General features: G+C 44.4%; 53 protein-coding genes and 1 other RNA gene (1 of these 54 running past the window's edge). 14 read left to right on the top strand and 40 right to left on the bottom strand.

Going from position 1 to position 57,671, the window contains the following annotated elements; all coding sequences use genetic code 11:
- Positions 1-1,550, top strand: the 3' portion of a protein-coding gene (mutS, locus tag AB4407_RS11655) for a DNA mismatch repair protein MutS (protein WP_372120657.1). It extends 1,012 nt beyond the left edge of the window; the window shows 1,550 of its 2,562 coding nt (coding positions 1,013-2,562); the start codon falls outside the window, past its left edge; it ends in the stop codon at positions 1,548-1,550.
- A gap of 144 nt (positions 1,551-1,694) precedes the next feature.
- On the opposite strand, the gene rpoS is transcribed toward mutS, so the two are convergent.
- The 13 genes from rpoS to rlmD form a co-directional block, all read right to left on the bottom strand.
- A complete protein-coding gene (gene rpoS, locus AB4407_RS11650; protein WP_372120656.1) occupies positions 1,695-2,675 on the bottom strand; it encodes an RNA polymerase sigma factor RpoS in 981 nt (326 codons plus the stop codon).
- A gap of 98 nt (positions 2,676-2,773) precedes the next feature.
- On the bottom strand, positions 2,774-3,700 hold the full coding sequence (gene nlpD, locus AB4407_RS11645; protein ID WP_372120655.1) for a murein hydrolase activator NlpD: 927 nt from the start codon (positions 3,698-3,700) through the stop codon (positions 2,774-2,776).
- A 35-nt stretch (positions 3,701-3,735) separates the two neighbouring features.
- Positions 3,736-4,362 carry a protein-L-isoaspartate(D-aspartate) O-methyltransferase gene (locus AB4407_RS11640; protein ID WP_372120654.1) on the bottom strand — a complete coding sequence of 209 codons (627 nt, stop codon included), beginning with the start codon at positions 4,360-4,362 and terminating at the stop codon, positions 3,736-3,738.
- The gene (gene surE / locus AB4407_RS11635) at positions 4,362-5,105 is read right to left on the bottom strand and encodes a 5'/3'-nucleotidase SurE (RefSeq protein WP_372120653.1); all 744 of its coding nucleotides are present in this window, start codon (positions 5,103-5,105) and stop codon (positions 4,362-4,364) included. The genes AB4407_RS11640 and surE overlap by 1 nt, the downstream gene beginning before the upstream one ends.
- A gap of 76 nt (positions 5,106-5,181) precedes the next feature.
- Complete coding sequence (truD, locus tag AB4407_RS11630; protein WP_372120652.1) at positions 5,182-6,228, bottom strand: tRNA pseudouridine(13) synthase TruD; 1,047 nt, start codon at positions 6,226-6,228, stop codon at positions 5,182-5,184.
- Between the two features lie 22 nt (positions 6,229-6,250).
- Positions 6,251-6,730 carry a 2-C-methyl-D-erythritol 2,4-cyclodiphosphate synthase gene (ispF, locus tag AB4407_RS11625; RefSeq protein ID WP_029223073.1) on the bottom strand — a complete coding sequence of 160 codons (480 nt, stop codon included), beginning with the start codon at positions 6,728-6,730 and terminating at the stop codon, positions 6,251-6,253.
- Positions 6,731-6,732: 2 nt separating this feature from the next.
- Positions 6,733-7,434: a 2-C-methyl-D-erythritol 4-phosphate cytidylyltransferase gene (gene ispD / locus AB4407_RS11620; protein WP_372120651.1), complete on the bottom strand. Its 702-nt coding sequence runs from the start codon at positions 7,432-7,434 to the stop codon at positions 6,733-6,735.
- Positions 7,434-7,715, bottom strand: a complete 282-nt coding sequence (ftsB, locus tag AB4407_RS11615) for a cell division protein FtsB (protein WP_086711989.1) — start codon at positions 7,713-7,715, stop codon at positions 7,434-7,436. The genes ispD and ftsB overlap by 1 nt, the downstream gene beginning before the upstream one ends.
- A gap of 410 nt (positions 7,716-8,125) precedes the next feature.
- Positions 8,126-9,424 (bottom strand): phosphopyruvate hydratase, encoded by a 1,299-nt coding sequence (gene eno / locus AB4407_RS11610; protein WP_017059033.1) that lies wholly within the window; start codon positions 9,422-9,424, stop codon positions 8,126-8,128.
- Positions 9,425-9,505: 81 nt separating this feature from the next.
- Complete coding sequence (locus tag AB4407_RS11605; RefSeq protein ID WP_017063214.1) at positions 9,506-11,146, bottom strand: CTP synthase; 1,641 nt, start codon at positions 11,144-11,146, stop codon at positions 9,506-9,508.
- A gap of 132 nt (positions 11,147-11,278) precedes the next feature.
- Positions 11,279-12,094, bottom strand: a complete 816-nt coding sequence (gene mazG, locus AB4407_RS11600; RefSeq protein WP_372120650.1) for a nucleoside triphosphate pyrophosphohydrolase — start codon at positions 12,092-12,094, stop codon at positions 11,279-11,281.
- A gap of 278 nt (positions 12,095-12,372) precedes the next feature.
- Positions 12,373-14,598: a GTP diphosphokinase gene (gene relA, locus AB4407_RS11595; RefSeq protein ID WP_372120668.1), complete on the bottom strand. Its 2,226-nt coding sequence runs from the start codon at positions 14,596-14,598 to the stop codon at positions 12,373-12,375.
- 136 nt (positions 14,599-14,734) lie between these two features.
- Positions 14,735-16,054, bottom strand: coding sequence for a 23S rRNA (uracil(1939)-C(5))-methyltransferase RlmD (gene rlmD, locus AB4407_RS11590; RefSeq protein ID WP_372120649.1), 1,320 nt, complete (start codon positions 16,052-16,054; stop codon positions 14,735-14,737).
- Positions 16,055-16,219: 165 nt separating this feature from the next.
- Between rlmD and barA the strand changes: the two genes are divergently transcribed.
- A complete protein-coding gene (barA, locus tag AB4407_RS11585; protein ID WP_372120648.1) occupies positions 16,220-19,033 on the top strand; it encodes a two-component sensor histidine kinase BarA in 2,814 nt (937 codons plus the stop codon).
- 124 nt (positions 19,034-19,157) lie between these two features.
- Here barA and acpS read toward each other — a convergent pair whose 3' ends face one another.
- The 11 genes from acpS to rpoE all read right to left on the bottom strand — a co-directional run bounded on the left by acpS (position 19,158) and on the right by rpoE (position 28,598).
- On the bottom strand, positions 19,158-19,538 hold the full coding sequence (gene acpS / locus AB4407_RS11580) for a holo-ACP synthase (RefSeq protein WP_017100747.1): 381 nt from the start codon (positions 19,536-19,538) through the stop codon (positions 19,158-19,160).
- 85 nt (positions 19,539-19,623) lie between these two features.
- Complete coding sequence (gene pdxJ, locus AB4407_RS11575; RefSeq protein WP_009847651.1) at positions 19,624-20,361, bottom strand: pyridoxine 5'-phosphate synthase; 738 nt, start codon at positions 20,359-20,361, stop codon at positions 19,624-19,626.
- Positions 20,358-21,086 (bottom strand): DNA repair protein RecO, encoded by a 729-nt coding sequence (recO, locus tag AB4407_RS11570; RefSeq protein ID WP_012604785.1) that lies wholly within the window; start codon positions 21,084-21,086, stop codon positions 20,358-20,360. The genes pdxJ and recO overlap by 4 nt, the downstream gene beginning before the upstream one ends.
- Before the next feature lie 116 nt (positions 21,087-21,202).
- Entirely contained in the window at positions 21,203-22,174 is a 972-nt protein-coding gene (gene era / locus AB4407_RS11565) for a GTPase Era (protein WP_004735384.1), read from the bottom strand.
- Positions 22,167-22,844, bottom strand: coding sequence for a ribonuclease III (gene rnc, locus AB4407_RS11560; RefSeq protein WP_004735383.1), 678 nt, complete (start codon positions 22,842-22,844; stop codon positions 22,167-22,169). The genes era and rnc overlap by 8 nt, the downstream gene beginning before the upstream one ends.
- Positions 22,845-22,870: 26 nt before the next feature.
- Positions 22,871-23,767: a signal peptidase I gene (lepB, locus tag AB4407_RS11555; RefSeq protein WP_017103267.1), complete on the bottom strand. Its 897-nt coding sequence runs from the start codon at positions 23,765-23,767 to the stop codon at positions 22,871-22,873.
- A gap of 245 nt (positions 23,768-24,012) precedes the next feature.
- Positions 24,013-25,806, bottom strand: a complete 1,794-nt coding sequence (gene lepA, locus AB4407_RS11550) for a translation elongation factor 4 (RefSeq protein ID WP_372120647.1) — start codon at positions 25,804-25,806, stop codon at positions 24,013-24,015.
- A gap of 137 nt (positions 25,807-25,943) precedes the next feature.
- The gene (locus AB4407_RS11545; protein WP_372120646.1) at positions 25,944-26,414 is read right to left on the bottom strand and encodes a SoxR reducing system RseC family protein; all 471 of its coding nucleotides are present in this window, start codon (positions 26,412-26,414) and stop codon (positions 25,944-25,946) included.
- Positions 26,411-27,373, bottom strand: coding sequence for a sigma-E factor regulatory protein RseB (gene rseB / locus AB4407_RS11540; protein WP_372120645.1), 963 nt, complete (start codon positions 27,371-27,373; stop codon positions 26,411-26,413). The genes AB4407_RS11545 and rseB overlap by 4 nt, the downstream gene beginning before the upstream one ends.
- A complete protein-coding gene (locus tag AB4407_RS11535; RefSeq protein ID WP_372120644.1) occupies positions 27,370-27,993 on the bottom strand; it encodes an RseA family anti-sigma factor in 624 nt (207 codons plus the stop codon). The genes rseB and AB4407_RS11535 overlap by 4 nt, the downstream gene beginning before the upstream one ends.
- A 26-nt stretch (positions 27,994-28,019) precedes the next feature.
- Positions 28,020-28,598, bottom strand: a complete 579-nt coding sequence (rpoE, locus tag AB4407_RS11530) for an RNA polymerase sigma factor RpoE (RefSeq protein ID WP_008223963.1) — start codon at positions 28,596-28,598, stop codon at positions 28,020-28,022.
- Between the two features lie 389 nt (positions 28,599-28,987).
- Between rpoE and nadB the strand changes: the two genes are divergently transcribed.
- The gene (gene nadB, locus AB4407_RS11525; protein ID WP_009847657.1) at positions 28,988-30,604 is read left to right on the top strand and encodes an L-aspartate oxidase; all 1,617 of its coding nucleotides are present in this window, start codon (positions 28,988-28,990) and stop codon (positions 30,602-30,604) included.
- A gap of 63 nt (positions 30,605-30,667) precedes the next feature.
- Here nadB and AB4407_RS11520 read toward each other — a convergent pair whose 3' ends face one another.
- The gene (locus AB4407_RS11520; protein ID WP_372120643.1) at positions 30,668-31,108 is read right to left on the bottom strand and encodes a protein YgfX; all 441 of its coding nucleotides are present in this window, start codon (positions 31,106-31,108) and stop codon (positions 30,668-30,670) included.
- The gene (locus AB4407_RS11515; protein ID WP_004735374.1) at positions 31,056-31,316 is read right to left on the bottom strand and encodes a succinate dehydrogenase assembly factor 2; all 261 of its coding nucleotides are present in this window, start codon (positions 31,314-31,316) and stop codon (positions 31,056-31,058) included. Before AB4407_RS11515 ends, AB4407_RS11520 begins: the two co-directional genes overlap by 53 nt.
- A 167-nt stretch (positions 31,317-31,483) precedes the next feature.
- On the opposite strand from AB4407_RS11515, the gene ygfZ reads away from it, so the two are divergent.
- The 3 genes from ygfZ to AB4407_RS11500 all read left to right on the top strand — a co-directional run bounded on the left by ygfZ (position 31,484) and on the right by AB4407_RS11500 (position 33,689).
- Entirely contained in the window at positions 31,484-32,455 is a 972-nt protein-coding gene (ygfZ, locus tag AB4407_RS11510; protein ID WP_372120642.1) for a tRNA-modifying protein YgfZ, read from the top strand.
- A 4-nt stretch (positions 32,456-32,459) separates the two neighbouring features.
- Entirely contained in the window at positions 32,460-32,921 is a 462-nt protein-coding gene (locus AB4407_RS11505) for an aminoacyl-tRNA deacylase (RefSeq protein WP_372120641.1), read from the top strand.
- Positions 32,922-33,482: 561 nt separating this feature from the next.
- Positions 33,483-33,689 (top strand): DUF1107 domain-containing protein, encoded by a 207-nt coding sequence (locus AB4407_RS11500; RefSeq protein ID WP_009847660.1) that lies wholly within the window; start codon positions 33,483-33,485, stop codon positions 33,687-33,689.
- A 150-nt stretch (positions 33,690-33,839) separates the two neighbouring features.
- Here AB4407_RS11500 and AB4407_RS11495 read toward each other — a convergent pair whose 3' ends face one another.
- The 3 genes from AB4407_RS11495 to AB4407_RS11485 are packed head-to-tail and all read right to left on the bottom strand — an operon-like array spanning position 33,840 to position 36,850.
- Positions 33,840-35,060 (bottom strand): FAD-dependent 2-octaprenylphenol hydroxylase, encoded by a 1,221-nt coding sequence (locus AB4407_RS11495; RefSeq protein WP_372120640.1) that lies wholly within the window; start codon positions 35,058-35,060, stop codon positions 33,840-33,842.
- An 11-nt stretch (positions 35,061-35,071) separates the two neighbouring features.
- On the bottom strand, positions 35,072-36,250 hold the full coding sequence (gene ubiH / locus AB4407_RS11490) for a 2-octaprenyl-6-methoxyphenyl hydroxylase (RefSeq protein ID WP_372120639.1): 1,179 nt from the start codon (positions 36,248-36,250) through the stop codon (positions 35,072-35,074).
- Between the two features lie 24 nt (positions 36,251-36,274).
- A complete protein-coding gene (locus tag AB4407_RS11485; protein ID WP_372120638.1) occupies positions 36,275-36,850 on the bottom strand; it encodes a YecA family protein in 576 nt (191 codons plus the stop codon).
- 307 nt (positions 36,851-37,157) lie between these two features.
- Between AB4407_RS11485 and zapA the strand changes: the two genes are divergently transcribed.
- The 5 genes from zapA (at position 37,158) to serA (ending at position 40,538) form a co-directional block, all read left to right on the top strand.
- Positions 37,158-37,466, top strand: coding sequence for a cell division protein ZapA (gene zapA, locus AB4407_RS11480; RefSeq protein ID WP_004735366.1), 309 nt, complete (start codon positions 37,158-37,160; stop codon positions 37,464-37,466).
- Between the two features lie 11 nt (positions 37,467-37,477).
- A non-coding RNA gene (ssrS, locus tag AB4407_RS11475) (6S RNA) lies at positions 37,478-37,660 on the top strand.
- 6 nt (positions 37,661-37,666) lie between these two features.
- Positions 37,667-38,266, top strand: a complete 600-nt coding sequence (locus AB4407_RS11470) for a 5-formyltetrahydrofolate cyclo-ligase (protein WP_372120637.1) — start codon at positions 37,667-37,669, stop codon at positions 38,264-38,266.
- Between the two features lie 124 nt (positions 38,267-38,390).
- Positions 38,391-39,047, top strand: coding sequence for a ribose-5-phosphate isomerase RpiA (gene rpiA, locus AB4407_RS11465; protein ID WP_009847664.1), 657 nt, complete (start codon positions 38,391-38,393; stop codon positions 39,045-39,047).
- 261 nt (positions 39,048-39,308) lie between these two features.
- The gene (gene serA, locus AB4407_RS11460) at positions 39,309-40,538 is read left to right on the top strand and encodes a phosphoglycerate dehydrogenase (RefSeq protein ID WP_055319631.1); all 1,230 of its coding nucleotides are present in this window, start codon (positions 39,309-39,311) and stop codon (positions 40,536-40,538) included.
- Positions 40,539-40,655: 117 nt separating this feature from the next.
- Here serA and AB4407_RS11455 read toward each other — a convergent pair whose 3' ends face one another.
- On the bottom strand, positions 40,656-41,363 hold the full coding sequence (locus AB4407_RS11455; RefSeq protein ID WP_372120636.1) for an oxidative stress defense protein: 708 nt from the start codon (positions 41,361-41,363) through the stop codon (positions 40,656-40,658).
- Positions 41,364-41,473: 110 nt separating this feature from the next.
- Positions 41,474-42,370 (bottom strand): LysR family transcriptional regulator ArgP, encoded by an 897-nt coding sequence (locus AB4407_RS11450; RefSeq protein WP_372120635.1) that lies wholly within the window; start codon positions 42,368-42,370, stop codon positions 41,474-41,476.
- 142 nt (positions 42,371-42,512) lie between these two features.
- Here AB4407_RS11450 and AB4407_RS11445 point away from each other — a divergent pair, with 142 nt between their 5' ends.
- The gene (locus AB4407_RS11445; protein ID WP_372120634.1) at positions 42,513-43,142 is read left to right on the top strand and encodes a LysE/ArgO family amino acid transporter; all 630 of its coding nucleotides are present in this window, start codon (positions 42,513-42,515) and stop codon (positions 43,140-43,142) included.
- 117 nt (positions 43,143-43,259) lie between these two features.
- Here AB4407_RS11445 and mscS read toward each other — a convergent pair whose 3' ends face one another.
- The 8 genes from mscS to AB4407_RS11405 all read right to left on the bottom strand — a co-directional run bounded on the left by mscS (position 43,260) and on the right by AB4407_RS11405 (position 53,402).
- Positions 43,260-44,126 carry a small-conductance mechanosensitive channel MscS gene (gene mscS / locus AB4407_RS11440; protein WP_372120633.1) on the bottom strand — a complete coding sequence of 289 codons (867 nt, stop codon included), beginning with the start codon at positions 44,124-44,126 and terminating at the stop codon, positions 43,260-43,262.
- A 374-nt stretch (positions 44,127-44,500) separates the two neighbouring features.
- Positions 44,501-45,577: a class II fructose-bisphosphate aldolase gene (fbaA, locus tag AB4407_RS11435; RefSeq protein ID WP_372120632.1), complete on the bottom strand. Its 1,077-nt coding sequence runs from the start codon at positions 45,575-45,577 to the stop codon at positions 44,501-44,503.
- 155 nt (positions 45,578-45,732) lie between these two features.
- Complete coding sequence (locus tag AB4407_RS11430) at positions 45,733-46,896, bottom strand: phosphoglycerate kinase (RefSeq protein WP_372120631.1); 1,164 nt, start codon at positions 46,894-46,896, stop codon at positions 45,733-45,735.
- Between the two features lie 166 nt (positions 46,897-47,062).
- A complete protein-coding gene (gene epd / locus AB4407_RS11425) occupies positions 47,063-48,112 on the bottom strand; it encodes an erythrose-4-phosphate dehydrogenase (protein WP_372120667.1) in 1,050 nt (349 codons plus the stop codon).
- Positions 48,113-48,318: 206 nt separating this feature from the next.
- Positions 48,319-49,842 carry a PTS transporter subunit EIIC gene (locus AB4407_RS11420; RefSeq protein WP_029222971.1) on the bottom strand — a complete coding sequence of 508 codons (1,524 nt, stop codon included), beginning with the start codon at positions 49,840-49,842 and terminating at the stop codon, positions 48,319-48,321.
- A gap of 178 nt (positions 49,843-50,020) precedes the next feature.
- A complete protein-coding gene (locus AB4407_RS11415; protein WP_372120630.1) occupies positions 50,021-51,265 on the bottom strand; it encodes an ABC transporter substrate-binding protein in 1,245 nt (414 codons plus the stop codon).
- Positions 51,262-52,695 (bottom strand): ATP-binding protein, encoded by a 1,434-nt coding sequence (locus AB4407_RS11410; protein WP_372120629.1) that lies wholly within the window; start codon positions 52,693-52,695, stop codon positions 51,262-51,264. Before AB4407_RS11410 ends, AB4407_RS11415 begins: the two co-directional genes overlap by 4 nt.
- Positions 52,692-53,402 (bottom strand): response regulator, encoded by a 711-nt coding sequence (locus AB4407_RS11405; RefSeq protein ID WP_372120628.1) that lies wholly within the window; start codon positions 53,400-53,402, stop codon positions 52,692-52,694. Before AB4407_RS11405 ends, AB4407_RS11410 begins: the two co-directional genes overlap by 4 nt.
- A 335-nt stretch (positions 53,403-53,737) precedes the next feature.
- Between AB4407_RS11405 and AB4407_RS11400 the strand changes: the two genes are divergently transcribed.
- Entirely contained in the window at positions 53,738-53,974 is a 237-nt protein-coding gene (locus tag AB4407_RS11400; RefSeq protein WP_372120627.1) for a hypothetical protein, read from the top strand.
- 88 nt (positions 53,975-54,062) lie between these two features.
- Here AB4407_RS11400 and tkt read toward each other — a convergent pair whose 3' ends face one another.
- Entirely contained in the window at positions 54,063-56,057 is a 1,995-nt protein-coding gene (tkt, locus tag AB4407_RS11395; RefSeq protein ID WP_372120626.1) for a transketolase, read from the bottom strand.
- A 377-nt stretch (positions 56,058-56,434) separates the two neighbouring features.
- Here tkt and metK point away from each other — a divergent pair, with 377 nt between their 5' ends.
- A complete protein-coding gene (metK, locus tag AB4407_RS11390; protein ID WP_009847676.1) occupies positions 56,435-57,586 on the top strand; it encodes a methionine adenosyltransferase in 1,152 nt (383 codons plus the stop codon).
- Positions 57,587-57,671: the final 85 nt, after the last annotated feature.

The following is a 57,671-nucleotide window of genomic DNA, read 5'->3' as shown; positions in this document are numbered from 1 at the left end:
AGCCGACCTTAAAGCAGATTGGTGATATCGAGCGTATTCTTGCTCGTCTTGCACTTCGTTCAGCTCGTCCTCGCGATATGGCACGTCTTCGCCAAGCGATGGAATACTTGCCAGAGCTTGCTGAAACGCTGACACAACTTAAGCACCCGTATTTGACTCAACTTGCTCAATACGCATCTCCTGTGGATGAAGTTTCAGAACTGCTTGAACGTGCAATCAAAGAAAACCCACCCGTGGTTATCCGCGACGGCGGTGTGATTGCAGAAGGCTACAACGCCGAGCTAGATGAATGGCGTGACCTTGCTGCGGGCGCAACCGAGTTTCTGGATAAGCTTGAGCAAGAAGAACGTGAACGTCACGGTATCGACACGCTAAAAGTTGGCTACAACAACGTACACGGTTTCTTCATCCAAGTGAGCCGTGGGCAAAGCCACCTTGTGCCGCCACATTATGTTCGTCGCCAAACGCTGAAAAACGCTGAACGCTATATTATTCCTGAGCTGAAAGAGCACGAAGACAAAGTGCTTAGCTCTAAATCAAAAGCTCTAGCTATCGAGAAGCAGTTGTGGGAAGAACTGTTTGACTTGCTACTGCCGCACTTAGAACGACTACAAAATATCGCTTCTTCAGTATCTCAGCTTGATGTTCTACAAAACTTGGCTGAGCGTGCAGACACCCTTGATTACTGTCGCCCAACCATGACTGAATCTGCAGGTGTGCAAATCCAAGCAGGTCGTCACCCTGTGGTTGAACAAGTGATGGACGAACCCTTTATTGCCAACCCTATCGACCTTAATGACAAGCGTAAGATGCTGATCATCACAGGCCCAAACATGGGTGGTAAATCAACCTACATGCGTCAGACGGCACTCATTGCATTGATGGCTCATATCGGTTGTTATGTTCCTGCAGAGAGTGCAACCATCGGCTCTATCGACCGTATATTTACGCGTATTGGCGCATCCGATGATTTGGCTTCTGGTCGTTCAACCTTCATGGTTGAGATGACAGAAACGGCGAATATCCTGCACAACGCGACACCAAATAGCCTAGTGCTAATGGATGAAATCGGTCGTGGTACCAGTACTTACGATGGCCTGTCTCTGGCTTGGGCAAGTGCGGAATGGCTAGCTAATCAAATCAATGCGATGACACTATTTGCAACGCACTACTTTGAGCTAACTGAGCTGCCTAACCAACTTCCAACACTGGCCAACGTGCACTTGGATGCGGTTGAACATGGCGACAGCATTGCCTTTATGCACGCAGTTCAAGAAGGTGCAGCAAGTAAATCTTATGGTCTAGCAGTCGCAGGTTTAGCTGGCGTACCGAAAGCGGTAATCAAGAATGCTCGTGCAAAACTGACTCAATTAGAAGCTTTAAGTATGGAGTCGCCAACATCGAAGCCAAGCGGTGTCGATATAGCCAACCAACTGAGCCTGATCCCAGAACCAAGTGAAGTGGAACAAGCACTTGCGAATGTTGACCCTGATGATTTAACTCCTCGCCAAGCATTAGAAGAGCTCTACCGCTTGAAGAAGTTACTTTAATCTCTTTCCAAATAGCTGGTTATTGTCGCTTTGTACTGTCGTTTGATTAGGCAGCATCAAATGCAAAAGCCATAGACAAAAAAACGCTGACTTAAAGTCAGCGTTTTTATTTGTCTTCTATTTAAAGAAACATCATCTGTTCATTTAGTCGTTTTCTACGTTGAACAGGTTTTCCATGTTCAAGCCTTGCTTGATTAGAATCTCACGTAGACGACGAAGACCTTCAACTTGGATTTGACGAACACGTTCACGAGTCAGGCTGATTTCACGGCCTACTTCTTCTAGTGTTGACGGTTCATAGCCAAGTAATCCAAAGCGACGCGCAAGCACCTCTTTCTGTTTAGGATTCAGCTCATCAAGCCAGAAGATCAACGAGTTTTTGATATCGCTATCTTGAGTTGAAACCTCAGGATCTGAGTTGTTGATGTCTGGAATAATATCCAACAGTGCTTTCTCACCGTCACCACCAATTGGCGTATCAACAGAGCTCACTCGTTCGTTTAGACGAAGCATCTTACTCACATCGCCAACTGGTTTATCTAGCTTAGAAGCGATCTCTTCAGCCGTTGGTTCGTGGTCAAGTTTTTGTGATAACTCTCGTGCAGTACGTAGGTAGATGTTCAGCTCTTTCACAACATGAATTGGCAAACGGATAGTGCGAGTCTGATTCATTAGCGCGCGTTCAATGGTTTGACGAATCCACCATGTTGCGTAAGTTGAGAAGCGGAAGCCACGCTCTGGGTCAAACTTCTCTACGGCGCGAATCAAGCCTAGGTTGCCTTCTTCGATTAGATCGAGAAGTGCAAGACCACGGTTGCTATAACGACGAGAAATTTTTACCACCAAACGCAGGTTACTTTCGATCATGCGTTTGCGTGCTGCTTCATCACCGCGTAGAGCTCGACGTGCATAAAGCACTTCTTCTTCAGCGGTTAATAGTGGTGAGAAACCGATTTCGCCTAAGTAGAGTTGAGTAGCATCTAAACTTTTAGATGTAACTTCAGCTTCTTCTTTCGCTTCGGTTTTCTTAGTGACTGTTCGTTTTGCTTTTCCAAGATCTTCCTGTTCCGTGGTTACTTGGTTAAGATCGAACTCTTCTTTGGTTACTGCATTGCTTATACTCATAACGCCTCCCCCTGGCGAAATTAGCATGACATTACAACTTCATATGTCGCTAAATGACTATGTCACTCCATACAATACGTATTTTTTGCATATTGTATTTAAGGTAAATACCGTTTTGGATTAACTGATTTACCTTGGTAACGAATCTCAAAGTGCAGCCTGACACTGCTGGCTCCAGAGCTTCCCATTGTTGCAATCCTCTGCCCTGGTTTCACACTTTGCCCTTCAGATACTAATAGTCGGTCGTTATGCGCGTATGCACTTAAGTAATTATCATTGTGCTTCACAATCACTAGATTGCCGTAGCCTCGTAATGCATTACCCGAATAAACAACCGTTCCCCCTGCAGTAGATACTATTGGCTGACCTCGCTGTCCTGCTATGTCTATGCCTTTGTTTCCTTGTTCGCCTACAGAGAAATTCTTAATTACTCTCCCTTTCGTTGGCCATAACCATTTGGATACTTTATTACTCGTTGGTTTTGTTGGCGGTGTAACATTCTGTTTACCTTTAGAACCAACATACTCCTTTGATTTGGATTGTACAACCTTCTTTTGTGGATCTTTTTTCGCCACTTTGGTGGTTGTTTGAGCGGGCGCAGGTTTAGAGTTTTTACTCTTTTGAGGTGTTGTTTTAGGTTTGCTTGAGGCCAACAAAGTTGTGGATGCGGCAACAGGCGCAGCGACGGCTGCAACCGCTACCGTTGATTTACCATACGCTGGAGCGCTGTAGCTCGGACGCCATAACTTAAGGCTCTGTCCGGGATGGATGGTATAAGGTGCAGACAGATTGTTATAGCGAATAAGCTCTTTAACATCTTTATTTGTTACGTAAGCAATAAAATAAAGGGTATCGCCTTTTTTTACTTCATAGTAACTACCACGATAACTACCACGATAACTACCACGATCAATCGATGAGTAATTCTTGTTTAAGCTTGAAACTGGTGCAGGCGAATTCGCAGCACACCCAACAAGTGCACAGCTAAGCAGTAGAGAACTTCCTTTAAAAACCTTCGAACGCATCGACTTTCTATCCACCTACACCATTAATAATTTTATTAAGCTAACTCACCAGGTACAAGAGGTACAAATCGCACCATCTCGATAACACTCGATAAGAACTCATCGCCGTGGCGAACAATCTTCAACAGTTGTTGTTCATCATCTCCGACCGGAATTAATAAGCGGCCACCATCTTTCAACTGCTGCAAAAGCGCTTGAGGGATCGACTCTGCAGCAGCGGTGACAATAATCGCATCAAAAGGCGCCTTAGAAGACCAACCTTGCCAACCATCACCGTGCTTGGTTGAGATGTTGTAGAAATCGAGTTGCTTCAACCTACGCTTAGCATCCCATTGTAGAGACTTTATTCTTTCAACCGAATACACATGATCAACCAGCTGAGCCAAGACTGCAGTTTGGTAACCAGACCCCGTACCGATCTCCAAAACGCGGCTTTCTTGTTGTAGCTCAAGTAGCTCTGTCATTTTAGCAACGATGTAAGGCTGAGAAATTGTCTGCCCCTGCCCGATAGGCAACGCATTATTATCATAGGCTTGGTGATGCATCGCCTGTGATAAAAAGCTCTCTCTCGGTAGTTGGTAAATAGCATCAAGAACCTTCTGTTCCTGAATACCATTCTCTATCAGAAAAGTAACTAAGCGCTCAGCTTGTGGATTACTCACTATTTATCCCCTAACCATGTAGTCATCGCACCTAACGACTCATGTGCCGTCAGATCAACTTGTAGTGGTGTTACCGACACAAATCCATGTTCAATGGCGTAAAAATCGGTACCTTCACCTGCATCTTGCTCCTTGCCTGGAGGACCAAGCCAATAGATATCATGACCACGTGGGTCTTTCTGCTTAATCATATCTTCAGCATGATGACGAGCACCTAGGCGTGTCACCTGAGTACCCGATAGCTGTTCTAATGCTAAGTCAGGGACGTTCACGTTTAACAGGCGATTGGTTGGGATTGGGTTTACTAAATGTTGTTCGACGATACGACGAGCAATCGCTGCCGCTGTCTTAAAATGTTTTTTACCCACCAGAGAAAACGCCACCGATTGAACGCCTAAAAAATGTCCTTCCATGGCTGCAGCCACTGTGCCTGAATAAAGCACATCATCTCCCAAGTTGGCACCATGATTAATACCCGTTAATACCAGATCAGGCATATCATTCTTTAGCAGTTCATTTAACGCAAAATGCACACAGTCGGTCGGTGTTCCTTGTACCGAATATGTATTTTCGGTAATTTCTTGAACACGTAAAGGCTGTTCTAAAGTTAATGAATTTGAAGCACCCGAGCGATTACGATCAGGTGCCACAATGATAATTTCAGCAAGATCACGTAATTCATTGGCCAGCTCATGAATACCCTGAGCATGCACACCATCATCGTTGCTGAGTAAAATCTTCATCTTGTATCCTTTCTTTTGTTCCAATGCCAAGTCACTTAATTTCCGATATCAAGTGACTTCGCTCCAAGCAGAGTCATTATTGCTCGTAGGTTCTTTCTACGTGTACTTCTTCAACTAACTCACGAACGATAGCGGTTGCGAAGCAGCCTGCGTCCAGAGAGAACTTAAGAGTGACATTGTCTTCGTTCACTTCCCACGCTAAACCCATAGGCTTCAACGAAGCCTCACGGCGATCATGGCGCATTCGGTTCCCACAAATAAGAGCCATTAGCTCCGGTTCAGCATCAAGGTGTTTCTGCTCTAGAGCTTGAGATTCATCGGTAGTCGGTAACGCATTATCTCCAGCCAAAGCAACGGTAATAAACGCAGAACCGCTTTCGATATCTTGATTTACCGTTTCGATATTGTCTGCCGTCACAGCTAATTTAGCGCCGTCTTTAATGACGATATCGCCAACCAATGCCGACGCAAACGCATCTTGCTCAATACGCTCAGAAAGGATTAAGTTGTAGATCCAAGAACGAGCAGCAGAGAGATACAAGCTGCGCTTATTTTGATTACGTGTACGAACGTTTTCACGCCCCCAACGACGAGCTTCAGATAAGTTGTTACCTTCATTGCCAAACCTCTGAGCACCAAAGTAATTTGGCACGCCCACTAGAGCGACTTTTTCCAAACGTTTGACTACATCATCGCAGTCCGTTACTTCAGACAAAGTTAGCTCGAATTGGTTGCCAACTAAATCGCCTGGACGTAACTTTTTGTTGTGGCGTGCTGTCGCCAAGATCTCAATGCTTGGGTATTGTGCAAGAAAAGCAGAAAAGTCAGGTTCACCTTTTGGTAGATGCACGCTCAACCACTGTTCTGTCACAGCATGACGGTCTTTCAAACCAGCCCAACTCACGTCTTTCGACTTAACACCACACGCTTTAGCCAGCTCGTTTGCTACAAAGCTCGTGTTCTCACCCGTTTTACGAATACGAACCATAAGGTGTTCGCCTTCACCAGTGAACTCAAAACCTAAGTCTTCATTAACGACAAAGTGTTCGGCTTTTGCTTTTAGTTTTGCTTTCGCAGTTGGTTTACCGTTTAGATAAGCCAATGAAGATAAAATATCTGACATGCTGTTCTTTTCGTGTTGGTGCTTACGCACTTTTAGTAATTAGGACCACCGCTTCACATGCGATGCCCTCTTTGCGTCCTGTAAAACCTAAACGCTCAGTGGTCGTCGCTTTTACATTCACATTGCTAATGCTGGTTTCTAAATCTTGTGCGATAGCGTGGCACATAGAGTCTATATGAGGCGCCATCTTTGGAGCTTGCGCCATGATAGTAATATCGGCATTACCAATCACGTAGCCTTGTTCTTTTACTCGACGATAAACATCTTTTAGAAGTTCACGGCTATCCGCGCCTTTCCACTCATCATCAGTATCGGGGAAATGACGACCAATATCACCGGCAGCAATCGCACCTAATAAAGCGTCACACAACGCATGAAGGGCAACATCACCATCTGAGTGTGCGATAAGACCCTGCTCATAAGGGACTCTAACGCCACCTATAATTACCGGACCTTCACCACCAAACTTATGTACATCAAAGCCATGGCCAATACGAATCATCATTATTCCTTATTCTGACTTAAATAGAACTCAGCAAGTGCTAAATCTTCAGGCTGAGTAATCTTAAAATTATCTGAACGCCCTGCCACTAAAGCGGGCGATAAACCTTTCCATTCAAAGGCTGAGGCTTCATCGGTAATCGAAACGCCTTGTTGCAACGCCTCGCTTAGTGCATTCCACAGAGGCTTTGCTCTGAACATTTGCGGCGTAAGTGCATGCCATAAATCAGCTCGTTCAACGGTATGCTCAATCTGCCCTTGGGTACCTCGCTTCATCGTGTCACGAACAGGAGCGGCCAAAATAGCCCCGACATCATGGCTCATCGCACCTGAGATCAACTTATCGATATCACCCAACTGAACACAAGGCCTCGCAGCATCGTGAACCATCACCCAATCACCGATCTGTTGCTCAGCTATGTAATCTAAAGCAGAGAGTACTGAGTCCGCTCTTTCGCTTCCACCAGAGACTCTGATCACTTGTGGGTTCTGATTAAGAGCAAGCTCTGGGTAGTATGGGTCATCATCGCTAATCGCGACGACAATTTGAGAGACTTGTGGGTGAGATAATAATTTCTCAACGGTGTGCTCTAAAATCGTTGTGCCGTTAATCTTAAGATATTGCTTAGGGCGGTCAGCCTGCATTCGACTACCCACGCCCGCCGCAGGTACAACGGCAATCACGCTTTGAAGTTGAGTCGACATTAATGGGATTCCTCACCAATGATGCGATAAAACGTTTCGCCTTCTTTTACCATTCCAAGTTCATGACGAGCACGCTCTTCTATCGCGTCTAAGCCTTGGCGTAGATCGTCGATTTCGGCAAACATTTCTGCATTTCGAATATGCAGTTTTTCATTTACTTGCTGTTGAACTTGGATTTCGTTATTCACACCGTAGTAATCAGAGATACCATTTTTACCGAGCCACAGTGTGTGTTGTAGCCAGCCAAACACTATGAACAGTACTAAAGCAAAAATTCGCATAACACCTTTCGCCGGTTGAAAAAGAAGGAACTAGAATAAGGCACATATATACCATAATGAGCTTATTGGTGCGAGATATGTGGTGTCAGGGAATCAATAAGTCGGGGAATTATTGTCGGGATAGGTAAGGGCAACAATGAGATTCCCTACTCCTTCCTTCGTCAGTCTAGGGAATGACGAACTTTCGGTATCAAAAAGAAAGCTATATAACCTAGAGCTTCTTTTCTTCACCTTTTTGCAGACAAAAAAATGCCCCGCATAAGCGAGGCATTTAAAAGCATTAGTGCATAATTCTAACTAGTTGGTGCTGTAGCAAGGCAACAAAGAAGATTCAGCTATGGAGCATAGTTTCCTATGTGACTTAGTGAATCTTCTGCAGTTAACGCAGCTACAGTGCCAAATAGGACGAATTATTGACCTTTAACTTCTTTAAGACCGTTGTAAGGAGCTTTAGAACCTAGAGCTTCTTCGATACGGATAAGTTGGTTGTACTTAGCAACACGGTCAGAACGGCTCATAGAACCAGTTTTGATTTGACCTGCAGCTGTACCTACCGCTAGATCAGCGATAGTTGCATCTTCAGTTTCGCCAGAACGGTGAGAGATTACTGCAGTGTAGCCAGCGTCTTTAGCCATCTTGATAGCAGCTAGAGTCTCTGTTAGAGAACCGATTTGGTTGAACTTGATAAGGATAGAGTTAGCTACGCCTTTCTCGATACCTTCAGCAAGAATCTTAGTGTTTGTAACGAACAGATCGTCACCAACGATTTGAAGCTTGTCGCCTAGAAGTTCAGTTTGGTGCTTGAAGCCATCCCAATCTGACTCGTCAAGACCGTCTTCGATAGAAACGATTGGGAAGTTGTTCGCTAGCTCAGCTAGGTAGTGGTTGAACTCTTCAGAAGTGAAAGTTTTACCTTCGCCCTTCATGTTGTAGATGCCAGCTTCTTTGTCGAAGAACTCAGATGCTGCACAGTCCATAGCTAGAGTAACGTCTTTACCTAGTTCGTAACCAGCAGCTGCAACAGCTTCTGCGATAACTTCTAGAGCTTCAGCGTTAGACTTAAGGTTAGGAGCGAAACCACCTTCATCACCAACTGCAGTGCTGTAGCCTTTAGACTTAAGAACTTTAGCTAGGTTGTGGAATACTTCAGCGCCGATACGTAGACCTTCTTTAAGAGTTTTAGCGCCAACTGGTTGGATCATGAACTCTTGGATGTCAACGTTGTTATCTGCGTGCTCACCACCGTTGATGATGTTCATCATTGGTAGAGGCATAGAGAACTGACCAGCAGTACCGTTTAGCTCAGCGATGTGCTCGTATAGAGGCATGCCTTTCGCAGCAGCAGCAGCTTTTGCGTTAGCTAGAGATACAGCTAGGATAGCGTTCGCGCCGAACTTAGACTTGTTATCAGTACCGTCTAGGTCAAGCATGATTTGGTCAACGTCAGCTTGTGCTTTAGCGTCAGTACCAACTAGAGCTTCAGCGATTGGGCCGTTTACAGCTTCAATAGCTTTAAGAACACCTTTACCTAGGAAACGTGATTTGTCGCCGTCACGTAGCTCAAGAGCTTCGCGAGAACCAGTAGATGCGCCAGATGGAGCAGCAGCCATACCTACGAAACCGCCTTCTAGGTGTACTTCAGCTTCTACAGTTGGGTTACCACGTGAATCGATGATTTCACGACCTAGAACTTTAACGATCTTAGACATTGAATGTTTCCTTCTCGTTGAATATATAAATGTCAAATTTAAAGGTAGCAGCACAACTTACGCAGCTACCTGTATTCCTTTTTACTTTTCTAACTCGCCGCGCTGGAACTCACCAGCCGCTTTAACGAAACCTGCAAACAATGGGTGACCATCGCGAGGTGTTGAAGTGAACTCCGGGTGGAATTGAGCAGCAACGAACCATGGGTGGTTCGGGTTCTCAATAACTTCAACCAGTTTCTTGTCCGCAGATAGGCCCGATACTTTTAGGCCCGCTTTTTCAATTTGTGGACGAAGATTGTTGTTCACTTCGTAACGGTGGCGATGACGTTCATGGATCGTCGCGCTACCGTATAATTCGTAAGCTTTTGTCCCTTTCGCTAGGTGACAAAGCTGTGAACCAAGACGCATTGTGCCGCCAAGGTCAGATGTTTCTGTACGCTCTTCAACTTTACCTTCGCCATCAGTCCACTCAGTGATAAGACCAACAACTGGGTACTTAGTTTCAGTACAGAATTCAGAAGAGTGTGCCCCTTCCATTTTCGCAACGTTACGAGCGTACTCGATAAGTGCTACTTGCATACCTAGACAGATACCTAAGTACGGTACTTTGTTTTCACGAGCGTATTGAGCAGCAAGGATCTTACCTTCAACACCACGATCACCAAAGCCACCAGGAACTAGGATTGCATCTAGGCCTTCTAAAACTTCTACGCCACGAGATTCAACATCTTGTGAATCTACATATTTAATATTAACGCTTAGGCGATTTTTCAAGCCCGCGTGTTTTAGCGCTTCATTTACTGATTTGTATGCGTCTGGTAGTTCAATGTACTTACCAACCATACCAATCGTCACTTCACCCGTCGGGTTAGCTTCTTCGTAAATTACTTGTTCCCATTCAGACAGGTCTGCTTCTGGAGCTGTGATGCCGAAACGCTTACATACAAGTTCATCAGTGCCTTGAGCTTTAATAAGCTGAGGGATCTTGTAGATAGAGTCAACATCGCGCATAGAAATAACTGCATTTTCTTGCACATTACAGAACAGAGCAATTTTCTTACGCTCGTTCGAAGGAATGTTGCGGTCTGAACGACAAACTAGGATGTCTGGCTGAATACCAATAGACAGTAGCTCTTTTACAGAGTGTTGCGTTGGCTTAGTTTTCACTTCGCCCGCAGCTGCTAGGTATGGCACTAGAGTAAGGTGCATGAACATTGCGCGTTCACGGCCTAGTTCTACTGCTAGCTGACGAATCGCTTCCATAAATGGTAGAGATTCGATATCACCAACCGTACCACCAACTTCAACGATCGCGATATCGTGGCCAGCTGCGCCAGAAATTACACGTTCTTTGATAGAGTTAGTGATGTGCGGGATAACCTGAATGGTTGCACCTAGGTAATCACCGCGACGCTCTTTAGCGAGTACGTCTGAGTAAACACGACCTGCAGTGAAGTTGTTACGCTTAGTCATCTTGGTGCGAATGAATCGCTCGTAGTGACCAAGGTCAAGGTCAGTTTCAGCGCCATCTTCCGTAACGAACACTTCACCGTGTTGAGTCGGGCTCATTGTGCCTGGATCAACGTTGATGTAAGGGTCAAGCTTCATCATAGTCACTTTAAGACCACGAGCTTCTAAAATAGCCGCAAGAGATGCTGCTGCAATACCTTTACCTAGAGAGGATACAACCCCGCCAGTAACAAAAATGTAATTTGTCGTCATGTTTAACCTGAAATTGGTTGAATGAGGGAAATGGATTACTTCTGGACGGGATGAAAATATACCAGAAGCCCCTTATCGCCACAACGTGAAATCTATCACACTGCTATTTTTTATTTTTTGCTTCAAATCAATTCATGATAAAAGCTTTGATGATCTTTTCTCCGCTACTTTGACTTCATCCCATATGGAATCAAGCTGTTGTAGGGAAAAGTCGGTCAAAATTTTATCTTGTTGACGAACTTTTTGTTCCACACCTTTAAAGCGACGTGAGAACTTCAGATTGGCTTTATTTAAAGCCGACTCTGGGTTTTTACCCAAATGTCGCACCAAATTGACCGTCGCAAACAGCAAATCACCCAACTCTTCTTCAACCAAATCTTCATTTGGCGTTACTTGAAGCGCTTCTTCTAGCACCTCATCAACTTCCTCTAAAACCTTATCCGCGACTGGGCCAATAGAGTCCCAATCAAAGCCAAATTTCGCGACTTGCTTTTGAATTTTTGTAGCACGCGAAAGTGCAGGTAGAGAGTTTGGTATTGAGTCTAGAATACTTTCTTGAGTTTTGCCTGCCTGTGCTTTTTCTTTGGCTTTTTCCGCTTCCCAGTTAGCATTAATTTCTTCATCACTGGCAAACTCGGTATCAGAAAACACATGAGGATGACGGCGCGTCAACTTCTCATTAATACCGTCAACCACATCAGAGAACTCAAACAAGCCCTGCTCTTTCGCCAATTGGCTATAGAAGATCACCTGAAACAACAGGTCACCCAACTCTTCTTGTAAGTTTGGCCAATCTTTATTGTGAATCGCGTCCACCACCTCATAAGTCTCTTCGATCGTATGCGGCACAATGGTTTCAAAATTTTGTTTTAAATCCCAAGGACAGCCACCTTCTGGATCGCGCAGCTTAGTCATGATCTGTTCAAGTTGTTCAATCGGGTGGTTCATCGTTTTCTTCCTATTCACTGTCTTTGATTTTTAAATTTATAACGTCTTCTAGAACTAAAAGGTACTGAAACTAAAAAAGGTGAGCAGCCAAAACCACTCACCTTTCTATTTTTCTTGTTATACCAACGCGTCATTCAATGCATTGTTCGGTTTTTACTAAGTAATTGGTTCTTCTAACAAGGCAACAAACTTACGAGACTTCTGAGCATAGCTTGCCTATGTGATGAAGCGAGTATAGTGCAGTTAACACGGTTAGAAAGCCAAGTACGACGTAAAAACTAGCCTAGTCTTTTAACGCTCATAACATCTTTGATCTGCTCTACTCGGCTGGTCACGCGACTCAGAATCTCAATGTTGGTCACTTCCAAATCGAAATCCATCACCGACAGCTGACGTTTATAGTCAATGCGGCTCTTCATTGTCGTTACACTGACTTTTTCGTTCAAGAACAGGGATGTGATGTCTTTCAACAAGCCGGTACGTTCTAGCGCCTCTACACGCAGTGTTAAGATATACGAACCTACAAAACCATCTCCCCACACCGTATCGATGATACGTTCGGGTGCATGTAGGTTAAGTTCACTTAACTGCTCACAATCGCTGCGGTGTACTGAGATACCACGCCCTTGAGTAATGTAACCTTTGATCACATCCCCCGGGATAGGCTGACAACAACGAGCCAAGTGGGTCATTAGGTTATCAACACCTTCAACAACGACAGCATCCTTTTTAGGACGGCTCTGATGCGCCGGCTTGCTATCAGACTCAAGCAACTTCTCGAGCGCTTTCTTATCTTCTTCTTCCGCCGTTGGCTTGTTGACCAGAGCATTGATGTGATTAACCACTTGGTTAATACGCAAATCGCCGCTACCAATACCCGCATACAATTCATCAGGTGTATTGACGTTGAATCGTTTCAGGGCGTATTGCTCTGCATCTTTCAGTGTTGCGCCGACTCTACCTAGCTCGACTTCTAGGATGTCTCGTCCAGCTTCGAGGTTTTTCTCACGACTCTGAGCGCGGAACCAAGCGTTAATTTTTGCTCGAGCTCGACTTGAATGAACAAAACCTGTGGTCGGATTCAACCAATCACGTGATGGATTCGGTTCTTTTTGAGTAATGATCTCAACTTGATCGCCCATCGCCAACTTATGAGTAAACGGAACGATTCGGCCAGCTACTTTGGCACCGATACAACGGTGTCCAACCATCGAGTGAATGTGGTAAGCAAAATCCAACGGCGTTGCACCCATTGGTAAATCGACCACATCACCGCGTGGTGTAAAGGCATAGACTCGGTCATCAAAGACTTGGCTACGTACTTCATCCAGCATTTCGCCAGAATCCGACATCTCTTCTTGCCAGTCGATAAGCTTACGCAACCACGTGATTTTCTCATCGTAGCCACTGCGTACACCGCTAGAAGCACCTTCTTTGTACTTCCAGTGCGCAGCCACACCCAACTCAGAGTCTTCGTGCATTTGCTTGGTACGGATCTGAATTTCGATGGTCTTGCCTTCAGGGCCAAGAACCACGGTGTGAATCGATTGGTAACCATTTGGCTTAGGGTTCGCCACGTAGTCATCAAATTCACTTGGTAGATGTTTGTATTTGGTATGAACCACACCTAGGCCGGCATAGCAGTCTTGAAGCTGGTCGGCGATGATACGCACAGCACGCACGTCAAAAAGCTCATCGAAGTCCAAGCCTTTCTTCTGCATTTTACGCCAGATACTGTAGATGTGTTTTGGTCGACCGCTGACTTCAGCATTGATGTTTGAACGCTGCATTTCTGCTGTTAAATCATCAACGAAATCTGTGATGTATTGTTCACGAACGATACGACGCTCAGACAGCTGTTTCGCAATCTGCTTGTAGGTATCGGGTTGTTGATAGCGGAAAGCGTAATCTTCAATTTCCCACTTTAGTTGACCAATACCAAGACGGTTTGCTAGAGGCGCATAGATGTTAGCACACTCTTTTGCCGCCGCACGGCGCACAGCATCAGGGGCCTTTTTTACCTCGATGAGGTTGCAAATTCGTTCTGCTAGCTTGATGACGACGCAGCGGAAATCATCGACCATGGCCAGTAACATTCGACGAACGTTATCTACTTGTCCCGAGGCTGCACTGCCTTCAAGAGTAACGTTGAGCTGGCCCAAAGCTGCCATTTCTTCAACGCCATCAATTAACTTTACGGTTTCTTTACCGTAGCTTTCTTCAAACGCTTCGCGTCCAAAAACGCCGCTTGAGACGACTGGGAAAAGTTGTGCAGCAATTAAAGTGGCACGGTCCATCGACAACGTAACCAAGATTTCGATCATCTCACGTCCACGCCAAAGCAGGAGCGACGCTTGCTCGTGATCTTTTAATAGCTCTTCACAGTGACGATAAACTTTGGTCAGTTTATTCGAGGTTTTTACGTCTTGATTCAGTGACGCAATCCAACTTTCTAGCTCAAACTGTTCGCTTGGGTTTAAATGTGCGCTTCGTACCGCAACCATCATGCCTTCCTAGTTATTATGTTTTATACCCAATTCAATATGACTAACTGATTCCAAGTTAGTTCGACTCATATTGATATCAGCGCAGGCTTCCCTGCGCCTTTGTGATTCATTTTTAAGCCTTATTTAAGGGCTTCTAAGCCTTGATAAAGAGAGCCATCGATTCTAAATGACTGGTATGGGGAAACATATCCAACATACCAAGTTTGGCTAATTGATAGCCTTGTTTTTCTAAACTCTCAGAATCTCTCGCTAGAGTAGCAGGATTACACGAAACATAAACCACACGCTTCGCTCCTAACGCTGAAATTTGATCAACGATCCCACTCGCTCCAGCACGTGCAGGGTCAAGTAATACTTTATCGAATTTCTCTTTTGCCCAAAGCTGTGAAGATAAATCTTCTTCGAGGTTCGCTTGGTAAAACTCCGTATTGCTTAACTGGTTTAACGCCGCATTAGCCGTTGCCTGTTGAACCATTTCATCAACGCCTTCCACACCAACGACAAACGCCGATTGTTGTGCGATAGGCAGACTGAAGTTGCCTAAACCACAAAACAGGTCAAGCACACGCTCATCCGCTTGAGGCTCTAACCACTCAATCGCTTGAGCAACCATCTGTTGGTTCACTTTCTGGTTAACTTGTATAAAGTGGTTTGGCTCAAAAGGTAAGGTTACACCGGTTTCACTATAGCTTGGCGAATCACCCACTAAACGAACCAACTTATCGGTTTCTGGCATCGAGTACAGCGTTACACCTTCTTCTTTCGCGAGCGTCATCAACGCTTGCTCATCTTTTTCAACCAAAGGTTTAAGGTGACGCAGCACCATAACAGGGCCAGTATCACCCAACACCAATTCAACATGTCCTAAAGACGTAAGGCTACTGAAAGTGTTCAGTAAACTTTTCAGTTTTGGCAGCAATACATTAAGGCGAGGGTCAAGCACCGCGCAGTCGGTGATGTTTTCAATCTGTTTACTTTGTTTCTTACGGAAACCAAACTGAAGCAGCTGTGTCTTCTTATCAACAAATAGACTGATACGCGCGCGACGACGATAACCGGTTTCATCACCGACAATCGGCTGGGCGACTTCGGTGTTAGCCGTTTGGTATTTGCTCATCAGGTGCGTCAAAGATTGTGATTTATGCTCAACCTGAGATGAGTAACCGAGATGTTGGAGATGACAGCCACCACACTGATTAAAGTGCTTACAAAATGGCTTTAAACGCAGCTCACTCGGTTGAAGTAATTTAATAAGTTTTGCTCGCGAAAACTTACTTTTGCTCTCAGTAAGTTGAATAACCACCTTCTCACCGGGCAATGCGCCATCAATGAAAACGGGTTTGTTCTTCTGATAAGCGATGCCAGCGCCATTGTGATCCATTCGTTCAACCAAAACCGATTGATGCTTGGTCTCGAGTTGAGTTTTCTTTTTTGGTTGGAAAAAACGTGCCATTGCTTGTGCCTAATGTATCTTTTAATAAGTAATTGGTATCCAGGACTCACTATTCTGTCTTGGAATCATTGTCGAACGTCACGGCTTTGATTAAGCTTACCGTTCACTTAACCGCCATTGTGTGCGTTATTTTCCCATATCCAGACCTCGATGTAATTAAAGAACATGACCAGATATGGCTTAAGAGCCCGTGTAATTACCTTAACTCTAGCTCCAACCCTAATTATTGGGCTGCTATTGAGTGCATTTTTCTCATTTAACCGCTATCAAGACCTTGAGGGTCAAGTGGTTAACACTGGTACTAGCATCATTGAACCACTAGCGATTGCGAGTGAGTCTGGCATGAAGCTCGAAAGTCGAGAGTCTGTCCGTCAGCTGATTAGCTATGCTCATCGAAAAAATTCTAAGCTGGTGCGCAGTATTGCGGTGTTTGATGAACGTCATGAGTTGTTTGTAACGTCAAACTTCCATCCTGATTTTGAAAGCCTGACCTATCCGAAAGATAAACCGATTCCGCATTTAAGCTCATCGAACCTGCTCGATAACACGCTGATTCTTAGGACACCTATCATCGCTGAGGGACAATACATCAACTCAGCTAATGGCCAGTCTCAAGCGAACCAAGCGATCGGTTATATTGCGATAGAGTTAGACTTGTCGTCACTTCGATTGCAGCAATATCAAGAAGTGTTCTCTGCCTTCTTGGTGCTGATCCTCGGTCTTGGACTTTCTGGGGTATTTGCCTTCCGCTTGATGCACGATGTAACCCAACCGATCACACACATGAAAAACATGGTCGATCGAATTCGTCGTGGCCACTTAGATGTGCGTATCGAAGGCAAAATGCATGGTGAGCTTGATTCACTGAAAAACGGTATCAACGCGATGGCGGTCTCGCTATCAGAATATCACGTCGAGATGCAGCACAGCATCGACCAAGCAACATCTGATCTGCGTGAAACCCTAGAGCAATTAGAGATTCAAAACGTTGAGTTAGACATTGCGAAAAAACGAGCTCAAGAAGCCGCTCGTGTTAAATCCGAGTTCTTGGCGAATATGTCTCATGAGCTTAGAACACCACTCAATGGTGTGATTGGCTTTACTCGTCAGATGCTCAAGACACACCTATCGAACAGCCAAACCGATTACCTGCAGACCATTGAGCGCTCGGCCAACAACCTACTCAGCATCATCAACGATATCTTGGACTTCTCGAAACTTGAAGCCGGCAAACTCGCTCTAGAAAATATTCCATTTGAGTTCCAAGCGAGCCTAGAAGAGGTGGTTAACCTTCAAGCCACTAATGCTCATGAAAAAGGTCTTGAGCTTACGCTTAAGATCGACCCGAAAGTACCACCAGGCGTTGTTGGTGATCCACTGCGTATCCAACAGATCCTGACTAACCTCGTGGGTAACTCGATCAAGTTTACCGAGCGTGGCAACATTGACATCAGCGTTGAACTTCGTTCACAAAGCGAAGACAGCATTGAGCTGCAGTTTATGGTTCGAGACACGGGCATTGGTATCTCAGAGCGCCAACAAGCACAACTTTTCCAAGCCTTCAGCCAAGCCGATGCGAGCATCTCTCGTCGTTATGGTGGTACAGGCTTAGGTCTGGTGATCACCCAAAAACTGGTCAGCCAAATGGGCGGAGAGATCAGCCTAACCAGTCGCCTGCACCAAGGCTCAACCTTCTGGTTTACTTTAAGATTATCAACGACTGATATGCCAATGACCGAGCTTATCGAAACTCAGTGCCTGCAAGACAAGCAACTGCTGCTTATCGAGCCAAACATGCAAGCGGCATCAATTACTCAGCAGATCCTAACCCAAGAAGGCTTAGTGGTAACGTACCGTTCGGTTATGCCTGACGAATCTACCTCGTATGACTACGTTCTACTTAACTTAGCCGCGAACCAAGAGTATCAATTTGATACCGTGAGTGGTTGGGCGATTGGCGCGAAGAAGATCGCTCAGAACGTGATTATTGGTACACCAAGTACTGAGCTAGCCTTGGGTGAGCAATTGATGAAAGAAGTCGATGTTCAGTGCATTACTAAGCCTCTCTCTCGCAAGAAGTTGCTGCAAACTTTGGTATCGAACCAAGCTCCAACCTTAATTGCACCCGCTATTGAAACACATTCAGAAGAGAAACTACCGCTTACGGTATTGGCGGTCGACGACAACCCTGCCAACCTTAAACTGATTACTGCGCTGCTAAAAGAGCGCGTAGAGACAGTCATCAGTTGTACTAGTGGTCAGAAAGCTCTCGACAAAGCGACAGATACTCCATTTGATGTCATTTTCATGGACATTCAAATGCCGCAGATGGACGGCGTGACCGCTTGCCAAAAAATTAAGGCGTTGGCGAACAATGCAAACACGCCTGTTATTGCCGTTACTGCGCATGCAATGATGGGAGAGCGTGACCGACTACTTGAAGCAGGTATGGATGACTACCTAACCAAGCCTATCGAAGAGCATGTGTTACAACAGGTTCTTATTCATTGGAGCCCTACCTCTGAGATTGAGCACATTGATAAAATAGACCCAGATCACCCGGCGGTCTCAGCTGAAGTCGATCACAGCGCTGTTTCAGAAATTGACGCTAGCGAGCACAAGAACATCATCATTGATTGGCAAGCAGCTTTGAAACAAGCCGCCAATAAAGAAGACCTCGCACGCGATATGCTGCAAATGCTCGTCGACTTTATTCCTGAAGTTTATGAGGCGGCTGACAAGGCAATTGAAGACAGTGACTACCCCGTTGAAGCTCTGACACACATCATCCACAAGATGCATGGCAGCAGTTCATACAGCGGTGTACCAAGGCTTAAGTCGGTATGTGCGACGATAGAGAAAGAACTGCGTTCAGGCACTTCTGTTGAAGACATTGAACCGGAGCTTTTTGAACTTCAAGATGAGTTAGACAAAGTTCAAGCAACCGCAATTCATTATTTGAAACCAGCCAAGACCTAGCGAATATTTCTTACTCACAAATATTCGTTAAACGGCTCACTAGCCAATAAAAAAGCAGAGCTCATGAGCTCTGCTTTTTTCTGTCTAGACCTAGGGTACTAGATATAGAGTTGCGGTAATCTATTTATGACTCGAGTAGTACCGTAGCCACCGCATAATGGCGCTCATCAGAGATAGTCAGGTGAATCGACTTTGTACCACTCGCTTCTGCGATTTCACGCGCTTTTTTATGCAGGCTTAGAACTGGCTTGCCATGCTCATCGTTTGAAATCTCGAAGTCGTGGAAGGTCACACCCAGCGCGATCCCCGTGCCTAACGCCTTAGATGCCGCTTCTTTGGCAGCAAAACGTTTTGCAAGGTAACGCCCTTTTTGCTTCAGTTGCTGGAATACTTCAAATTCAGAATCGGTCAAAATACGCTGAGCGAAAGCCTCACCACTTCGTGACAATGCCTTTTCAACACGTTCAATTTCTGCGATATCTGTACCTAATCCAACAACAGCCATGTTTACCCTATTACCAACTTCTATCTATTAACTTTCGATTCTACTGATTAATCGCTTACAACTAAGCGAATGCCGAGTTAAAGAACTAAGCGTTGTTGCGTGCTGTTTCCATCACGGCTTTCATGTCTGCAACGGCTTTATTCAAACCATCAAAGACTGCGCGTCCCATGATCGAGTGACCGATGTTCAACTCGTAAATCTCAGGAAGTGCCGCAATGGGTGCTACATTGTGGTAAGTCAGACCATGACCCGCATTGACGGTAATACCTAGATCATCTGCGTAGCTTGCGCCTGCTGCAATCTTTTTAAGCTCGTCTTGCTGATCTTCTTCTGTTTTCGCATCAGCGTAATGACCAGTATGAAGCTCAATAAACGGCGCACCACATGCTTTTGCTGCATCGATTTGCTCACGATCGGCATCGATAAACAGAGATACTTTGATACCAGCAGCCGACAGTTTTTCGGTCGCCGCTTTGATCTTTTCAAGTTGACCAACCACGTCCAAGCCGCCTTCCGTCGTCAGCTCTTCACGCTTTTCTGGAACCAGGCAAACGAACTCAGGATTAGTATCGAGTGCAATTTGAACCATCTCGTCCGTTACGGCCATCTCTAAGTTCATGCGAGTCTGGATTGTCTCAGCAAGAATACGTACATCGCGATCAACGATATGACGGCGATCTTCACGCAAGTGAATCGTAATGCCGTCAGCACCCGCACGTTCAGCAATTTCAGCTGCGTGTACTGGGTCTGGATATTTAGTACCACGTGCATTACGTAGTGTTGCAATATGGTCGATATTAACGCCTAAAAGGATTGAGCTCATTTTCCAATACTCCGTGCTCTAGAGAGGGCTATTGTTGGCATAAATAGCTCTCTACTTTTTAATGGTTTGCCGCCAAGATACGGCTTTAAGGCTATGCGTGTAAAGCGTTTTGCCGCTTTTAACTGCTCTTTAGTGATAAACCTACGTTCACTGATTGCGATAAGTTCATCGCCCATAAAAGTTAGGTTATCTCGACGCACCGATGCGATAAAACCTTTCTGCTCTCGATAGCGATAAGTCATGCTCGGATCAATCGCTTCGCCAGTGCCCGCGCAGTGTAAAAAGTCGACGCCATACCCCATAGCGGAAAGTAGAGCCAATTCAAAACGACGCAGTGCTGGCTCAGGGTTCTCATTATGAGCGAGTTCTGTTAAGGCATGAAGATAGTCATGAAAAAATGCAGGCATGGCCACTTCGGCCATCAACACTCGCCCTACTAATTCATTAACGTACATTGCTGAATACAGATTAATGCCGGCAAGAGGAAGCCCCAAGCTGATCGGTTCAGCTTGGCGCAACGTTTTCATTGAACCATTGCCAGACCACTTAAGCAGTAGCGGCGTAAAAGGTTGTAATGCACCTTTCAAATTAGAACGCTTACTCCGCGCACCTTTAGACATTAACGTCACCCGACCGTACTCTTCGCTGAAGACGTCCAGAATCAGGCTCGACTCACTGTATGGTCGACGGTGCAACACAAAGCATCGCTGTAACCCTTCGCTCAATCACTTACCCTTCTTACAGATACAAAAAGAGAGAGTTCGCACTCTCTCTTGTATTTATATTCAATTCAACTTTCTTACTTGTCAATTTTTACTATTAGAAAGTGACGTTCAATATATTATAGATCGTCGATGTAGCCTAACGAGCGAAGTGCACGCTCATCGTCAGCCCAACCAGACTTAACTTTAACCCAAGTCTCTAGGTAAACCTTACGACCGAACAGTTCTTCCATGTCGATACGAGCTTCACGACCAATCGTTTTGATCTTCTCGCCCGCTTTACCAATCACCATCTTCTTCTGACCAGTACGTTCAACAAGAATCAAAGCATTGATGTGGAAACCATCGTTATCTGGGTTGTAATCAAAACGCTCGATCTCAACCGTTACTGAGTAAGGTAGCTCTTCGCCTGTGAATCGCATCAGTTTTTCACGGATGATTTCAGAGGCCATAAAGCGCTGTGAGCGATCCGTTACGTACTCTTCAGGGAAGTGGTGCGTCGCTTTTGGTAAAGAATTACGAACGTGCTTACGCAGTACATCGATATTCTTACCTTGCTTCGCCGAGATTGGCACAACATCAAGGAAGTCCATCTTCTTAGACACTTCCATCATGTGTTGCATCACGTCTGTACGATCTTGAACGTTGTCTACTTTGTTAATACAAAGGACAACTGGAAAATCTGTTTTTCTCAGCTTGTTCAGTACCATTTCATCGTCGTCAGTCCAGTGAGTACCGTCAACAAGGAAGAATACTAGGTTCACATCACTCAATGAACTGTTCGCCGCACGGTTCATCAAACGGTTAATTGCACGCTTTTCTTCGATGTGAAGTCCAGGAGTATCAACGTAGATCGCTTGGTAATCACCTTCAGTTTCTACACCCATAATACGGTGGCGTGTTGTCTGAGGTTTACGTGATGTGATCGAGATTTTCTGACCCAAAATATGGTTCAGAAGCGTCGATTTACCTACGTTTGGTCGCCCCACGATAGCGATGAAGCCACAGTGTTGGTTTTCCGGTAGGCCCGTTTTTTTGCTATCAGATGAAAAGAATGCATCGATATCGAAATCTTGATTGTTATCAGACATTGCTTAGTTGCTCTAATGCTGTTTCAGCAGCCGCTTGTTCTGCCTTGCGGCGGCTAGTGCCTTTACCGATAACAGGTTTATCCACACCTGCCACTTCACACTCAACCGTAAATTCTTGGTTGTGTGCTTCACCTTTAATATTAGTCACTGTGTAGACAGGTAGGGGATTTCTTCGACCTTGTAAAAACTCTTGTAAGCGAGTTTTCGGATCTTTTTGAGATACACCAGGCTGAATAGACTCTAGGCGAGATTGGTACCAGCTTAAAATAATGCGGCGAACAACCTCGGTATCACTATCTAAATAGACAGCGCCGATGATCGCTTCTACTGCATCCGCTAGAATAGAATCACGACGGAAACCGCCACTCTTCAACTCACCTGGACCTAATTTTAAGTAATCTCCTAGTTCGAATTCACGACCTAGTTCTGCCAATGTATGACCACGTACTAATGTTGCGCGCATGCGGCTCATATCACCTTCGTTTACCTTAGGAAAACGGTGGTAAAGATCATCAGCGATAACAAAACTTAAAATTGAATCGCCCAGAAACTCAAGACGTTCGTTATGTTTACCTGCGGCACTGCGGTGAGTCAGCGCCAAATGGATAAGATCGGCATCATTAAACTGATAGCCAATCTTTCTCTCTAGTTTATCAATTGGAGAATTCATGCTCTCTCGATGTGTTATGTGATCGATTAATGAATCCCACCGATGCGATTAAAACGCACACCAGTAGGAATCCATGTTGGAAGTACACTGTCTGAACCGCGTTCGAATTCGAAGCTGATCCAAATAGCAACGGCCTTACCAACAAGGTTTGCTTCAGGGACAAAGCCCCAGTAACGGCTGTCAGCACTGTTGTCACGGTTATCACCCATAACAAAGTATTGGCCTTCTGGAACGATCCACTCGTTAACACCATTGCGAGGTTGATATGCTTGCACACGATCACGGCGTAATGGGTTAACTAAGATTTGGTGCTCCACGTCACCCAGTTGTTCATTCAACTGAATTAGAGGCACACCATCTTGAATAAATTGGCTTTCTTCAACGTTACTCAACTTCACTGGTTTACAGCTACTGCCACCCTTCGCTTGAATGCAGATTTCTTTATTGCTGCTGTAGCGAATGGTATCACCCGGCATACCAATAACACGCTTGATGTAGTCGATATTCGGCTGAGGTGGGTATTTGAATACGATTGAATCACCACGTTCTGGTTTGCCTGTTTCTACCAATTGAGTGCGCCATACAGGATCTTTTAGACCATAAGCGTACTTTTCTACCAAGATGAAATCACCAACCAATAGTGTTGGCATCATCGAGCCAGATGGAATTTGAAACGGTTCATAAATAAATGAACGCAAAACCAAAACAAATGCAATTACAGGGAAAATGGACACACTGTTCTCAACCCACCAAGGCTGAGCCGTAACTTTTGCGCTGGTTGCAGCGTCTAGGCCATTCGACTGTGCTTCAACGTCAGCCAGTTTTTGTTGGCGCTTCTTCGCCCACACAAACTTTTCCAACGCCCATACAATGCCAGTCACTAGAGTTACGATCACTAAGATAAGCGAAAATGTATTAGCCATTGATATCCCTTAAATTTCATTTCTTTAAAAATAACGAAAGTGAAAGAGCATAACTCTTTCACTCTGCTTAATATTTCTAATTTGTATCAATCATGCTGACTAAATGCTGGTAAGATTACGCAGGAAAAATCGTTTAGTTCGAGGCGCAAAGTGCAGTGACTAGTGGGCCTAATTGAAATCTTTGCAACAAAGAAATAAACGATTTTAACCAGTAATGTTCAGCAGATAGTTAGTGCGATTGATACCTAGTCTTTGCCAACATGAAGGATTGCTAAGAATGCCTCTTGAGGCAGTTCAACGTTACCGATCTGCTTCATACGCTTCTTACCTTCTTTTTGTTTCTTAAGAAGTTTCTTCTTACGACTGATATCACCACCGTAACATTTTGCGATTACGTTCTTACGCAGTTGTTTCACTGTAGAACGAGCAATAATGTGGTTACCAATCGCGGCTTGAATCGCGATATCAAACATCTGGCGAGGGATGAATTCTTTCATCTTCTCAACCAGTAGACGACCACGAGACTGGGCAATATCTTTGTGTGTAATGATCGCCAGTGCATCAACCGTTTCACCATTCAACAATACGTCAACACGTACCATGTTTGATGCTTCGTAGCGTTGGAAGTTGTAATCCAGTGATGCATAACCACGAGACGTGGACTTCAGACGGTCGAAGAAGTCTAGAACCACCTCAGCCATTGGAAGATCGTACGTCACAGCAACTTGGTTACCGTGATAAACCATGTCGACTTGCACGCCACGCTTCTCAACACACAGTGTGATCACGTTGCCTAGGTAATCCGAAGGTACCAGAATATTACAGCGAGCAATCGGTTCACGAATTTCTTCTAAGTCATTAATAGCAGGCAGTTTAGCCGGGCTATCAACATAAAGAATTGTGCCATCCGTTTTTACAACTTCGTACACTACGGTTGGTGCCGTTGTGATTAGGTCTAGGTCGTATTCACGCTCTAAACGCTCTTGGATGATCTCCATGTGAAGCATTCCTAAGAAGCCACAACGGAAACCAAAGCCAAGTGCTGCTGAACTTTCTGGTTCGTAAAATAGTGATGCATCGTTCAGGCTTAGTTTGCCTAGTGCGTCACGGAAGTTTTCGTAGTCATCAGACGATACTGGGAATAGACCTGCGTATACTTGAGGCTTCACTTTTTGGAAACCAGGTAGACGTTCTGTGCTGCCGCCTTTTGCAAGCGTCAACGTATCACCAACAGGTGCGCCAAGGATGTCTTTAATACCACAAACAACCCAGCCAACTTCGCCAGTATTTAACTCAGTTGTGTCGATTTGCTTAGGTGTGAAGATACCTAGACGGTCAACACCCCAAACTTGCTCTGTCGACATTACTTTAATCTTGTCGTTCTTCTTCAGCTTACCGTTCTTGATACGAACCAAAGAAACAACGCCTAAGTAGTTATCGAACCAAGAGTCAATGATCAGAGCTTGTAGTGGCGCTTCTGGATCACCTTCCGGTGGCGGGATAGCCGTTACGATGTTTTCAAGAACGTCATCAACACCGATACCGGTTTTTGCAGAACAACGCGTCGCTTCCATCGCATCGATACCAACGATCTCTTCGATTTCTTCAGCAACTCGTTCAGGTTCAGCAGCAGGTAAGTCAATCTTGTTCAAGATTGGCACTACTTCCAGTTCCATTTCGATCGCGGTGTAACAGTTTGCTAGAGTTTGAGCTTCAACACCTTGGCCGGCATCCACTACAAGAAGCGCGCCTTCACAAGCGGCTAGAGAGCGAGATACTTCGTAAGAGAAGTCTACGTGTCCAGGGGTATCGATAAAGTTAAGTTGGTAAGTTTCACCATCTTTAGCTTTGTAATCTAAAGTCACACTCTGCGCTTTAATTGTAATACCACGCTCGCGTTCTATATCCATAGAATCGAGGACTTGAGCTGCCATCTCACGTTCACTTAACCCTCCACAAACTTGGATTAAGCGGTCAGAAAGGGTCGACTTACCGTGGTCGATGTGGGCGATAATCGAAAAATTACGAATGTGCTTCATAGGCTTGGTGTGACTAAACTCTTTGAATAGGGATAATAAGAAAGCCGCAACGCATCCAATCTACAGTCAGCATTGGTGGCGGCATTTCAATCAAGTTGGCAGATTCTACCCAATTTAAGGGCAATAAGCATCATAAATTAGATGAGAGACTTGCCTAGGATTCTAATCAAGACAACTTCTTGCTTGGATTTGTCTTCCATTGGTTTAGCTAAGCGCTTCGCCAAACCAATACCACCAGCAGTAAACAGCGCTGCAGTTAAGATAACAATGCCCTCGCCCCCTTGGAATAAGGGTTGTAACAAGAGTTGTCCAAAACCAGCACCAACCATCAACATGAAAAGCGGGATAAGATAAACAATAGCTGCAGACTGAAGTAGGCTTTTTTCTGGAAAGCCAATTTCTACGATCTGGCCTGCTTTGACTAGGCTTTGGGTTTTAAGCTGCCAAAACAAGGATTTATTGCCAACAGCCTTGCTCACAATACCCGTTCCGCAGCTTTTTTGAGATGAGCAGCTACTGCAACTGGTTTGTTGTTCGCAACTCAGTTGAACAAAATATTGCTTACCTTTTTGTTCGACTGAGCTAACGGTTGCCAACGCAGTCATCATTGCGCTGGTGCCGGTTTATTGAACGTGACGGATTGAGCGATACGCTTGGCCGTTGCTGGCGGAATATCACCAACCACAGAGATTTCTTTGTCGCCAATCACTAAGCTGTGCAAGGTTCTTCGCCCTTGGCGTACCAGCTGTCCTTTCAATGAATGTTCGTCTTTATCGGCGATATAAACCGAAAAGCTAAATAATCCATCACTGAAAAGCTGGCTTTCAACCATTTTCTCGGTCGCAGCCATTTGGTAACGGCTGAGTTCTTTCGATTTAAATCCTTCTGGCACCCAAGACGCTTGCCAGTTAGTTTCACTCACCAAGCCTTCCGGCAGTGATAAGACTTTTGGTAATTGAGCTTGGTTCAAGCCACCCATCGCCTCAGCAATCTTGTCGTTCACCACGTAAGAGATCGTGCGGTACTGTTCAAGCACTTCGCCATCACGGTCCAAAAGGTCGGCACGCAAAGGAAGGCTTGTTTTCTCGTCTACCCAAACCACGTAAGAATAGCGAAGGCCGTCTTTCGGCACGACGCGTAATACTTGCGTGGTACTGCCCGCTTCACGAGAACGCCCAACTTTTACAAAATCGTAGTATTGGTTGAGAGAATCGATATCTCGATTAATCATCGGTATGACAGGTGCAACCATGCTGCCAGACTGAATAGTAAATGGCTCTGTACCCGGTTCGATGTAGCTAACTTCATTGCCACGTCGAATAACCTCACGAACAGGGCCGCTTAGATAAACAAGGTGTGCAAGTTGTTGGTCGTCGTTAACTGCATGACGATAAAGCAGAGGTTCAATACTGCTCTTCTTTATCAATATGTAGGAGAGTTCGTAATTTAGATGCTGACTGGCCTCGTTCATTTGATGTAACAAGGCCTTTGCAGTGGTTTCCTCTGCAAAGGCTGTTGGAGACATCAAGCTGAACAGTGTCAGTGCACTGACCAGGATTTTCTTCATTCAATATCCGATTCTAGGTGTGCATCTTCCATTGGCGATGCATCACTGTTTAATCTTAGTTGTAGCTCATAATCTTCTAACAATGCATGAACGCGTTTGCGTTGCTCTTGCATGTTAGCTTCAGATGCAGGTCTCTCAACAGAGTCACGCGTTAAGCTTACTGGTTCCGCAGAACCTGCAAATGGAATCGTCTGGAGTACAGGCAACTGCTCTGGAGCTGCAGGATCGCTGCCGCCATATTGCTGAACACCTAATACAACTGCTAATGAAACACACGCCGCCACGGCAACTTGTCCAAACTGTTGTAACCATGCAGGAAGCTGACGCTTCGCTTGCTGAGGTTTAGGCTGCTCTTCAATTGGAGCAACAGTAGGTTCAACATTCACTTGGTGCAGGTTCGACATTGAACCATGTACAGGCTCATCATCAAGCGCTGCCGCTACACTGTTAGCAATGTTCCACTCTGGAGTTTCTGGCGCATCCCCACGCATAACATCACCAATTAAATGGTAACTCTGCCAGGTATCCATGCTTTCTTGATCAGATTCGAGATCTACTATGAGAGCTTTATCGATCGTTTCACCATCCATGAGTGCCGAAAGCTTTTCTTTATCAGCCATTATTTTCACCATAATTATTACAAGTTCTAGCGTTGTAAAAGAGGTTTAATTTTCTTTTCTACCGCTTCACGAGCTCGGAAAATACGCGAACGTACGGTTCCTACAGGGCAATCCATTACTTCTGCAATCTCTTCGTAGCTCAAACCTTCGAGCTCACGCAACGTCATTGCAGTTTTTAAGTCTTCGGGTAGCGCTTCAATCGCTCCAAAAACAACTTGTTTCAATTCTTTTGACAGCGTTAAGTTCTCAGGGTTCGATATTTCTTTTAACGCGCTGCCTGTTTCGTAATATTCTGCATCTTCTGCATCTACATCTGTTGCTGGCGGCCTGCGGCTCTGGGCAACAATATGATTTTTAGCGGTGTTCACGGCAATTCGGTACAACCATGTATAGAAAGCACTCTCACCACGAAAGTTAGGTATCGCGCGGTAAGCTTTAATAAAAGCTTCTTGTGCTACATCAGGTACATCACCGGAATTATTCACGTATCGAGAGATAAGATTACAAACTTTGTTTTGATACTTAACCACTAATAAGTTAAATGCCTGCTTATCTCCACTCTGAACTCGCTCAATCAACACTTGATCGGTTAGCTGCTCGTTCATTCGAGCGGGTACTCCTATTGTTATAACCCTTACCTTCACAGATATGGGTACTAATTATGCGAAATGTAGTATTGACACCACCGTCTACAAGAGCACTATTGTGACTAAGCCAAATACCGAAAGTTCCAACTTTCCTAAAATTATTTGCCATTATTGTTTCACAATGTGATGTAATAAAAATAGTTATCCCTATCAATTTGGGGAAACTTGAGCAAAAGCAATGGTATTGAGCAATTAAATATTTCTAGATAGCTGTCTATATATTGATTTTGTGTCGTGTTTTAGGATGACTAGGGAAAGATTATAACAGTCTTACCCAAACTCCTAAAACAAGACGAAGTCAATTGAGCATGGACAACGCGACTATAGCCCGGGATTTAATAAGTTTTATGAACGCAAACCGAGAACATCAGTGTGATGTATTAGTGGTAGGAAGTGGTGCGGCAGGTTTGTCATTAGCCTTACGCGTAGCAGAACATGCAAAAGTAATTGTATTAAGCAAAGGACCACGCAGCGAAGGATCGACGTATTACGCACAAGGTGGTATTGCTGCGGTGTTCGATGAATCGGACAGTATTGAGTCTCATGTAGAAGATACTCAAATTGCTGGGGCTGGGTTATGCGAAGAAGATACCGTTCAATTCATTGCTGAAAATGCTAAAGAGTGTGTGCAATGGCTGATTGATGGTGGTGTTCCATTTGATAAAGATGAGAACAGCACAGAAGGCCAACCAAAATATCACCTCACTCGTGAGGGCGGCCACAGTCACCGCAGAATTCTGCACGCTGCCGATGCAACTGGCATGGCGATGCAAACCTCACTGCAAGATAACGTCAAGAATCACCCAAATATCGAGATCTTCGAGCGTCATAATGCGCTGGATTTAATCACCGAAGATAAGATAGGTGGTTCGAAAGACAAGGTTATCGGAGCCTATATTTGGAACCGTAACCAAGAACACGTTGAAACCGTGCGCGCTAAATTTGTTGTATTAGCAACAGGCGGCGCTTCAAAGGTTTACCAATACACCTCTAACCCAGATGTCTCTTCAGGTGATGGTATTGCTATCGCTTGGCGTGCGGGTTGTCGTGTGGCAAACCTTGAGTTCAACCAGTTCCACCCGACTTGCTTATTCCACCCAGAAGCGCGTAACTTCCTACTAACGGAAGCATTGCGTGGTGAAGGTGCCTATTTACGTCGCCCAGATGGGTCTCGCTTTATGAAGGACTTCGATGAGCGCGGTGAATTGGCTCCACGTGATGTAGTTGCTCGTGCGATTGACTTTGAAATGAAGCGCTTAGGTGCTGACTGCATGTATGTTGATATCAGCCACAAGCCTGAAGAATTCATCACAACGCATTTCCCAATGATCCATACTCGCTTGATGGATTTGGGGATTGATATGACCAAAGAACCGATTCCAATCGTTCCGGCAGCTCACTACACTTGTGGTGGTGTCATGGTCAATAAGCAAGGTCAAACCGACCTCACTAACCTATATGCGATTGGCGAAGTGAGTTATACCGGCTTGCACGGTGCAAACCGCATGGCTTCAAACTCACTGCTTGAGTGTGTGGTATACGCGTGGGCAGCAGCAAAAGATATCGTTGAAAACATCGACCAATCTCAACTGTGCGCTGAACTTCCGGCATGGGATGAAAGCCAAGTCACCAACAGTGATGAAGAGGTTATCATTCAGCACAACTGGCATGAGCTACGTCTATTCATGTGGGATTACATGGGCATCGTGCGTACTGATAAACGTCTTGAGCGCGCAATGCGTCGTATCCAGATGTTGCAGCAAGAGACTCACGAGTATTACAGCTACTTTAAGGTTTCAAATAACCTATTAGAACTGCGTAACTTACTACAAGTGGCTGAGTTGATGGTTCGCTGTGCAATGCAACGTAAAGAGAGCCGCGGCCTACACTACACGCTGGATTACCCTGAACTTGCAGAAGACAGCGGCCCAACCATTCTGACACCAGAGAAAAGCCAGTCTTAATTTTTGGTCATGGAAAAACGAAGGGAGCCTAGAGCTCCCTTTTCTTTTATCTTTGGTTCTTGTTTATCCAATGCTTTCGTTTATCAAACGGACTCGTTGCAAATGCGCCAAGAAGTGTCGATATTCACGTTCATTGCAACTATCTCGCCACAACAAGACTGAATATCCGCACTCAAACTGCAATTTAACGAAGAACTGCGCCCAAATCTTATCAACGGACTTAAGTGTGTAGGCTTGTTCATTGAGTCGGATCTCGCCATCTTCTTTATAGTCAAAGCACCCATGTGCTGTATTCAAGATTACGTGACTGGCTTTAAACAAACTGAACACTAAAGCTAAACAATAGAGGGCAACAGCGAGTGGAATAGAAGAGAAAACGATGAAAAACAAAAGGCACCCCAAAACAGTGCCTTTTGCAAATAATGCGGAATACGAAGGGTTAAGCTGAAGCTTAACGAACCTTGCTGAGGTTATGCGCGACAATTTTATCAACCATTGAAGCATGGCCTAGGTTTTCACTGCGTCCGTGTCCCATTACCCAAGTAAACAGGTCTGGGTCATCACACTCTAATAGAGAAACAAACTCACGCTGCTCCTGCTCTTGCAATGAATCAAAACACTCTTCGAAAAATGGCATGATAACTACGTCAAGTTCCAACATGCCACGACGGCAACCCCATTTAATTCGTGCTTTCTGCTCTGCAGTGTACATTGGCTATCCTCACCTATAATTTTTCTTTCTCGGAGTGTAACAAGTCATACGCTCTGCAACTACTATGTGAGTCACAGTCCCTATCTAAGCTCACAAAAAAACCTAAGCTGACAAAGAAACAGAACCGGATTAACATAGAGCCAAATAAAATTCTTAGGAAAGATAAAATGGATTGGAAAAACACATTTCAGCCGCTCGCTCATACGCAAAATGAATCGCTTCCAGAACTGATGATGACACACGTGTCAGATTGGAGCGCAATTACCATGATAGGCGACGACAAAAAGTCGTACTTACAGGGTCAAGTAACGTGTGATGTCGTCACTCTTCCTAATGATGAATCGACATTAGGTGCGCATTGTGATGCGAAAGGAAAGGTATGGAGTATCTTTCGCTTGTTCCACCACAACGGTGGCTACGCACTCATGCAGCCTAAGTCTGCGATTGAAGTCGAATTAGTTGAAATCAAGAAATACGCTGTATTCTCTAAGGTTGATATCGAGCAAACGTCTGACGTTGTTATCGGTGTCATGGGCGCGTCAGCTGATCAATACATTGACTCAGTTTCAGAAAGCCAAGGTAAAGTGCGTGTAATCTCTGGTGGCACCGCTGTTCAAGTCTCTGACAACCGTTGGGCTCTACTTGTTACGCAAGAAGCAGCAGAAGCCTTGGTATCAAGCTGCACTGCAGAAAAAGTATCAGAAGCGCTTTGGCAGTATCATGAAATTCTTGATGCTCAGCCGAACCTATCGAAAGCAGAGCAAAACGAACACATCCCTCAAGCACTCAACCTGCAAGCGATTGGCGGTATCAGCTTTTCAAAAGGCTGTTACACAGGTCAAGAAACAATTGCTCGTGCTAAATACCGTGGCATGAACAAGCGTGAAATGCGCATTGTTTCTGGCCCAACAGGGGAAGTGCTAACACTAGATAACCCTATTGAACTAGAGCGTAGCGTAGGTGAAAACTGGCGTGGCGCAGGCCGACTATTAAACGTCTATCAATTTGCTGATAACCAAGCGATTGGTTTAATGGTATTGCCAAACAACCTGGATGACGATGTTCAGCTTCGATTGACTGCGCAGCCTGATCAAGTGTGGAATATCCTGCCACTGCCTTACAGCCTTGACGAAGAGTAGCCACGTGGAAACACTGATTACACAATGGCTGGATCAACAGCAGGTGAAGTATCGCCTGCTGATGCAAAGTAAACCCACCACCAGCATCGAAGAAACCGCGCAAGAACGAGGCATTAATGCCTCTCAAATGGTCAAGTGCATCCTGCTTAAGGATATGGGAAACCAGTATGCGTTGGCCTGCACTGCTGGCGATCGCTCTATCGATCCAAAGAAAGTACGCTCGGTACTGAATTGCCGTCGAATGACCTGCGTATCACTCGCTGATGTTGAAGCCATCACCGGCTTTAAAGCTGGATGTGTTGGGCCTCTTGCTCTAAAGAGATACATGCCGATCATTTTTGATCCTTCCATTCAGAGCAACTCGACCGTTACCATTAGCTCGGGTAATCGAATAGCTGGTGTTGCGTTGGATCCCAATGATCTCATAGCACTATGTGCGCCGATCATCGCTGACATCAGTCGATGAACGTTTCGAACAGATCATGCTTCGCAAACTTCATTTTAATATTTCATTGAGTACATTTTTAGTGTGAACTTCGTCATAAGAAAAACACACCCACACTAAATAATTACTCAAAATAAAAGCATAAGTAGTCATAAGGTTGAATTTGCGTTATTGTGATTTTACTGACTAGCCTTTAAGCAAATCAGTACAAGTGAATCCACTGAGTAACATCAGTATCCACTTTTGTGTAATGCATCTGTGACTATTCGCCCGTTTTAGACGGGCTTTTTTTGTTCAAAATTTACAATTTGATTACACAAACAAAAAAATCCCGCCTATTCTTATACTTGTAACATTAGCACTGCTTAATACCGGATAGGAAAGTTCGTAGCAGTTCACTACTCAGTATTATTTTGGGGAGGAGCTCACGTAAAAATAGATATTTACTGAAGAAAGTGCTTAGAACAGCACAAATATCTAATTAACGTTAACTCTACTGCATATTACTCCATGCTTATCACAATAATTATCTCGGAGTTTTTCTATAATATGCAGGCTAGGTAAATATAAGGATAATTAAAAATGAGACTGTTTAAGCGCTATACACCGAGTATGATTGCTAAACATGTAAGTCGACTTTTCAAAGGACGAATCTACATTTACGGCGTAGGTAAATTTGAGTTTGATAACGGTAAACTCGTATTACCAGACCGAGCAGAGAAGCGTCACTTTCAAACCGTGAAAGAAATAAATAGTGAAATCATGAAACTGCGCTGCGCGTACGCATGATCTGATATTTTAAGAATTAGAAACAAAAAGGGTTGGCATTGTGCCAACCCTTTTTTCGTGTTCATGATGTCGTCAATTGCGATTAACTTTAGCGACTAACCATCACAACGGCTCACCCGTGCGCGACTATTGATTTGCGATTGTTGATTATTAGTGCGTAACTGGACGCTTAGCTAAATCGGGAAGATTGCCCGACAAACCTAGCGCTCGCTTCATGATCTCATCTTTCGCACCCGGTAATTGACCCGCAATCTTCATACCGATACCACGAATCAGCTTCTTAGCTGGGTTATCGCCTTCAAACAGATCTTTAAAGCCCTGCATTGAAGCGATCATCTTCGCCGCCTCTGCTTTTCTCCAGCGCTCGTAGCCACGAAGGTTACGCTTGGTACCAATGTCCTCGCCAGCAGCCCAAAGCGTTAACAGCTCTTGCGCTAAGCTTGCAGCATCTAATAGGCCAAGGTTCACGCCTTGCCCTGCTAATGGGTGAATAGTATGAGCAGCATCCCCCACCAAAGCGACACGCTCTACAACAAAGTCACGCGCATAACGCATGCGCAGTGGGAAGGTAAAACGGTCACCAACCACTTCGCATAAACCAAGTTTTGAGTCGAACTCTGCCGTTAGCTGCTTATTAAAATCAGCATCCGACATTGATACAAGCTTCTCGGCACGATTAGGCTCCGTAGACCAAACAATTGAGCTCATGTTACTTGGCTGCATTGGTAGAAACGCCAGTGGGCCTTGAGGTGTAAATATTTGACGGGCAACGCTGTTGTGCGGCTCTGTGGTTTTGATGTTCGCGACAATCGCACTGTGTCCGTAATCCCAATGTGTTAATGGGATATCTTGCTGCTTACGAACCCAAGAGTTTGCGCCATCCGCTCCAACCACTAACTTAGCGGTCAGCGCTTGGCCGTTATCTAGGGTTAACCACGCTTCGCTCTCGCCAATCGCCATCGTTTTACACGTTGCAGGCATATACAGGCTGACGTTGTCTTGCTTCTTAACCTGATCAAGCAATGCTAATTGAATCACACGGTTTTCAACGATATGACCAAGATTAGGCTGAGCCAAGCGTGTCGAGTCAAACTCAATACGGGCAAAGCTGTCTTGCTCCCACACTTCCATTGCTTGATACGGTGCTGCACGTCTTTGTTCGATACCTTGCCATGCGCCTAGATTACGAAGAACGACTTCACTCGAACGGCTCAATGCCGACACACGCACATCAGGTAATTCACTGAGCCCTTCGCTAGGTGCTTTGCCCTCTATCACGGCAATTCTTAGATCGCTGTCTTTCAGTGCAGCGGCAAGCGCTAGGCCAACCATGCCTCCACCGACAATCGCAATATCAACACTTTGCATCATTATTTATTACCTTATCTTTCTACTAGGCCAAGCGTATGACGCAAAAGTGGACCTTTAAGTGGTGGGAGGCTATCAATTACGGCTAACCCAAGATTTCGCCCAATACGAGCGGTCAAAAAATCGTTTGAGAACAGGTGAACTAGGCTTGAAGTCAACGTGATCGTTGCGTCTCTATCTTGTTCTCTACGTTTTCTAAAGTTAACAAGACCACGGTAACGACCCACATCATCCAACTGAGTACACAACTCTTCTGCCAAGGAAGCCACGTCTCGGATACCTAGGTTAAAGCCTTGCCCCGCAATGGGGTGAAGCGTTTGAGCAGCATTACCAACAATCGCGAATCGATGAGAGATATTTTGCTGTCGGTGACGAAGAATCAGTGGATAGCTCGCACGCTTGCCGACTTTCTCTAATCGGCCAAGTCGCCAACCAAAATCGCTCTGAAGCTGCTCAAGGAATTCGTCGTCGTTAAAAGCCATAACTTTATCGACTTGCTCCGGCGGTAAACACCAAACCAAAGACAAACGGTTATCACTCATCGGCAATAGAGCGACTGGCCCATGATGGGTAAAGCGCTCAAATGCGCGACCTTGGTGAGGTTCACTCGCCACGATATTGGCAATCACAGCGACTTGCTCAAAGTCGTGCTCACTCAATGAGATATTGAGCTGTTGGCAACAGGTTGAGATTGCACCATCAGCTGCAACCAATAACTTAGTCGTTATGGTTTGCCCACTTGTCAGTTCAATCGTCGTCAACGCTTCTTCACGTTCAACTTTACTGACAGACTCAGGGCAAAGCATGGTAATTGCCGCTTCTGATTCAAGTTTCTGTTGATAGATTCGCCCCACATCGGCTAACTCGACCACGTAGCCAAGCGCATCTACAGCAAGCTCTTCACTGTAGATGTCTGTCATTCCGGCATGTCCTCTATCCGAAACATGGATATCTTTAATCGGGGTCGCTACTGGAGCGATAGATTGCCACAACTGCAAAGAATCCAGGATCTGCACCGTGCCATAGGACAAAGCAATCGAACGAGAATCAAACCCTGGATGAGCTTGATGATCAACCTGATAAGGCTCTACTACCGCGATCGATAGTGAACCTTGACTGAGGTGATTCAAAGCAAGGGCTAAGGTTGCCCCTGCCATTGCGCCACCAGCAATTACAACATCATACTGAGCCATTATAACCTCAAACCGACAAGCGGATTAATGAATGGTTGGAGCCGCATCTTCAGATGGGCGAGCGCCGAATTCAGCATGAATCGTTAATGCACACGCTTTTACGTGCTCAATAACTTGCTCTAGAAGTTGCGCTTGCTCTTCCAAATCATCTTCTTCGTCAATGCCTAGCTTGGCCATCTCTTCAAGATCAGCTAATGCTTCTTTGGTACCATCAGACGCTTTATTTAATTGAGCACCAACTAGACCCAGGCCAGAGATAAAGTGGTTAATCCAATCAGACACACCGTCAGCTAAATCAAACAAGCTTGCGCTTGCGTCTTCATCAGGCAATAACATAGACAATTCCATGCCTGAACCTGTGATTTCGCTGGTCGTTACTTTTAAGGTCGCTTCCGCTAACGTTAATGCGCGATCTGGCCACCCCATGCCTTCATTGGTGTAATCAAAGATAAGTGGTTGCCAGCTTTTATCTGCTAGGTTTAAGCCTCCGCTCAACATACCCGTTAATAAGCCATGCATCTCAGCAGGATTTACGGCTAGGCTTGCCGATTGAAGTTCAGTCGCAACCGTTAGGTAGTCAGGTAAAGTAGTTTCGCTCATCAGATAGCTCGCTCAGTTATTCTTTATATCGATAGTATAATCGTACCACTTCACCCCAATTCTGGTAAGCGTCGATCCTGAGCAATTGAAGGATGACTGACTACCAATTGTTCAATTTGCTGAATTACTGTGTGCTCAAGCTCTCATTTACAAACAGTCACTCTGAAAAGCTTGAATCTTAATAGCGGTTTACCTATAGTTTCTCCCTCAGAGGAGATTGCTTCCTCATCGGTACTTGCACTTTTTCTTTCTCAAAAAATGATAAAGAGCAACAGCCTTAAATAGTGCGTTAAAGAGTTCATCCATCATGAGTAATCAAGCGGTAGACGTTGAAATATTAGGAAAACTGACTCGAGTGAATTGTCCCCCAGGGCAAGAAGAGTCATTGATTGCAGCGGCGGCCGATCTTGATAATCGATTGAAAGAGATGGCTGAACGTACTAAGGTAACCAATGAAGTAAAGCTGCTAACGATCGCAGCTCTGAATATTTGTTATGAGCTACAAACCAAGAAGTTTGAAGCAAACGACGAACAAAACGCACTGACCGAGCGAATGGAACAGCTCACGACATCACTTTCAGATGTCCTCAGTAAAGTTAAGCACGGACAGCAATAGCGTACACAAAATTTACCCTGGAGTGTTTGTCAGAGGATTCACGTCCCCGAGCCGATAAGCAATCCCTAAGGGTTAGTACTTGAGTGCTATTGAGCATGCTCGGTCCGCCGAGAAGCCTACGGTAATCATTGCTGATCCGCCTTGAACTCGCTGGTTCAAGGGCCATCTATTCTCAACGGCACTTTGGGGTATCCCTTCTTATGAAGACGCTCACACGCAGCGAATTTCGCAAACAGATCCGCATCAAACGTAACTCCCTATCTAGCGAACAACAAACTCAATCCGGTTTAGATTTAGTCCAGCAGTGTGCTCAGCTTGATGAAGTTCAATCTGCTCAGCATATTGCACTCTATATATCCATCGATGGCGAACTCGATACCCAGCCTTTAATTGAATGGTTATGGGCGCAAGGTAAGCAAACTTATTTACCAGTATTGCACCCCTTCTCTGCCGGACATCTGCTGTTTCTGCACTACTCGCCAAGCACACCGACGGCTTTGAATAAGTACGGAATCGTTGAACCTCAGCTCAATCAATTGCTCGTCAAACCATGCCAACAACTCGATCTTATTCTCACACCATTGGTGGGCTTTGACTCTCAAGGGCATCGCTTAGGCATGGGCGGCGGATATTACGATCGCACTTTGGCTCGATGGTTCGAGACGGGCAATGGCGCAACACCTATTGGCCTTGCTCACGATTGCCAACATGTCGATCGCTTACCAATTGAAGGTTGGGACATTCCGTTACCTAAAATCGTGACTCCGAGTAAAACTTGGCAATGGGAAAACAACCATTAAAGCGCTATAATCGCGCCGCAAACGTTAACCTCGATATCCAAAAGTTACCCCAATATCTAAACGTTAACTTCATCATTACGCAAACGATTAATTCAAAGCGCAAGACCTTATTCAGGAGAATGGCATGACTCAAGATGAAATGAAAAAAGCAGCGGGCTGGGCAGCACTTCAATATGTTGAAGAAGGCAGCATTGTAGGTGTAGGTACTGGCTCAACAGTAAATCACTTCATCGACGCACTTGGCACAATGAAAGACAAAATCAAGGGTGCGGTTTCAAGCTCTGTAGCCTCTACTGAAAAACTAGAAGCGCTAGAAATCAAAGTATTCGAATGCAACGACGTATTCAAGCTAGACATCTATGTTGATGGCGCTGACGAGATTAACGGTTCTCGCGATATGATCAAAGGCGGCGGCGCTGCTTTGACTCGTGAAAAAATCGTAGCAGCTATCTCTGATAAGTTCATTTGTATCGTTGATGGTACCAAAGCAGTTGATGTGTTGGGTAAATTCCCACTGCCTGTTGAAGTTATCCCAATGGCGCGTTCATACGTAGCACGTGAACTCGTAAAGCTTGGTGGTGACCCAGTTTACCGCGAAGGCTGCACAACCGATAACGGCAACGTGATCCTAGATGTGTACGGCATGGCGATCGAAAACCCAAAACAGCTAGAAGATATCATCAATGGTATCGCTGGCGTGGTAACGGTTGGTCTGTTCGCTCACCGTGGTGCTGATGTAGTTATCACTGGCACGCCTGAAGGTGCAAAAATCGAAGAATAAATAATAGAAGATTGAGTTTTTCTGTTACTTCATTACAGACGGTGCCCTAGGGCGCCGTTTTTTTTGCTTTATTGCTGTAAAATTATGTCTTATTCCGTAATTTTCTTACCCAAAACATTTTTTTTTTGTTACTTTATTGTTCAGAAGACGCACAGGGAAAACGTTTGTCTCCTAACAAAGTGGTGAATTTGTTCCCCTTTCAGCCATTTTGTAGCACGTGCGCCGCATTTGCCCAACCTTTCCATTTTAAGGACGAGAACAATGGCCAAAGTTTCACTGGAAAAAGAAAAAATAAAAATTCTACTTCTAGAAGGTCTTCACCCTTCTTCTGTAGAAGTACTGCAAGCCGCTGGTTACACAAATATTGAGTACCACAAAGGCTCACTACCTGAAGATGAACTTCTTGAAGCAGTTAAAGATGCTCATTTCATTGGTATCCGTTCTCGCACCAACATCTCCCAAGAAGTTATTGATGCGGCTGAAAAGCTGGTTGCAGTCGGTTGTTTCTGTATTGGTACTAACCAAGTCAACCTTCAAGCAGCAGCAAAGCGCGGTATCCCTGTTTTCAATGCACCGTTCTCAAACACTCGAAGTGTTGCTGAACTCGTTCTAGGTCAGGTTCTATTACTGCTTCGCGGTATTCCAGAGAAGAATGCTCTTGCTCACCGTGGTATCTGGAAAAAGAGTGCAGACAACTCTTACGAAGCTCGTGGTAAGCGTTTAGGTATTATTGGCTACGGTCACATCGGTACTCAACTGGGTATTATTGCTGAAAACCTTGGCATGCGTGTTTACTTCTACGACATTGAAAACAAACTGTCTTTGGGTAACGCAACGCAAGTTCATACCATGACCGAACTGCTGAATAAGTGTGATGTGATCTCTTTACACGTCCCTGAAACCAACGAAACAAAAGACATGATGGGTAAAGAAGAGTTCGAGCGCATGAAGCCTGGCTCTATCTTTATCAATGCAGCTCGTGGCACGGTAGTTGACATCCCTGCTCTGTGTGGCGCTCTAGATTCTGGTCACCTTGCAGGTGCAGCGATCGACGTTTTCCCAACAGAACCAAAAACCAATGCAGACCCGTTTGAGTCGCCATTGATGCAGTTCGACAACGTGATTCTTACACCTCACGTAGGTGGTTCAACTCAGGAAGCACAAGAGAATATCGGTGTTGAAGTGGCTGGCAAGCTAGCGAAATACTCTGATAACGGTTCTACGCTATCAAGTGTTAACTTCCCAGAGGTATCTCTACCGCTACACACGGGCACGTCTCGTTTGCTGCACATTCACGAAAACCGCCCAGGTATCCTAACTCAGATCAACACCATCTTCGCTGAAGAAGGCATTAACATCGCGGGTCAGTATCTACAGACTGCGGCTGATATGGGTTATGTAGTTATCGATGTAGAAGCGGATCGTTCAGAAGAAGCACTGCTTAAACTGAAAGAGATCGAAGGCACAATCCGTGCTCGTCTACTTCACTAATCATCGAACTCGATATTAGTAAAAACAAAAAGGCTCTCATTTTGAGAGCCTTTTTAGTATTTGGCCTATCATAGGTAATTAGATCATCATGATCCAAAAACCTCTATAGCGATGTCATTACTCTTCGATCTGGTAGATCACATTAACGCGGTCGCGAATGGTGATCGTTGAGTCTTCATAAGAGTTCGATTCTGTTCTTGCATCCATCGCCATTGAACGCATTAGCACAGGCTGAGAAGATTGTGCATTGTAATCAACACGCCAAACATCACCTAGCTCACGCTCAAAACCACTCGCTAATGATTTCGCTTTCGAACGCGCATCCTTGATGGCTTCTAAGCGCGCTTGTTCTTGATACTTAGCTTGATCACGTACCTGCAGTTGAATGTTATCGATCTGGTTAATGCCCTGACCAATAGCAATATCCATGTACTCATTAAGATTAGCTAGCTCATTCACTTGAACGGTCACATTACGTGAAGCGCGGTAGCCAACCAATTCTGGTTTGCCATCTTTTGGATAATGGTACTGAGGAGATAGGTACAGATTAGAGCTGTGTACGCTCGCCTCATCTACGCCCGCTTGGTGCAGCTTATTTAGAAAGCCCGTTACCACTTTATCAACAGTACTTTTAGCCTGTTCAGCCGTCATCGTTGACTCTACCACTCTCACTGAGAATGTCGCCATATCTGGTGTCGCGATGACTTCACCATAACCTGTTGTTGAAATATGCGGAAAGGATGGAGAGTCAGCCAGTGATGGAAAGCTCACAGCACTCAACGCAGCAGTAAGAGACGTTGCTAACATCTTTGGTACAAACTTCATTAGGTAGACCTATGCTAAACAAATGTCCTTCCATCATAGAGTAATTTATCGTTTAGCCAATCCTGATTGTGCACATCTAACAGAACTTTGACGCTGAAAAAACCAACAACTTACTGAGGTAAATGATTGTGAGCAAAACTTAATATCGCCTGGGATACCTCTTTTAGCACCCCACTCTCAAGCTGCCAATGGTGCCAATAGATGCGATAAGACAGCAGAAAGCCAGGGGTAATATCAATCAAAGCACCAGACTCTAGTTCCTCGATAATCTGCAATCGAGGAATCAAGCAATAGGCAACACCCGATAATGCCAAGCGCACAAATGCTTCTGAACTGCCGACCGTATGATTGATCACACTGTCTCTCGGTACGTTAAAATGGTCATGCAGAAACTTCTTATGCAGATCATCGTATTGATCATAAGAAACCGCAGGCGCTTTGCTTAAGGTGGCGTAGTTTACGCCGTCTGAAAAGTAACGCTGATGAAAATCAGGGCTCGCCACACACACATAATCCATCCTACCGAGGTAGTCTGCACTGCACCCAGGAATCGCTTGAGGTTCCAAACTGATGGCACCGGCAACCTCACCGCTTTTTATTTTTTCAATGGTTCTCGCCTCACCATGAATTGCGAGGTTCAACTCGACTTGACGAGACTTCATCACATCCGACAGTGCAGGTAACAACCATGTCGCCAAACTATCAGCGTTGGTGGCTATGGATATCGATAGTGGTTGAGTACCTTCTTCATTCATTAACTCAGGCACAAGCTCGTGCTCTAACAAGCGAACACGACGATACAAACCCAATAACTTTTTACCAGCTGGAGTTGGCCTAGGCGGGTTTTCTCTCACCAAAGCAGGCTGAGCTAACCATTTTTCCAGCTGTTTGATACGTTGAGACACCGCTGATTGGGAAATGTATAACTGCTCTGCGGCCCTCTCAAAGCTACGTTGTTTCACCACAGCATCCAGTGCTTCTATCCATTTATAATCCAATCCACGCATCAATTTGCTTCCTTTTTAAGCTAACCCAACAGCACATTAGCAACTCTAATAATGGATTAAAATCATTAATTATACTTATTTAAAAGGTCAGAGTATCTTCGCCATATAGCACGTAAATATCGTTAATTAAGTGGAGGTTAAAATGAATTTTTGGGTTTTATTACAAGGTTTTGGTCTAGGGGCAAGCATGATTATCCCTATTGGCGCTCAGAATGCGTACGTCCTAAATCAGGGGATAAAGCGCAACCACCATTTAACCACAGCGACAATTTGTAGCCTGCTCGACACTCTGTTTATCTCATTGGGTATCTTTGGTGGCGGAGCAATTCTGTCGCAAAATGAATTGCTACTTACCTCTGTGACATTGGGCGGTATCGCTTTTCTAACGGTATATGGTTTGCTATCACTGCGCAGTGCATTCAAAACGCGCACCAGTGATGAATCAAAAAGTGAGGTGTTGGCTCGTGGCAAGCGCACCGTTATTTTGGGTGCATTAGCTGTAACAGTATTAAACCCACACCTCTATTTGGATACCGTGGTGATTCTAGGATCCATTGGCGGGCAGTTTGAAGGCAACGACAGAATTGCGTTTGCGATGGGGACTATCTTAGCTTCATTCGTGTGGTTTTATTCCTTATCATTAGGCGCAGCAAAGCTAGGTCCAACGCTATCGAAACCTAAAGTTAAGAAAGGCATCGATATCGCAGTAGCAGCCATGATGTTCGCTATTGCACTTGTGCTCGCCAATGGACTCATTGAGCAATACGGGTAAACCTATTCTTCTTCTTTAGTCATCAAACAAACTTTACTCATCCAACAAAAAAGGCGAATAACCTAAGTTATCCGCCTTTCCTTATAGAAGCTAATAGCTATAAAAACTAACTAGAAATTAAGCTTCAACTTTATTCATGTGTACATCCATTTGCGGGAATGGGATTTCGATACCTTCGTTGTCCAAGCCTTCTTTGATAGCTTGCATAAGGTCGAAATAAACATTCCAGTAGTCAGCAGTGCTAACCCATGGACGAACAACAAAATTAACTGAAGAATCAGCTAGCGTGTGAACACCTACTTGAACACCTGGATCTTTCAATACGCGCTCATCAGATTCACAGATCTTAGTCAGTAGCGCTTTTGTCTTCTGAAGATCAGCGTTGTAAGAAACACCAATCATTAGGTCAATACGGCGCGTCGCATGACGAGAATAGTTAGTGATTGGGCTACCGATAACGCTTCCGTTAGGTACTACAACCATTTTGTTGTCTGGTGTTGTTAAAACAGTTTGGAAGATCTGAATTGAATCAACTGAACCCGCTACACCACCAATTTCCACGTAGTCACCAGACTTGAATGGACGGAATGCAACGATAAGTACACCCGCTGCAAAGTTAGATAGTGAGCCTTGCAGCGCAAGACCAACGGCTAAACCAGCCGCACCAATAACAGCGACCACAGATGCAGTTTGAACGCCTAAACGACCAAGTGCAGCGATAAGAACAATAACAAACAATAAGTAACGAACTAAACCGTGGATAAACTCCACAACAGCTCGATCCATCTTCTTCTTCTGAAGAACCTTAGATACGCTATTCGCGACTGCTTTAACAATCAAGTTACCAATAAATAGAATTATCAGTGCAGAGATAATGTTTACACCGTATTGGATAAATAGATCTGAATTATTTGTTAACCACTGCTCGGCCTGAGATAAACCATCCACAATTGGAGTCTCAAGCGCTGTCGAACCATCAGCCATAATGTGCATCCTCTATATAATATGCTATGAGCTAAACTGTCTTAAGCCAAACTTACTTTTACAATAAACAGTTTAACTCCTGTTAAGTCACTGTGTTAAAAGTAAATTAAAGCCAAGTCCTTTTTTTTAAACTGAACCAGGTCCAGTTTTTCGGCACGATATCCTATCTTTGACATATTGCAAAGTCATATTTATGTAAGCTTTTGAATTAATAAAACTTACCAATAGACGCAAATACCGATAACTAAAAGACTACGAAATTTATTCATCGTAGGCTAGGTTTTTCACATATTTAATACAAGTTTTTATCAGACATAAAAAAACCCGCTCAATGAGCGGGTTTTTAAAACTTAAAGAGTACTTAATTCAAAGAATTATAGTACGTCTACAGCGTTAAGGTCAGCAAATGCTTTCTCAAGACGAGTAACCATTGAAGCTTGACCAGCACGTAGCCATACGCGTGGATCGTAGAACTTCTTGTTTGGTTGGTCTGCACCTTTAGGGTTACCAATTTGACCTTGTAGGTAATCGAAGTTGTCAGCAGAGTACTGACGGATACCATCCCAAGTTGCCCACTGTGTATCTGTATCGATGTTCATTTTGATAACACCGTAGCCGATAGACTCTTGGATTTCTGCTTCAGAAGAACCAGAACCACCGTGGAATACGAAGTTTAGAGCGTTAGGTGCGATACCGAACTTCTCTGCACAGTATGCTTGAGAATCACGTAGGATTGTTGGAGTAAGTACAACGTTACCAGCTTGGTAAACACCGTGTACGTTACCGAAAGAAGCAGCGATAGTGAAACGTGGGCTAACAGCCATTAGTTTCTCGTATGCGTATGCTACGTCTTCTGGAGAAGTGTAAAGCTCAGATGCATCCATATCAGAGTTATCAACGCCGTCTTCTTCACCACCAGTACAACCAAGTTCAATCTCGATTGTCATGTTCATTTTAGCCATGCGCTCTAGGTACTTAGCACATGTTTCGATGTTCTCTTCTAGAGACTCTTCAGAAAGGTCTAGCATGTGAGAAGAGAATAGTGGCTTACCAGTTTGTGCGAAGAACTCTTCACCAGCGTCTAGTAGACCGTCGATCCATGGTAGAAGTTTCTTAGCAGCGTGGTCAGTGTGTAGGATAACTGGAACACCGTAAGCTTCAGCTACAGCGTGTACATATTTAGCACCAGCTACAGCACCAAGGATTTGTGGACCTTGACCTTCAAGTTTAACGCCTTTACCTGCGAAGAATGCAGCGCCGCCGTTAGAGAACTGAACAACTACCGGAGATTTAACTTTAGCTGCTGCTTCTAGTACTGCGTTTACAGAGTCAGTACCAACAACGTTTACAGCAGGAAGAGCAAATTTGTTTTCTTTTGCTACTTCAAATACTTTCTGTACGTCATCGCCAGAAATCACACCAGGTTTTACAAAATCGAAGATCTTAGACATGGAAATAGTCCTATTTATTCTATCGTTTTAAGATTAAAAAACTTAAGTTTAAAAACTTGCAATCGTTTGCTCACAACTGATGCCATTCTAGCAAAAAAGTGTGATATGCAGCAAACGTTAAAAGGCGAGATTCGCATCTCGCCTTTCTAAATCAATTATGCTTTAGCACGCTCTTCAAGCATTGCTACTGCAGGAAGTACTTTTCCTTCAACGAATTCAAGGAAAGCGCCGCCGCCAGTAGAGATGTAAGAAACGTCAGCTTTGATACCGAACTTGTCGATAGCTGCTAGCGTGTCACCACCACCTGCTACAGAGAAACCTGCAGACTCAGCGATTGCTTTAGAAATACCAGCTGTACCTGCTTCGAAGTTCTTGAATTCGAATACGCCTACAGGACCGTTCCAAAGGATAGTTTTTGCATTGCCGATGATTTCAGCAAGAGCAGCAGTTGAATCTGGACCAAGGTCGAAGATCATGTCGTCATCTTGCACTTCAGAAACGTGCTTGATTTCAGCTTCTGCGTTTTCATCGAATGCTTTAGCACATGCAACATCAGTTGCTACTGGAATAGCACACTCTTTCATTAGCTTCTGAGCTGTTTCAACTAGGTCCGCTTCGTATAGAGACTTACCTACATTGTGACCTTCAGCTGCAATAAATGTATTCGCGATACCACCACCAACAACAAGTTGGTCAGCGATTTTAGAAAGAGATTCTAGAACTGTTAGCTTAGTAGAAACTTTAGAACCACCAACGATAGCAACTAGTGGACGCTCTGGGTTGTCCATAGCTTTACCTAGCGCTTCAAGTTCAGCAGCTAGAAGAGGACCAGCACATGCTACAGGAGCGTGAGTACCAACACCGTGAGTAGATGCTTGTGCACGGTGAGCCGTACCGAATGCATCCATTACGAAGATGTCACATAGCGCAGCGTACTGCTTAGATAGTGCTTCTTCGTTCTTCTTCTCGCCTTTGTTGAAACGTACATTTTCTAGTACAACAAGTTCACCAGCGTTTAGCTCAAGACCATCTAGGTAATCTTTTGCTAGTTTAACGTCGCAATCTAGTGCGTCGTTTAGGTAGTTAACTACAGGAGCTAGAGAGAACTCTTCGTTGTACTCGCCTTCAGTAGGGCGACCAAGGTGAGAAGTAACCATAACTTTTGCGCCAGCTTCTAGGCAAAGTTTGATAGTTGGTAGAGATGCAAGGATACGTGCATCTGAAGTTACTTTACCGTCTTTTACTGGTACGTTTAGGTCAGCACGGATGAATACGCGTTTACCTGCAAGTTCCAGGTCAGTCATCTTGATCACAGACATGATTTGTCCTCTCAAATTTAAATAAAAATAAAGTTTTGGAAACTCAGCAACCCTGCTAAGCCTATAAATTATTCAACTGGTAATGCTTTAACTACTCATAATATGTGGACACTTAGTATTTATTTCAAGCCAAAAAATAAATAATCCACACATTTGCTTCTAGGTCTTACTTCTTGCCTTCTGAAGCTTGCATTGCAAGAACCGTATCCAGCATTCGGTTCGCAAAGCCCCATTCATTGTCGCACCACACTAGCATTTTTACTAAGGTGCCATTGCTCACTCGAGTTTGTGAACCATCAACGATTGCGCTATGGGGATCGTGATTAAAGTCGATGGAAACGAGCGGCGCTTCAGTATAGTCAACTATATTGTGTAATGTACACTGGGAAGCATTAACAATGGTTTGATTTACGTCATTAACTTTCACATTTGTATTAATTGTGACACTTAAATCCATCGCAGTGACGTTTACCGTCGGCACACGCACAGATATCGCTTCGAACTTGTTAGAAAATTTCGGGAAGATTCTTTCAATACCTTTATGCAATTTGGTGTCGACAGGAATGATAGATTGGCTTGCCGCTCGAGTACGACGCAAGTCGCTATGGTATGCATCAATAACTTGCTGATCATTCATTGAAGAGTGAATCGTTGTGATGGTACCGGACTCGATGCCAAAGGCATCATCAAGTACTTTAATGATAGGGACAATACAGTTAGTGGTGCATGAACCATTGGAAACGATTTGGTGGTCAGCTTGGATGGTATCGTGATTCACACCATAGATAATGGTGTTATCAAGGTCGTTAGCACCAGGGTGTGAAAACAGTACCTTTTTAGCTCCAGCAGCGATGTGCGCTAGGCCATCATCTCGGCAACCGTAAACACCGGTACAATCGAGAACAATATCGACTTCAAGATCACGCCAAGGCAACAGTTCAATATCAGCCAGGTGTAAGATACGAATGGTATCAAACTCGCCTTTATCTTCAGCACCAATGCCATGATGAACATAAATGTGCTCTTGATCATTAGAGATTTTCTTGCCGAAGCGGCCGTGACTGGTGTCATACTGCAATAGGTGAGCCATAGCGTCAGGCTGAGCAAGCTCATTGACCGCTACTACTTTGATTTGTTGGCTTTTGCCACTTTCATAGACAGCGCGCAATACATTACGCCCTATTCGTCCAAATCCGTTTATCGCGACTTTTAGCATAGTTCCGTACATCTAACCAAAATTTCGTGCAACAGATGATAACTGAATCCTACTCAAAGCGCATTAGTTGAATACTAAAGCTGTCATAACTTCAAAACTTTAAATATAAATAGACGCCACCAACCATAACGTTGATAGCGTTACTATTTATGTATAAGAGACAACAAGCTTGTTGCCATCAGCTTTATCGGAAGTAGCCCGTACTTTTAACTTGGGTTAGTTGATAGTGCACTTGGTGACTCACCAGTTCTTTCACTCATAAGATCAGCCACAAATTGAGCTCTTGAGCCCAAAATAATTTGCAGGCCACTTGAACCTACTTTTATGACCCCCATAGCACCTAGGTCTTTGATTCCTTGTTCATTCACAAGAGCCTGATCTTTAATCTGTAAACGCAATCTCGTAATACATGCTCCTATCGAAGTAATGTTAGCGGCACCACCAATCAAGATTGTGATTTCACTAGCTAAATCTTCATTGTCCAAAGTGATCGCCTTACTTTGAGTATCCTCACGTCCTACTGTTTTCAAATTGAACTTTCGAATAGCAAAACGGAAAACCGTGTAATAAATAGCGGCCATGGTTAGCCCCCAAAGAATCACATTGATCCAGTTAGTTTTGAACCCATCCATCGCGGGAAGAACACCAAAAGACACGAAATCAATAATGCCGGCTGAGAAGGTTTTACCAATATGAACATCCAACGCATAAGTCACCGCGTAAGACACCCCTGCCATGATTGCAGAAAAAACATAAAGTAAAGGTGCGACAAAGATAAAAGCAAATTCAACGGGTTCTGTTATACCTGTAACAAACGAAGTAAGAGCAGCAGAGCCTAAAATACCTGCTGCAATTTTTTTATTTTTATCATTCGCTTCATGATACATAGCTAAACATGCAGCAGGGAAAGCAAACATGTAGATAGCAAAATTACCCGATAGGAATTTTCCTGCTTCTTGGTATTCACTGGTTGAGAACGTTTTTACTCCATCTTCAAGCATTTTAAACCAAATGGTATGATCGCCATTTACAATGGTCCCCGCGGCAGTTGTGTACTCACCGAAAGAAAACCAATAAGGGCTATAAAAAATATGATGGAGACCAACTGGAATTAAAGCGCGCTCCATAAATCCGTAGATGAAAGTTGATACGTACATGTTTCCGCCATTCGCCATATGCGATAGCGCGTCAATACCTGATTGAATATATGACCAAATATGGGGTAAAACTAAACCAATTAGGAATGCAGAAAACGCAGTCACAATCGGTACAAAGCGTTTACCGGCAAAGAAACCAAGGAAATCAGGCAGCTTAGTATCATAGAAACGTTGATACATAACGGCTGCGAGGATACCTGCAATGAGTCCGCCAAAGACACCTGTTTGCAATGAAGGAATACCCATCACCATTGCATAACGGCCACCTCCCATCGCCATCTCAGGTGTAATGCCGAGCGCCACCCCCATTGTCGCATTCATCACGACCATGGCGACAATCGCGGCTAAAGCGGCAATCCCTGACTCCTTAGTCAAACCAACCGCGGCTCCTACCGCAAACAGTAAGGCTAAGTTATCAAATATAACGCCACCAGCACGCATCATTAAGGGAATGTCGAGCTTAGCACCGAAGGCAAGTAATAACCCCGCTGCGGGTAATATAGATATGGGCAACATCAATGCTTTACCAATTAAGGAAAGCTTAGATAAGCCGCTTTTAAAACTATCTAGCATAATAAAGTCCTTTAATATCGTTAGAATACCAATGAACTTTATCAAGCTAATTGAATCTCAAGGTTACAAATAGCAAGTAGTTTGTAACTCGTTTTTTACAATAGACCTAGGCTGGAAAATGTCGAAGGTACATAGTAATTTCTAGCTAGACATTTAAAGTCAAAAGAAGAACAAGAAGCTAACGAAACACCTCATTATTAATAGCATGTAGGTGTCCAATAAGTGTTTCCGCTGAAATGGAAGAGTCCATAAAGTAGCGATATAACTCGTTGGATACCGCATTCTGAAGAACAGGGTTAACAGCCATTGAATCGGTCAAGCTTGGCATAGCTGTACCTTCAGAACTCGCATGAATGTAATCTTGATAAGATTGCTGTTGGCATCGTGATAATTCATTCACAGGTATATTTGCTTGAGCAGGTATGGAACCTTTCTTTTTACTGAAGTCTAAAAGAAATTGGAGAGAAGATAACGAGGTCATTACCGATACCATATTATGATCTTCACCCGTTACTTTTGTAAAAAATGCCAAGCTATCAACATTGTAGATAAAACCTTTTTCCGTAGAAGGGAACGCTCGACATTCTATGTAATCTGGAATTTCACCTTCTGCACTAATAAACATCTCTCCCAGAGCCCAATCGCCTGTAAATTGAAAGGCAAACTCCCCTTCAAGCAAAGATTTTGTCCCCTGATCCCAACTAATACTCGGTAAATCACTACCGACAATATTAGCCAGAGAGCGAAAGCGCTTAAGCGCCTCAAGTGTTTTGTCGCTATTTAATGCGTCAGGGTCTAAATCCACAAATGCCTGTCGATAATAATTTGCCCCACCTACTCCGAATGCAATATTTTCAAAAACTTGCACAATTTGCCAAGAGTCTTCTCCCAAAGCCAAAGGATTAACCCCCTTACTTTTCAGCGTAGTTAATGCTAAAAGTAACGAGTCCCACGTCTGAGGTGATGAAAGTTGATGCTGATTTAGTACCTTTTTATTTATCCACATCCAATTTAATCGATGGATATTCAAAGGTATGGCGACAAAGTTCCCGTCATATTGGTGAATGGCTTTAATATCAGGATACAGCGACTGATCCCACCTCTGCGATTCTGCGACTTCATTGACATCATTTAAAAAACCTAACGCCGCCCATGACTGAATAGCCGGACCTTCCATAAGAGCAATATCAGGGGAATACCCGGCAATAGCTCTGGCTTGAAGAATCGCTTTGGCAGGTGCACCACCACCGCCACTGATTGGTTCACTTTTTAATGTATAAGGCAGAGATTCAAATTGCTTCTCGATGACCGACCACGCTTTTTCTTCTCCAGCAGCCGTCCACCAATGCAGCATTTCAACAGAGGGGGAAGAAAACGCGGGGTTCGTCGATAACAAAAGACTTAACAGTAACCATTTTTTCATAGGGCATTCACCAAAATAATGTCCACCTCAAGCCCACCTTCTGGTGAATTAGATAACTGAACGTCCCCACCGTGTGCCCTTGCGATACTACGAGCAATTGCTAGTCCCAAACCTGAACCTTCAATGCCTGTATCATTGTCTCTAAAGTAAGGTTCAAAGACTTTTTCTAACATATCTTCTTTGATTCCTTTTCCTGCATCACGCAGCACGATTTGAATAGAATCAGAGTGAGAAAACATACTGATGTCGACCGTATTTCCATATTTAACGCCATTATCAACTAAGTTGAATAAACAACGTTTGATTGCTAGTGGCTTGCCATAAAGCTCAATCCTTGGCAGATCTATCAAGCTTACGCATACTCCATTTTTGTTATGAACAGCCGCGCATTGTTCAAGGATATCGTTAATATCAATCCACTCTAACTCTTCGTGGATGTCATTCTCTCGCATATATTGCAAAGCCCCGTTCAACATCATATCGACTTCGTTCAATAGCTTTTCAAACCTTAACTTTGTTTGCTCATCATCCATCATTTCAGTTCGTAACTTTAAACAGGCTAATGGTGTTTTAATATCATGGGATATCGCATTAAAAAACATATCTCTATCCCGCAAATACGATTTGATTCGACGGTTCATTTTGTTGAAAGCATGAATAGCCGCTCTGGTTTCAGAGCTGCCTTCCTCTTTGATTTCTTCAATCTGCATTTGCGACCCCATAAGAGTGGCAGAGCGTGCTAAAGAACGAAAAGGACGAATTTCCTTCTGTAAGACAACATAAGAAACACCCATAAGCATGAAGGTAACAATAAGGAGAAATATGACTTGTCTGCTATCAATGAAATTATCGGTCAGACTATCAAAAGACAGCGGTAGAACGGTGGCTAAATAAAGCCATTCATTATCTGAAAACTCCACCTGAATAACAGCAATTGGGAGATCCAGTTTTCCTAATACTAAACTGTAGTCTTTCCACAATGCAGGAAGTTCATGAAGCTTTATACCAGAGTTAAACACCCGTAAATCTTCTCGCTTAGTCAAAGTGACATGCACTTTGCGGGAGTCTCTAAGTTGCTGATTCAGAAGTTCAGACGCTTGTACTTCCATCTGAGGAACCAATGAGTAATCAGATAAAGAAGTGATAGGAAGTTTATGGTTATTTATGGATATGAAAAACCTTGTTCCTCCTATATTTCGTAGCTGTTCCAACACCAAGTGACGGTAATTAATGGGTAAGCCAGAGAAGTAATTAATAGTATCTGCTGCAGCTGATGATATAGCTGTCATGGCGTGGCTAGCTGACTCTTTTTTTGATGCTGATGTTGCCGTAAACCATACCGCACCTGCCAGTATTTCAGCCATGAGAATAACCATGAACGTAGACAGGGTGATACGCGCAACCATTGACTGGTGTATGTTTTTTTTCAAAATTTAATACGATTGATATGTGAATCGATCACTAACATATAGCCGCGATGCCTTACCGTCATAATCGTGTTACGGTCATCGTCTCTTAATTGCTTCCTTAACCGGCTAATTTGTACATCAATGCCTCTTTCTAGTGGTTCCGCATCCCTCCCCCAAAGAGCTTGAGCAATATCATTTCGGCTTAATAATTGGTTGGGGGAATCCAACATGAGCGTAAGCAAGTTATAGTCAGCACTAGAAAGAGATACCACCTCTCCATCTTCATGTTTCAGTTGTCGTTTAAGAGTGTCAAAAGTCCAATCCATGAATTTCAGAGTCCGTTCACCTTGGCTATGGCTAAACGTGGAACGCCGCAATAAAGCTTTGATTCTGGCTAATAGCTCACGTGGGTTAAATGACTTAGTAATATAGTCATCAGCGCCAATTTCTAATCCTGCTATTCGATCAGCATCGTCGGTTACTGCGGTGAGCATAATAATGGGAACTTGAGATTGAAGACGTAGTTTCTGGCACAAGGTCAAACCATCATCTCCGGGTAGCATGATGTCTAAAATAATGAGATCTGGAGTGACAGTTTCAAGCTTATTCCACATCTCATTGCCTTCAAGAGCTGTGATAACCGTAAAGCTTGAACGTTCCAGATATTCACTAAGAGCATCAAGAATGTCCTGACTATCATCGACCACCAAGATTACTTTGTTTGTCATGCTAGACCTTTCATATGAAAACAACGCGCCAACATTCTCTTACTTCGTTATATCTTTCAAGAATATTAATAACGAAATGCGCTCAAACTCCGCAATGTAAGCTGTTCGTTACAAATGACTCTATGCACAGTTAACTCTATTGCTAAATACCTAAACAAGTACTGAGTGCAGGAGTAGGTAACATTTCCTCACTAAATCAATTAAGCGACATACCTCGACAAAATGAATTTATAAATCTAGCGAATGTAATAGCTATTATGCAATGATATCTAAATGAGTCTGACCTAATTCTACGGCTGTTTCTAACCTAGTTTTCTCAACCAAAGGAAAAGGTTATGTCTGGATTTCCAGCGACTCATTTTTGTAAAACGTGCAATAAAGAAACGCCACATAGTGAAATTCTTGTTCGCCAAACAAGCAGCTATGATACCGACAAAACTTTGTTAGGAAGAATAAAGCTGTTTGCTAATTCAATTATCAATGGTGGTCATTACTACAACATGGATCGTTATGTGAAATGTAAAGTATGTGGCACTCAAGAAGTGGATAACTGGGGAAATGAATTCGAATAAGTTCATTTGTATCAGCATTAGGTTCAATATTGCACGCATAAAAAAACGGAGCCACTTGGCTCCGTTTTCTCTTATTTATAAGCGGACTTTACGCTAATAGTTCTTTCGCTGTGTTTACTACGTTTTCAGTAGTGAAACCGAACATTTTGAATAGCTCACCTGCTGGTGCAGATTCGCCGAACGTTGTCATACCGATGATCTTGCCACCGAAGCCAACGTATTTGTACCAGAAGTCAGCGATGCCAGCTTCTACTGCGATACGCGCTGTAACATCAGATGGAAGTACAGACTCACGGTATTCAGCGTCTTGCTTGTCGAACGCGTCAGTTGCAGGCATAGATACTACGCGTACTGCTTTACCTTCAGCGGTTAGTTGTGCAGCAGCTTCAACTGCAAGCTCAACTTCAGAACCTGTAGCGATGATGATTAGCTCTGGCTTACCAGCACAATCTTTCAGGATGTAACCACCCTTGGCGATGTTAGCTACTTGCTCAGCGCCACGGTCTTGCTGTGCAAGGTTCTGACGAGAGAAGATAAGTGCAGAAGGACCATCTTTGCGTTCGATTGCCAGTTTCCAAGCAACAGCAGACTCAACTTGGTCACATGGGCGCCATGTGCTCATGTTTGGAGTTAGACGTAGAGAAGCGATCTGCTCAACCGGTTGGTGAGTAGGCCCATCTTCGCCAAGACCGATAGAGTCATGCGTGTAAACTTGAATGTTCTGAACTTTCATCAGAGCAGCCATACGCATTGCGTTACGTGCGTATTCCATGAACATTAGGAACGTTGCGCCGTATGGTACGAAACCACCGTGCAGAGCAATACCGTTCATGATAGCCGTCATACCGAATTCACGTACACCGTAGTGGATGTAGTTACCTGAGAAGTTGTTCGCTTCAAGCGACTTAGAACCAGACCACATAGTCAGGTTAGAAGGCGCAAGGTCAGCAGAGCCGCCCATGAATTCAGGTAGCATAGCACCAAACGCTTCTAGTGCGTTTTGAGATGCTTTACGTGATGCGATGTTTGCTGGGTTAGCTTGAAGATCAGCAATGATTGCGTTTGCTTTCTCTTCCCACTCAGCTGGAAGATCGCCGTTAGTACGACGTTTGAATTCAGCTGCCAGCTCAGGGTGAGCCGCTGCGTATGCGTCAAACTTAGCACTCCACGCTGCTTCTTTCGCTGCGCCTGCTTCTTTCGCATTCCACTCAGCTGCGATATCAGCTGGAATTTCGAAAGGACCGTGTTCCCAACCCAGTGCCGCTTTAGTTGCTGTGATTTCATCAGCGCCTAGTGGAGCACCGTGACAGTCGTGCGTACCCGCTTTGTTTGGAGAACCAAAACCGATAATAGTCTTAGTACAGATAAGTGTTGGACGAGGATCCGCTTTAGCCGCTTCAATCGCTGCATTGATAGCGTCAGCATCGTGACCATCTACCGCTGGGATTACGTGCCAGCCGTATGCTTCAAAACGCTTAGGTGTATCGTCAGAGAACCAACCTTCAACTTCACCATCGATAGAAATGCCGTTGTCATCCCAGAAAGCAATCAGCTTACCAAGACCTAGAGTACCCGCTAGCGAACATGCTTCGTGAGAAATACCTTCCATCAGACAACCATCACCCATGAACGCATAAGTGAAGTGATCGACGATGTCGTGGCCTTCTTTGTTGAACTGTGCAGCCAGTGCTTTCTCAGCCATTGCCATACCAACAGCGTTAGTGATGCCTTGACCTAGAGGGCCCGTCGTTGTCTCGATACCAGGAGCGTAACCGTACTCTGGGTGACCTGGAGTCTTAGAGTGCAGTTGACGGAAGTTTTTAAGGTCTTCAATTGAAAGCTCGTAACCTGCAAGATGAAGTAGAGAATAAATCAACATTGAACCATGGCCGTTAGACAGGATAAAACGGTCGCGGTCAGCCCACTCTGGGTTTGCTGGGTTGTGGTTCAAGTGGCCACGCCAAAGAACTTCAGCGATGTCAGCCATACCCATAGGTGCGCCTGGGTGGCCTGAATTTGCTTGTTGAACACCGTCCATGCTAAGTGCGCGGATTGCATTGGCTAGATCTTTACGAGAAGGCATGTCTGCTCCTGGATACATAAGCGATTTAAAAAAGAGATAGATGCTAAAGTTAACATTTTTATTAGCGCGGGTATTCTCTCAAACGACTATAGCGACTGCAAACGTTTTACTGGCACTTTAACGGTCATTTCCCGCAATTTTCGATCATTTCCACCACTTAACAATGCCTTCCTCCTACCAGCACGCAAACGTTTAGTTATGACATATCATAAAAAAGAGCTTGTAATTCGACCATTGGAATTTAAAATAGCCGTCTAGATGTAGAAACACCTACAAAATATACTGTATTGAATGGCGGCGCTTCCTTGATTGCGACGGCATAAATTATTTGCATTTAACTATTTGCAACTAAAAACTAAACTAAAAGTGGAGCTCTCATGGCTAAGCACCTATTCACTTCTGAATCTGTATCAGAAGGCCATCCAGATAAAATTGCAGACCAAATCTCAGATGCTGTTCTTGATGCCATCATTGAACAAGATCCAAAAGCACGCGTTGCTTGTGAGACTTACGTAAAAACCGGCATGGTTATGGTTGGTGGTGAAGTAACTACGTCAGCATGGGTTGATATCGAAGAAATCACTCGTGAAACCGTACGTGAAATTGGTTACGTTCATTCTGATATGGGCTTTGACGCTGACTCTTGTGCAGTACTAAACACAATCGGTAAGCAGTCTCCAGACATCAACCAAGGTGTTGATAAAGCCGATCCTAAAGATCAAGGCGCAGGTGACCAAGGTATCATGTTTGGTTACGCGACTAATGAAACACCAATCCTAATGCCAGCCCCAATTACGTACTCTCACTTGCTTGTTAAGAAGCAAGCTGAAGTTCGTAAGAGCGGCAAGCTTGACTTCCTTCGCCCAGATGCGAAATCTCAAGTTACGTTCCAATACGACCAAGGTAAGATCGTTGGTATCGACGCAGTCGTTCTTTCAACTCAACACTGTGATTCAGTAACAACACCTGACCTACGTGAAGCGGTAATGGAAGAGATCATCAAGCCAGTACTTCCTGCTGAGTGGATCAACAAAGACACTAACTTCTTCATCAACCCAACAGGCCGTTTCGTAATCGGTGGCCCAATGGGTGACTGTGGTCTAACAGGTCGTAAGATCATCGTTGATACCTACGGCGGCGCAGCTCGTCACGGTGGCGGTGCATTCTCTGGTAAAGATCCATCAAAAGTTGACCGTTCTGCAGCTTACGCAGCGCGTTACGTTGCGAAAAACATCGTTGCTGCTGGTATGGCTGACCGTTGTGAGATTCAACTGTCTTACGCTATCGGCGTTGCAGATCCAACATCTATCATGGTTGAAACGTTTGGTACTGAAAAAGTAGCTCACGAGATCATCATTGAAGCTGTTCGTCAAAACTTCGACCTACGTCCATACGGTCTTCAAGAGATGCTGAACCTTCTTCAACCTATCTACAAGCAGACTGCTGCATACGGCCACTTCGGTCGCGAAGAGTTCCCTTGGGAAGCAACTGACAAAGCCGCTATCCTTGCGGACTTCGCAGGCCTGTAAGCATTACGCAACACGCTTAGCTGAAACGTAATTTTAAAAGCCTCTGTTCTCAGAGGCTTTTTTCTTTCTATTCTTCTATTCTTCT

This window comes from Vibrio sp. 10N.261.46.E11, assembly GCF_041472735.1.
Lineage (GTDB): Bacteria > Pseudomonadota > Gammaproteobacteria > Enterobacterales > Vibrionaceae > Vibrio.
This window is presented reverse-complemented; position numbering and strand designations above follow the sequence as displayed.

What these genes read in the sequence shown, in the direction of transcription:
- rpoS (WP_372120656.1), bottom strand. Translation starts at nt 2,675, where the DNA reads ATGAGTATAAGCAATGCAGTAACCAAAGAAGAGTTCGATCTTAACCAA.
- nlpD (WP_372120655.1), bottom strand. Translation starts at nt 3,700, where the DNA reads ATGCGTTCGAAGGTTTTTAAAGGAAGTTCTCTACTGCTTAGCTGTGCA.
- surE (WP_372120653.1), bottom strand. Translation starts at nt 5,105, where the DNA reads ATGAAGATTTTACTCAGCAACGATGATGGTGTGCATGCTCAGGGTATT.
- truD (WP_372120652.1), bottom strand. Translation starts at nt 6,228, where the DNA reads ATGTCAGATATTTTATCTTCATTGGCTTATCTAAACGGTAAACCAACT.
- ispF (WP_029223073.1), bottom strand. Translation starts at nt 6,730, where the DNA reads ATGATTCGTATTGGCCATGGCTTTGATGTACATAAGTTTGGTGGTGAA.
- ispD (WP_372120651.1), bottom strand. Translation starts at nt 7,434, where the DNA reads ATGTCGACTCAACTTCAAAGCGTGATTGCCGTTGTACCTGCGGCGGGC.
- ftsB (WP_086711989.1), bottom strand. Translation starts at nt 7,715, where the DNA reads ATGCGAATTTTTGCTTTAGTACTGTTCATAGTGTTTGGCTGGCTACAA.
- eno (WP_017059033.1), bottom strand. Translation starts at nt 9,424, where the DNA reads ATGTCTAAGATCGTTAAAGTTCTAGGTCGTGAAATCATCGATTCACGT.
- AB4407_RS11605 (WP_017063214.1), bottom strand. Translation starts at nt 11,146, where the DNA reads ATGACGACAAATTACATTTTTGTTACTGGCGGGGTTGTATCCTCTCTA.
- mazG (WP_372120650.1), bottom strand. Translation starts at nt 12,094, where the DNA reads ATGAACCACCCGATTGAACAACTTGAACAGATCATGACTAAGCTGCGC.
- relA (WP_372120668.1), bottom strand. Translation starts at nt 14,598, where the DNA reads ATGGTTGCGGTACGAAGCGCACATTTAAACCCAAGCGAACAGTTTGAG.
- rlmD (WP_372120649.1), bottom strand. Translation starts at nt 16,054, where the DNA reads ATGGCACGTTTTTTCCAACCAAAAAAGAAAACTCAACTCGAGACCAAG.
- barA (WP_372120648.1), top strand. Translation starts at nt 16,220, where the DNA reads ATGACCAGATATGGCTTAAGAGCCCGTGTAATTACCTTAACTCTAGCT.
- acpS (WP_017100747.1), bottom strand. Translation starts at nt 19,538, where the DNA reads ATGGCTGTTGTTGGATTAGGTACAGATATCGCAGAAATTGAACGTGTT.
- pdxJ (WP_009847651.1), bottom strand. Translation starts at nt 20,361, where the DNA reads ATGAGCTCAATCCTTTTAGGCGTTAATATCGACCATATTGCAACACTA.
- era (WP_004735384.1), bottom strand. Translation starts at nt 22,174, where the DNA reads ATGTCTGATAACAATCAAGATTTCGATATCGATGCATTCTTTTCATCT.
- rnc (WP_004735383.1), bottom strand. Translation starts at nt 22,844, where the DNA reads ATGAATTCTCCAATTGATAAACTAGAGAGAAAGATTGGCTATCAGTTT.
- lepB (WP_017103267.1), bottom strand. Translation starts at nt 23,767, where the DNA reads ATGGCTAATACATTTTCGCTTATCTTAGTGATCGTAACTCTAGTGACT.
- lepA (WP_372120647.1), bottom strand. Translation starts at nt 25,806, where the DNA reads ATGAAGCACATTCGTAATTTTTCGATTATCGCCCACATCGACCACGGT.
- AB4407_RS11545 (WP_372120646.1), bottom strand. Translation starts at nt 26,414, where the DNA reads ATGATGACTGCGTTGGCAACCGTTAGCTCAGTCGAACAAAAAGGTAAG.
- rseB (WP_372120645.1), bottom strand. Translation starts at nt 27,373, where the DNA reads ATGAAGAAAATCCTGGTCAGTGCACTGACACTGTTCAGCTTGATGTCT.
- AB4407_RS11535 (WP_372120644.1), bottom strand. Translation starts at nt 27,993, where the DNA reads ATGGCTGATAAAGAAAAGCTTTCGGCACTCATGGATGGTGAAACGATC.
- rpoE (WP_008223963.1), bottom strand. Translation starts at nt 28,598, where the DNA reads ATGAACGAGCAGCTAACCGATCAAGTGTTGATTGAGCGAGTTCAGAGT.
- nadB (WP_009847657.1), top strand. Translation starts at nt 28,988, where the DNA reads ATGAACGCAAACCGAGAACATCAGTGTGATGTATTAGTGGTAGGAAGT.
- AB4407_RS11520 (WP_372120643.1), bottom strand. Translation starts at nt 31,108, where the DNA reads ATGCTTCAATGGTTGATAAAATTGTCGCGCATAACCTCAGCAAGGTTC.
- AB4407_RS11515 (WP_004735374.1), bottom strand. Translation starts at nt 31,316, where the DNA reads ATGTACACTGCAGAGCAGAAAGCACGAATTAAATGGGGTTGCCGTCGT.
- ygfZ (WP_372120642.1), top strand. Translation starts at nt 31,484, where the DNA reads ATGGATTGGAAAAACACATTTCAGCCGCTCGCTCATACGCAAAATGAA.
- AB4407_RS11500 (WP_009847660.1), top strand. Translation starts at nt 33,483, where the DNA reads ATGAGACTGTTTAAGCGCTATACACCGAGTATGATTGCTAAACATGTA.
- AB4407_RS11495 (WP_372120640.1), bottom strand. Translation starts at nt 35,060, where the DNA reads ATGATGCAAAGTGTTGATATTGCGATTGTCGGTGGAGGCATGGTTGGC.
- ubiH (WP_372120639.1), bottom strand. Translation starts at nt 36,250, where the DNA reads ATGGCTCAGTATGATGTTGTAATTGCTGGTGGCGCAATGGCAGGGGCA.
- AB4407_RS11485 (WP_372120638.1), bottom strand. Translation starts at nt 36,850, where the DNA reads ATGAGCGAAACTACTTTACCTGACTACCTAACGGTTGCGACTGAACTT.
- zapA (WP_004735366.1), top strand. Translation starts at nt 37,158, where the DNA reads ATGAGTAATCAAGCGGTAGACGTTGAAATATTAGGAAAACTGACTCGA.
- AB4407_RS11470 (WP_372120637.1), top strand. Translation starts at nt 37,667, where the DNA reads ATGAAGACGCTCACACGCAGCGAATTTCGCAAACAGATCCGCATCAAA.
- rpiA (WP_009847664.1), top strand. Translation starts at nt 38,391, where the DNA reads ATGACTCAAGATGAAATGAAAAAAGCAGCGGGCTGGGCAGCACTTCAA.
- serA (WP_055319631.1), top strand. Translation starts at nt 39,309, where the DNA reads ATGGCCAAAGTTTCACTGGAAAAAGAAAAAATAAAAATTCTACTTCTA.
- AB4407_RS11455 (WP_372120636.1), bottom strand. Translation starts at nt 41,363, where the DNA reads ATGAAGTTTGTACCAAAGATGTTAGCAACGTCTCTTACTGCTGCGTTG.
- AB4407_RS11450 (WP_372120635.1), bottom strand. Translation starts at nt 42,370, where the DNA reads ATGCGTGGATTGGATTATAAATGGATAGAAGCACTGGATGCTGTGGTG.
- AB4407_RS11445 (WP_372120634.1), top strand. Translation starts at nt 42,513, where the DNA reads ATGAATTTTTGGGTTTTATTACAAGGTTTTGGTCTAGGGGCAAGCATG.
- mscS (WP_372120633.1), bottom strand. Translation starts at nt 44,126, where the DNA reads ATGGCTGATGGTTCGACAGCGCTTGAGACTCCAATTGTGGATGGTTTA.
- fbaA (WP_372120632.1), bottom strand. Translation starts at nt 45,577, where the DNA reads ATGTCTAAGATCTTCGATTTTGTAAAACCTGGTGTGATTTCTGGCGAT.
- AB4407_RS11430 (WP_372120631.1), bottom strand. Translation starts at nt 46,896, where the DNA reads ATGTCTGTGATCAAGATGACTGACCTGGAACTTGCAGGTAAACGCGTA.
- epd (WP_372120667.1), bottom strand. Translation starts at nt 48,112, where the DNA reads ATGCTAAAAGTCGCGATAAACGGATTTGGACGAATAGGGCGTAATGTA.
- AB4407_RS11420 (WP_029222971.1), bottom strand. Translation starts at nt 49,842, where the DNA reads ATGCTAGATAGTTTTAAAAGCGGCTTATCTAAGCTTTCCTTAATTGGT.
- AB4407_RS11415 (WP_372120630.1), bottom strand. Translation starts at nt 51,265, where the DNA reads ATGAAAAAATGGTTACTGTTAAGTCTTTTGTTATCGACGAACCCCGCG.
- AB4407_RS11405 (WP_372120628.1), bottom strand. Translation starts at nt 53,402, where the DNA reads ATGACAAACAAAGTAATCTTGGTGGTCGATGATAGTCAGGACATTCTT.
- AB4407_RS11400 (WP_372120627.1), top strand. Translation starts at nt 53,738, where the DNA reads ATGTCTGGATTTCCAGCGACTCATTTTTGTAAAACGTGCAATAAAGAA.
- tkt (WP_372120626.1), bottom strand. Translation starts at nt 56,057, where the DNA reads ATGCCTTCTCGTAAAGATCTAGCCAATGCAATCCGCGCACTTAGCATG.
- metK (WP_009847676.1), top strand. Translation starts at nt 56,435, where the DNA reads ATGGCTAAGCACCTATTCACTTCTGAATCTGTATCAGAAGGCCATCCA.